The sequence below is a fragment of the Chryseobacterium caseinilyticum genome, from assembly GCF_014837145.1.
Classification (GTDB): Bacteria; Bacteroidota; Bacteroidia; order Flavobacteriales; family Weeksellaceae; genus Chryseobacterium; species Chryseobacterium caseinilyticum.
Map to the genome: position 1 here is coordinate 173,015 of NZ_JACYFS010000004.1, position 57,671 is coordinate 230,685.

General features: G+C 35.8%; 52 protein-coding genes (2 of these 52 running past the window's edge). 16 read left to right on the plus strand and 36 right to left on the minus strand.

The features are described from left to right. The 9 genes from IC610_RS13675 to IC610_RS13715 form a co-directional block, all read right to left on the minus strand. Positions 1 to 165: the 5' end (the start) of an OsmC family protein gene (locus IC610_RS13675; RefSeq protein WP_191737371.1), read on the minus strand. Its footprint begins 261 nt before the window's first position; only the first 165 of its 426 coding nucleotides appear in the window; the start codon lies at positions 163 to 165; its stop codon lies beyond the left edge, outside the window. A gap of 96 nt (positions 166 to 261) precedes the next feature. Then, positions 262 to 828, minus strand: a complete 567-nt coding sequence (locus IC610_RS13680) for a YdcF family protein (protein WP_191737372.1) — start codon at positions 826 to 828, stop codon at positions 262 to 264. 27 nt (positions 829 to 855) lie between these two features. Further along, positions 856 to 1,356 (minus strand): YegJ family protein, encoded by a 501-nt coding sequence (locus IC610_RS13685; RefSeq protein ID WP_191737373.1) that lies wholly within the window; start codon positions 1,354 to 1,356, stop codon positions 856 to 858. A gap of 11 nt (positions 1,357 to 1,367) precedes the next feature. Beyond that, positions 1,368 to 2,690 (minus strand): DUF58 domain-containing protein, encoded by a 1,323-nt coding sequence (locus IC610_RS13690; protein WP_191737374.1) that lies wholly within the window; start codon positions 2,688 to 2,690, stop codon positions 1,368 to 1,370. 6 nt (positions 2,691 to 2,696) lie between these two features. Then, positions 2,697 to 3,725 (minus strand): AAA family ATPase, encoded by a 1,029-nt coding sequence (locus tag IC610_RS13695; protein ID WP_191737375.1) that lies wholly within the window; start codon positions 3,723 to 3,725, stop codon positions 2,697 to 2,699. A 69-nt stretch (positions 3,726 to 3,794) separates the two neighbouring features. After that, the gene (locus IC610_RS13700) at positions 3,795 to 4,952 is read right to left on the minus strand and encodes a hypothetical protein (protein WP_191737376.1); all 1,158 of its coding nucleotides are present in this window, start codon (positions 4,950 to 4,952) and stop codon (positions 3,795 to 3,797) included. Positions 4,953 to 4,967: 15 nt separating this feature from the next. Then, positions 4,968 to 5,762, minus strand: coding sequence for a DUF4129 domain-containing protein (locus IC610_RS13705; RefSeq protein WP_191737377.1), 795 nt, complete (start codon positions 5,760 to 5,762; stop codon positions 4,968 to 4,970). After that, entirely contained in the window at positions 5,755 to 6,717 is a 963-nt protein-coding gene (locus tag IC610_RS13710; RefSeq protein ID WP_191737378.1) for a DUF4013 domain-containing protein, read from the minus strand. The genes IC610_RS13705 and IC610_RS13710 overlap by 8 nt, the downstream gene beginning before the upstream one ends. Beyond that, positions 6,701 to 7,684, minus strand: coding sequence for a stage II sporulation protein M (locus IC610_RS13715; RefSeq protein WP_056076112.1), 984 nt, complete (start codon positions 7,682 to 7,684; stop codon positions 6,701 to 6,703). The genes IC610_RS13710 and IC610_RS13715 overlap by 17 nt, the downstream gene beginning before the upstream one ends. A gap of 27 nt (positions 7,685 to 7,711) precedes the next feature. Between IC610_RS13715 and IC610_RS13720 the strand changes: the two genes are divergently transcribed. Next, positions 7,712 to 8,461 (plus strand): RDD family protein, encoded by a 750-nt coding sequence (locus IC610_RS13720; RefSeq protein WP_191737379.1) that lies wholly within the window; start codon positions 7,712 to 7,714, stop codon positions 8,459 to 8,461. A gap of 111 nt (positions 8,462 to 8,572) precedes the next feature. Further along, positions 8,573 to 8,863 (plus strand): GNAT family N-acetyltransferase, encoded by a 291-nt coding sequence (locus IC610_RS13725; RefSeq protein ID WP_056076106.1) that lies wholly within the window; start codon positions 8,573 to 8,575, stop codon positions 8,861 to 8,863. Here IC610_RS13725 and IC610_RS13730 read toward each other — a convergent pair. From IC610_RS13730 to smpB, 5 genes are all read right to left on the minus strand, one after another. Continuing rightward, positions 8,849 to 9,823: a glycosyltransferase family protein gene (locus tag IC610_RS13730; RefSeq protein ID WP_191737380.1), complete on the minus strand. Its 975-nt coding sequence runs from the start codon at positions 9,821 to 9,823 to the stop codon at positions 8,849 to 8,851. The genes IC610_RS13725 and IC610_RS13730 overlap by 15 nt on opposite strands. 91 nt (positions 9,824 to 9,914) lie before the next feature. Then, positions 9,915 to 10,739, minus strand: a complete 825-nt coding sequence (locus IC610_RS13735) for a UDP-2,3-diacylglucosamine diphosphatase (RefSeq protein WP_191737381.1) — start codon at positions 10,737 to 10,739, stop codon at positions 9,915 to 9,917. A gap of 281 nt (positions 10,740 to 11,020) precedes the next feature. Next, positions 11,021 to 11,761, minus strand: coding sequence for a YebC/PmpR family DNA-binding transcriptional regulator (locus tag IC610_RS13740; protein ID WP_056076096.1), 741 nt, complete (start codon positions 11,759 to 11,761; stop codon positions 11,021 to 11,023). Between the two features lie 93 nt (positions 11,762 to 11,854). Beyond that, on the minus strand, positions 11,855 to 13,333 hold the full coding sequence (locus IC610_RS13745) for an OmpA family protein (RefSeq protein ID WP_191737382.1): 1,479 nt from the start codon (positions 13,331 to 13,333) through the stop codon (positions 11,855 to 11,857). Positions 13,334 to 13,410: 77 nt separating this feature from the next. Beyond that, the gene (smpB, locus tag IC610_RS13750) at positions 13,411 to 13,869 is read right to left on the minus strand and encodes an SsrA-binding protein SmpB (protein ID WP_191737383.1); all 459 of its coding nucleotides are present in this window, start codon (positions 13,867 to 13,869) and stop codon (positions 13,411 to 13,413) included. Between the two features lie 117 nt (positions 13,870 to 13,986). Here smpB and IC610_RS13755 point away from each other — a divergent pair, with 117 nt between their 5' ends. Continuing rightward, complete coding sequence (locus IC610_RS13755; protein ID WP_056076086.1) at positions 13,987 to 15,609, plus strand: ABC-F family ATP-binding cassette domain-containing protein; 1,623 nt, start codon at positions 13,987 to 13,989, stop codon at positions 15,607 to 15,609. Positions 15,610 to 15,698: 89 nt separating this feature from the next. Beyond that, positions 15,699 to 17,072, plus strand: coding sequence for an alpha-amylase family glycosyl hydrolase (locus IC610_RS13760; protein WP_191737384.1), 1,374 nt, complete (start codon positions 15,699 to 15,701; stop codon positions 17,070 to 17,072). Between the two features lie 31 nt (positions 17,073 to 17,103). Here the strand turns inward: IC610_RS13760 and IC610_RS13765 are convergent, their stop codons facing one another. Then, positions 17,104 to 17,919: a M48 family metalloprotease gene (locus IC610_RS13765; RefSeq protein WP_191737385.1), complete on the minus strand. Its 816-nt coding sequence runs from the start codon at positions 17,917 to 17,919 to the stop codon at positions 17,104 to 17,106. Between the two features lie 101 nt (positions 17,920 to 18,020). Between IC610_RS13765 and recJ the strand changes: the two genes are divergently transcribed. The 8 genes from recJ to IC610_RS13805 all read left to right on the plus strand — a co-directional run bounded on the left by recJ (position 18,021) and on the right by IC610_RS13805 (position 27,325). Further along, on the plus strand, positions 18,021 to 19,736 hold the full coding sequence (recJ, locus tag IC610_RS13770; RefSeq protein WP_191737386.1) for a single-stranded-DNA-specific exonuclease RecJ: 1,716 nt from the start codon (positions 18,021 to 18,023) through the stop codon (positions 19,734 to 19,736). A 74-nt stretch (positions 19,737 to 19,810) separates the two neighbouring features. Then, positions 19,811 to 20,176 carry a four helix bundle protein gene (locus IC610_RS13775; protein ID WP_191737387.1) on the plus strand — a complete coding sequence of 122 codons (366 nt, stop codon included), beginning with the start codon at positions 19,811 to 19,813 and terminating at the stop codon, positions 20,174 to 20,176. A gap of 26 nt (positions 20,177 to 20,202) precedes the next feature. After that, complete coding sequence (gene nadD / locus IC610_RS13780) at positions 20,203 to 20,787, plus strand: nicotinate (nicotinamide) nucleotide adenylyltransferase (RefSeq protein WP_191737388.1); 585 nt, start codon at positions 20,203 to 20,205, stop codon at positions 20,785 to 20,787. 51 nt (positions 20,788 to 20,838) lie between these two features. Beyond that, a complete protein-coding gene (locus IC610_RS13785; RefSeq protein WP_191737389.1) occupies positions 20,839 to 21,450 on the plus strand; it encodes an XAC2610-related protein in 612 nt (203 codons plus the stop codon). Beyond that, entirely contained in the window at positions 21,447 to 21,785 is a 339-nt protein-coding gene (locus IC610_RS13790) for a DUF3817 domain-containing protein (RefSeq protein WP_191737390.1), read from the plus strand. Before IC610_RS13785 ends, IC610_RS13790 begins: the two co-directional genes overlap by 4 nt. A 226-nt stretch (positions 21,786 to 22,011) precedes the next feature. Continuing rightward, the gene (locus IC610_RS13795; RefSeq protein ID WP_191737391.1) at positions 22,012 to 24,258 is read left to right on the plus strand and encodes a TonB-dependent receptor domain-containing protein; all 2,247 of its coding nucleotides are present in this window, start codon (positions 22,012 to 22,014) and stop codon (positions 24,256 to 24,258) included. Between the two features lie 182 nt (positions 24,259 to 24,440). Further along, on the plus strand, positions 24,441 to 25,280 hold the full coding sequence (locus IC610_RS13800) for an alpha/beta hydrolase (protein ID WP_191737392.1): 840 nt from the start codon (positions 24,441 to 24,443) through the stop codon (positions 25,278 to 25,280). 374 nt (positions 25,281 to 25,654) lie between these two features. Next, a complete protein-coding gene (locus IC610_RS13805; protein ID WP_191737393.1) occupies positions 25,655 to 27,325 on the plus strand; it encodes a S8 family peptidase in 1,671 nt (556 codons plus the stop codon). A 290-nt stretch (positions 27,326 to 27,615) separates the two neighbouring features. Here IC610_RS13805 and IC610_RS13810 read toward each other — a convergent pair whose 3' ends face one another. The 14 genes from IC610_RS13810 to IC610_RS13875 all read right to left on the minus strand — a co-directional run bounded on the left by IC610_RS13810 (position 27,616) and on the right by IC610_RS13875 (position 43,930). Beyond that, on the minus strand, positions 27,616 to 29,370 hold the full coding sequence (locus IC610_RS13810) for a discoidin domain-containing protein (protein WP_191737394.1): 1,755 nt from the start codon (positions 29,368 to 29,370) through the stop codon (positions 27,616 to 27,618). Positions 29,371 to 29,650: 280 nt separating this feature from the next. Further along, positions 29,651 to 30,250 carry a hypothetical protein gene (locus IC610_RS13815; RefSeq protein WP_191737395.1) on the minus strand — a complete coding sequence of 200 codons (600 nt, stop codon included), beginning with the start codon at positions 30,248 to 30,250 and terminating at the stop codon, positions 29,651 to 29,653. 6 nt (positions 30,251 to 30,256) lie between these two features. Continuing rightward, positions 30,257 to 32,584, minus strand: coding sequence for an N-6 DNA methylase (locus IC610_RS13820; RefSeq protein ID WP_191737396.1), 2,328 nt, complete (start codon positions 32,582 to 32,584; stop codon positions 30,257 to 30,259). 502 nt (positions 32,585 to 33,086) lie between these two features. Continuing rightward, positions 33,087 to 34,112 (minus strand): hypothetical protein, encoded by a 1,026-nt coding sequence (locus tag IC610_RS13825; protein WP_191737397.1) that lies wholly within the window; start codon positions 34,110 to 34,112, stop codon positions 33,087 to 33,089. A 48-nt stretch (positions 34,113 to 34,160) separates the two neighbouring features. Next, entirely contained in the window at positions 34,161 to 35,753 is a 1,593-nt protein-coding gene (locus IC610_RS13830; protein WP_191737537.1) for an NAD(P)-binding protein, read from the minus strand. Beyond that, positions 35,728 to 37,242 carry a polyamine aminopropyltransferase gene (locus tag IC610_RS13835; protein WP_191737398.1) on the minus strand — a complete coding sequence of 505 codons (1,515 nt, stop codon included), beginning with the start codon at positions 37,240 to 37,242 and terminating at the stop codon, positions 35,728 to 35,730. Before IC610_RS13835 ends, IC610_RS13830 begins: the two co-directional genes overlap by 26 nt. Next, positions 37,235 to 37,450, minus strand: a complete 216-nt coding sequence (locus tag IC610_RS13840; RefSeq protein WP_056076051.1) for a DUF350 domain-containing protein — start codon at positions 37,448 to 37,450, stop codon at positions 37,235 to 37,237. Before IC610_RS13840 ends, IC610_RS13835 begins: the two co-directional genes overlap by 8 nt. A 13-nt stretch (positions 37,451 to 37,463) precedes the next feature. Continuing rightward, entirely contained in the window at positions 37,464 to 37,664 is a 201-nt protein-coding gene (locus IC610_RS13845) for a hypothetical protein (RefSeq protein WP_194698927.1), read from the minus strand. A 3-nt stretch (positions 37,665 to 37,667) separates the two neighbouring features. Further along, on the minus strand, positions 37,668 to 39,128 hold the full coding sequence (locus IC610_RS13850; protein ID WP_191737399.1) for a DUF4178 domain-containing protein: 1,461 nt from the start codon (positions 39,126 to 39,128) through the stop codon (positions 37,668 to 37,670). A gap of 4 nt (positions 39,129 to 39,132) precedes the next feature. Further along, a complete protein-coding gene (locus IC610_RS13855; protein ID WP_191737400.1) occupies positions 39,133 to 39,492 on the minus strand; it encodes an S-adenosylmethionine decarboxylase family protein in 360 nt (119 codons plus the stop codon). 23 nt (positions 39,493 to 39,515) lie between these two features. After that, entirely contained in the window at positions 39,516 to 40,439 is a 924-nt protein-coding gene (gene ctlX, locus IC610_RS13860) for a citrulline utilization hydrolase CtlX (RefSeq protein WP_191737401.1), read from the minus strand. A gap of 2 nt (positions 40,440 to 40,441) precedes the next feature. After that, on the minus strand, positions 40,442 to 41,689 hold the full coding sequence (locus IC610_RS13865) for a hypothetical protein (protein ID WP_191737402.1): 1,248 nt from the start codon (positions 41,687 to 41,689) through the stop codon (positions 40,442 to 40,444). A 94-nt stretch (positions 41,690 to 41,783) separates the two neighbouring features. After that, a complete protein-coding gene (locus IC610_RS13870) occupies positions 41,784 to 42,698 on the minus strand; it encodes a dimethylarginine dimethylaminohydrolase family protein (protein ID WP_191737403.1) in 915 nt (304 codons plus the stop codon). A gap of 245 nt (positions 42,699 to 42,943) precedes the next feature. Next, a complete protein-coding gene (locus IC610_RS13875) occupies positions 42,944 to 43,930 on the minus strand; it encodes a helix-turn-helix domain-containing protein (protein ID WP_191737404.1) in 987 nt (328 codons plus the stop codon). A 372-nt stretch (positions 43,931 to 44,302) separates the two neighbouring features. Here IC610_RS13875 and IC610_RS13880 point away from each other — a divergent pair, with 372 nt between their 5' ends. From IC610_RS13880 to IC610_RS13890, 3 genes are all read left to right on the plus strand, one after another. After that, positions 44,303 to 44,905: a hypothetical protein gene (locus IC610_RS13880; protein ID WP_191737405.1), complete on the plus strand. Its 603-nt coding sequence runs from the start codon at positions 44,303 to 44,305 to the stop codon at positions 44,903 to 44,905. A gap of 140 nt (positions 44,906 to 45,045) precedes the next feature. After that, positions 45,046 to 48,924: a discoidin domain-containing protein gene (locus IC610_RS13885; RefSeq protein WP_191737406.1), complete on the plus strand. Its 3,879-nt coding sequence runs from the start codon at positions 45,046 to 45,048 to the stop codon at positions 48,922 to 48,924. 68 nt (positions 48,925 to 48,992) lie between these two features. After that, positions 48,993 to 49,526, plus strand: coding sequence for a hypothetical protein (locus IC610_RS13890; RefSeq protein ID WP_191737407.1), 534 nt, complete (start codon positions 48,993 to 48,995; stop codon positions 49,524 to 49,526). A gap of 627 nt (positions 49,527 to 50,153) precedes the next feature. On the opposite strand, the gene IC610_RS13895 is transcribed toward IC610_RS13890, so the two are convergent. The 6 genes from IC610_RS13895 to IC610_RS13920 form a co-directional block, all read right to left on the minus strand. Beyond that, positions 50,154 to 51,440, minus strand: coding sequence for a citrate synthase (locus tag IC610_RS13895; RefSeq protein ID WP_191737408.1), 1,287 nt, complete (start codon positions 51,438 to 51,440; stop codon positions 50,154 to 50,156). 85 nt (positions 51,441 to 51,525) lie between these two features. After that, a complete protein-coding gene (gene eno, locus IC610_RS13900; RefSeq protein WP_191737409.1) occupies positions 51,526 to 52,818 on the minus strand; it encodes a phosphopyruvate hydratase in 1,293 nt (430 codons plus the stop codon). 190 nt (positions 52,819 to 53,008) lie between these two features. After that, complete coding sequence (locus IC610_RS13905; RefSeq protein ID WP_191737410.1) at positions 53,009 to 53,746, minus strand: hypothetical protein; 738 nt, start codon at positions 53,744 to 53,746, stop codon at positions 53,009 to 53,011. Between the two features lie 178 nt (positions 53,747 to 53,924). Next, positions 53,925 to 54,719: a sensor histidine kinase gene (locus IC610_RS13910; RefSeq protein WP_228462931.1), complete on the minus strand. Its 795-nt coding sequence runs from the start codon at positions 54,717 to 54,719 to the stop codon at positions 53,925 to 53,927. A gap of 616 nt (positions 54,720 to 55,335) precedes the next feature. After that, positions 55,336 to 56,031, minus strand: coding sequence for a hypothetical protein (locus IC610_RS13915; RefSeq protein ID WP_191737411.1), 696 nt, complete (start codon positions 56,029 to 56,031; stop codon positions 55,336 to 55,338). 4 nt (positions 56,032 to 56,035) lie between these two features. Beyond that, positions 56,036 to 56,668, minus strand: a complete 633-nt coding sequence (locus IC610_RS13920; RefSeq protein ID WP_191737412.1) for a response regulator — start codon at positions 56,666 to 56,668, stop codon at positions 56,036 to 56,038. A 177-nt stretch (positions 56,669 to 56,845) separates the two neighbouring features. Between IC610_RS13920 and IC610_RS13925 the strand changes: the two genes are divergently transcribed. Then, positions 56,846 to 57,262 carry a hypothetical protein gene (locus tag IC610_RS13925; RefSeq protein ID WP_191737413.1) on the plus strand — a complete coding sequence of 139 codons (417 nt, stop codon included), beginning with the start codon at positions 56,846 to 56,848 and terminating at the stop codon, positions 57,260 to 57,262. 55 nt (positions 57,263 to 57,317) lie between these two features. Here IC610_RS13925 and rplQ read toward each other — a convergent pair whose 3' ends face one another. After that, a protein-coding gene (gene rplQ / locus IC610_RS13930) for a 50S ribosomal protein L17 (protein WP_056076000.1) crosses the window boundary here: on the minus strand, positions 57,318 to 57,671 show its 3' portion. It continues 165 nt past the right edge of the window; the window shows 354 of its 519 coding nt (coding positions 166-519); its start codon lies beyond the right edge, outside the window; its stop codon occupies positions 57,318 to 57,320.

Sequence of the window (57,671 nt, forward strand, 5' to 3'; positions counted from 1 at the left end):
TACATCAATTCCGCTGCATCCTGCAACTGCCATCATCACGCTTTCCATGGGAGAAACTCCTTTGGCTCCGGGCTGTGAAGTATTATCTAAAAGAATTGAATTTCCCTGACTGTTGGTACATTCAAATAAAAAATCGTTGTTGATTCGGTTGAGAGTTATTTTCATGAGTAATGAGTAATGAGTAATGAGTAATGAGTAATGAGTAATGAGTAATGAGTAATGAGTGTAAAATTACAAAATCAATTTTGAAATTTTCATTTATTAAAGCAATTCTGCGTAAAAACCGAAAAACTCTCTGATAACAGAATAGAAATCCCGAAGTTCGAAATAATTCGGGCTTGAACTTTCAATATTTTTAAAATGATGTTTTCTAAACAATTGCTTTGTTCTGGTTTGATGAAAATACTGCGAAACAGAAATCGCACTTTTCATATTTAGACTGTCCATGATTCTAATAGAATTTTCGACCGTTTTCTCTGTATCATTTCCATAATTATCAACAATTATTTTATCTGAAGGAATATTTTTAGATTCTAAATATTCTTTCATTTTATCTCCTTCCCAGAAACCTTCCTTTCCAAATCCGCCGCTTACTATAATTTTATCGATACGCTTTGCACTGTACAACTCAACGCTTTTATTGAGTCTGGCTTTCAGCCTTTTGGAAACAGTTCCATCGGTATTTATTTTATTTCCAAGGACAATGGCTACATCAGCATTTTGATTTTTATCTCTCAAACCATCGTAAATAATCAACACAGAATGAATAAGAAACCACAAAATGAGAACGCCAATAATTCTTTTAAACAGTTTGCAAGCCTTTTTCATTATTAATAGTAATCAATGAATATGAAATTATTCGTAAATCAAACCGCCAACATCCATCTGTTTTTTCTCTTCATGGGTTAACGATTTTCGTAAAACTTTAACGGTGTAACCTCCTTTTACAATATTTTTATTGTGATACATCCAATCCGACAGATTATAGATATCTACATCAACAGTATCACCCAGCTTAACACCAATTTGTTCGTAAGGTTCATTTTGAATCACACCTTTATATTTACCATTTTTAAACGTAATATCGCCAATCCAAATGTGTTCACCGTTATTATCCGGCAAATCAAATCTTTGTTTGATTGTAAAATTTGAATAATTTGGATTTTTGCTTAAAAGGGCTGTGTGAAATTCTTTTTCAAACGTCTTTTTAGCATTTTCAATAGCAGAATTCATCTCGTCATCTTCAGATTTCACGAGAACTACAGGCGGTTCGCCTTCTCTTTCAATTCGCTCTTTCTTCTCCTGACAACCCACTGTAATAAAAGCAATTACGGCAATAATATATATGTTTTTCATATGATTTAATTTTATAAAATTCCTCTCGCTTTAATCTCAAGATACTTATTAATCACCTCAATATTTAGATTTTCGGGAAGGGTATAGACAGAGAAAATTCCGTATTTTCTGAGTTCCTGAATGATGAGTTTCTTTTCAAATTCAAATTTTTCGGCGATAATCTGGTCGTAGACTTCCTGAGTGTTTTCAGGCTTTTTGTCGATCAGCTGATGAAGTTCAGAATTTTTAAAGAAAACAACCACGAGAAGATGGTTTTTTGCAATTCCGCGTAGGTATTTCATCTGGCGGTTGAGGCCGTCCAAAGTTTCAAAATTGGTAAAAAGCAAAACAAGACTTCTCTGATTTAATGAAAATTTCACATCCCGATACAGCCTGTTGAAATCACTTTCAAAAAAATCGGTTTTCACATTGTACAAAGCTTCGGAAATCTTTCTGAGCTGACCCGATTTGTTATCTGCAGCAACTTTGTTTTCTGCTTTTTTAGAGAAAGTCATCATTCCCGCACGGTCACTTTTCTTTAAAATAATATGAGACAACGCCATTGATGCATTGATGGAATAATCGAGCAAACTCAAACCTTTGAAAGGCATTTTCATCGTCCTTCCTTTGTCAATGATCATGAAAATGCGCTGCGATTTTTCATCCTGAAACTGATTTACCATCAGCCGGTTGGTTTTGGAAGTCGCTTTCCAGTTTACGGTACGGATGTCATCGCCAGGAACGTATTCTTTGATCTGCTCAAATTCCATCGTGTGACCCAGCTTTCTGATTTTTTTGATTCCACCCAAAAGGACTTCATTCTGTAAAGCCATCAGCTCATATTTTCTCAGATGAATAAACGAAGGGTACGCCGCAAGCATCGCATCTTTCTGAAATCTGAATCTCCTGGCCACAAATCCCAAAGGTGAAGATGCATAGACGTTGAGTGCTCCAAAACTGTACTCACCTCTTTCCTTTGGCTCCAAAATATATTGAAAATAAGCATTTTTACCGCTTTCAATCTGTTTTTTAATTAAAAAGTCCCGCTTCTGAAACTGAAATGGTATTTCATCGATAACGTTGACATTAACTTTAAAAATGTAATTATTTCTAAGGTCGATCTTCACGGGATTTTCATCGCCGTTGGAAAGTTTTTCAGGTAAAATTCTCTGTGCCGAAATATTTTCTTTTCTGCTGAATAGAAAAAGGTATTCTACCATAGCCGCAAGAAAAACGAGCAGCAGTAAAACATGCGCCACCATCATCATCCACGGAAAGAAGAATGCAAAAATATACACAATGCCTACCACAATGAGTGCAAGAAAAAAACGCGTATGGATGTAGAGATTTTTCATTAAAACTTATCTCGGAATTTCAATTCCTTCCAATATCTGTCTGATAATTTCGTCCGCAGTAAGGCCTTCCATTTCCCTTTCCGGAGAAACTATGACACGGTGTCTTAAAACAGCAAAACTCGCTTCTTTGATGTCTTCCGGAGTAACAAAATCTCTTCCACGCAAAGCTGCAAATGCCTTTGAAGCCGTAAGCAGTGCCAGACTCGCTCTCGGGGACGCTCCGAGATACAGAAACTGATTTTCTCTGGTATTTGAAATAATTTTAGCAATGTATTCTATCAGCTGAGATTCTACAACAATCTGTTTTACCAGATTCTGATAAGTTTTCAGCTGACTTGCTGTAAGAACTTTATCAATTCCTTCGGTTTTGTCTTCAACACGGCTTTCGTGCTGGTTTTTGATGATGGTAATTTCCTGCTCAAGATTGGGATAACCTACATTGATTTTAAACAGAAAACGGTCCAGCTGAGCTTCCGGCAGACGGTAAGTTCCTTCATGCTCAATCGGATTTTGGGTGGCGATGACGATGAAAGGTTCATCCATTTGATAACGGGTTCCGTCCATTGTGATCTGTCTTTCCTCCATTACCTCAAACAATGCAGACTGCGTTTTTGCGGGCGATCTGTTGATTTCATCAATCAAAACAAAACTTGAAAAAATGGGTCCTTTTTTAAATTCAAACTCAGTATTTTTAACGTTGAAAACTGATGTTCCTAAAATATCCGAAGGCATCAGATCTGGTGTGAACTGAATTCTGCTGAAATCTACATCAATGGTTTTTGCCAGTAATTTTGCCGTTATGGTTTTTGCCACTCCCGGAACACCTTCAATCAGGACATGACCGTTGGAGAGCAGTGCTGCAAGCAAATGTTCGATCATATCTTCCTGACCCACAATTACTTTCCCAATTTCAGATTTTACTTTTTGCAGGCTGTTTTTAAGATCGATCATATCGATTCTCAATTCAAAGTTGCTGTCTTCTTTCTGCAGGTTGATGCCTGTGTTTTCTGTATTTTGATTTTCAATGTTTTCCATTGTTTGTTTTTTTTTATTGTTTTAAATCAGATCAAAGGATTTTAAAACCTGTGATTTAATTTTTTATAATTATTTTAATATCTCATCCAGCAATTCATTCATTCTCAACAGATCTTCTTTCATTACCGATGCGTACGGATCCTGAGCTTTCCTGATTAAAATGATTGCTTCATTTATCTTATCTTCACTTCTTCCAGTTTTCAGCTGAAGTTTTTTTGCAAATTCATCATCCAGATTCTGTGTATCTATCAAAAGATCGATCCGCACTTTATGAAGAAAATACTGCGCTTTTTTGGCCATCATCTCATGGAAATCCCCTTCCTGCATGTAGAGATTCCCGATGCTTTTCACAAAATCTACAGAAGAATTTTTTAACGGATCAATTACAGGAACGATTCTCTGTTTTCTTTTAGCATTAAAGAAAATGAATAAAAGCATTCCTCCAAGCAAAAGCCACCAAGCATATTTCAGAGCCGGATTGCTGAAAATAAACCTCATAAAAAACTGCGACTTTTCACTTTTTTTATCTGAAAACCAGAGCGTTTCTCTGTCCGGAAGATAAGAAAATACATCCTGTGCGTAATGTACATTTTCTCTTTTCATGAGATAATAATTGGTGAGAAAAAGCGGTTCTGAATGTACATAAAAATGACCTTTGCCGAATTTAGCTTTGATAAAACCAGCCTGATCTTCTGATCCTTCAGATATAATTTTACCTAAAATTTCTATTTCAGGTTTAATAAATGTAAAACCACGGCCTCCCGGAAATTTGTCTATTTTAACAAAACTGTTTGAGAATTTTTTGTCTGTGAGTTTCAATACATTGCTTTCGGAATAAGAAAAATTTGAAGTATAAAAACCAATGCTGTCTGAAATATCCTTTGGAATGTGCTGATTGATAATCATAGCATCAGAACCCTTAGTTACTTCGTCCATGATTTTCGTCCATGATTCATAATCAAGTTCAGACTCTAAAACGAAAATGTTATGAGGCTTTTCGTCTGAATTTTCATAATAATCATAAGGATTTTCTGAAATTTTCCTGAGTTTATCTTTAAATAAAAATTTCGCCTCATGATCAAAAATATAAAGACCAAAGGGTGATTTTCTGGAGGTTTCAAAATTTTTGCGCCAGTCTGTAACTTCCTTTTTATTGATTTCAAGCAACGCTATGACCGCCAGAATGATGGCGAAAATTACAGCATATATTTTGAATGTCTTGTTCATCTTTTAAATTCTGATTTACGGTTTGAATGACTGAAACTGCTCTTTAAATTTAAGGTAAGAATTGTGATCTACACCAAACTCGCCGTACCAGATGTAATCGAAAATCAAAGCCAGATCAGAGAATCGGTTCTTCAGATTTTCATCTTTTATTTCGTAACTGTAATCTTTATTTGTTTTCTCGGGATTCCACGAAATTATTTTTTTATCACTGAGTTTTTTCAGAATTAAAAGGAAATGATACCGCACCGCCAGACGGTATTCTGCAGAATTTTCAAACTTTGCGATGGTATCTGCAAAATTAATTTCATGAATATTTTCGTGCAGATCTTCCTCTTTAATGTCGACAGCTGAATTTTTCTTTCCAAAAAAGCCTATGTTTTTACCAATCAGAAATCTGATTAAAAAATAGATGATAAATCCTGCTAAAATAATAGCGAATATCCTGAGAAGAATTTTACCAAAACTGAAAGATGAATTCAGATTACTGCCGAAAATACCGTTAAAGAAACGGTCAACCTTCCGCATCAGTCTGTCCCAGAAAGATTCTTGGGGTTTTACAGTTTCGTAATTGAAGTCTTCATCTGTGTATCTTGACGGAATATTTTCTTTAAATTTTCTGCTGTAAACAGTATTTTCGGTTTGTGGTCTTTCTTTAAGCAAAGAGTCTGAAGCCAGCATTCCGTCAAACGGACTTTCATCATCAATCATTTGCTCTACAGAATCAGTTTCCATGTAGACAGAATCGTAATCCTGCGCTTCTGCAAGATTTATAAGAATAAAAACGCTTAAAAATGTGACGAGCTTATGCATTCAGACCAATGGTATCAATTTCTTCCATTTCCAGTTTCTGGTGCAGATCTCTCCGGCTGTCGAAGTACAGCAAACCTGAATTTATGTAGAGAACATTCATTAATAAAGAAGACAAAACGATTGAAATCCCATAAATAACCATGATGACCGCACCAAAGCCTCCTGCAAAAGGATTCTGTTCAAAATTATTATCAGAAGTTGAAACAGCAAGTCTCATCATCAGAATAACCATCGGAATTGCTGTGAAAATTGTTGTAATTACATAATACAAAACAAAAAGGATGATGGCAGATCCCCAGTATTTCCAGTACGGTGTTTTTTCTCTTCCGTTTGAATACGAAAACTGAGATCTGATGGCATAACTTAAACTTTCAAAGAAACCACGGTCGGTATAAATGAAATCGTAAACTAAAAAAGTGATGGCGTTGAAAAGTGTGGGAACCACAAAAATCAATACAGGAATTCCAATAAAAACTAAAACCATGGCATACGAAAGAGCAATAAGCACGAATGCCGCTGGAATGACAAGAAGTATCAAGCCAAAATATAATTGAATAAGCTTTTTTGAATGTGTTTTCAGATCAGAAATGATATCTTCTACACTCACCTCTTTCTGCCCGCCGGCGATGCGTTTTACATAAAATACTGGATAGAGAAGATTCAGCATCATCAGAAAAGAATAGATGATCATGATAACAATTCCGGTAATGATCACCAACCCAAGATTATCTTCGAAATATCTTTCAAAATAATAACTCTGACCCGAGAGATTTCCGTTGAAAAACTGTCCTAAAAATTCCTTAAAACCGAAATACATCACAAGTACCAAAAGAATGAGCATCATTCCGTTGATGAGAATAAAATTTTTAAAATAATTCTTCCCGTTTGATTTGAAGAATGCAAAACTGTCGGTGATAAAAGTTCCGAAGTCGCGTTTTTTATAGAATGTGATCATTCGCTAAGAGGTTTTGCTGTTTTGCAACATAGTTGGGATAAATAAGATAGTAGCCACCAATCAAAATAAGTGAACCTACAATGATAAGAAGATTTAAGGCCAAAGGCATATTCAAAGCGTGTCTGGTTACATAACCTTCGATAATTCCGGCACAGATGGTGAACGGCACCGTACTCAAAAATATTTTAAATGAATCTTTGAAACCTTTTTTAAGCGAGTTAAACCTCGAAAGTGTTTTGGGAAAAAGGATGGATGCTCCTAAAATCAATCCGCACATCGCCTCAATAATCATGGAGAAAATCTCAAAAGTACCATGAAGCCAGATTCCTTTTGCGCTGTCTGCCAAGGCTCCGTAATCATAGAAAAAATACTGAAAAGAGCCCAGCATTACGCAGTTGGAAAGATAAACAAACAGAGTTCCTACACCTGCAAAAAGACCAAAAAGATAAAGTTTTGCACCCACCTGAATATTATTAAACACAATTCCTATGGTGCTTCCCCAGGTTGAGCCGCTCTGGTAAACGCCCACTGCATTTTTGTTCTTAATATTTTCAACAGTCATATTTACATAATCTTCACCCAGAATTACATTGACAAATTCTTTATCATAAACCGCGGAAATCAGTCCAATACAGGTAAATAGGAGAAAAAAAGCAAAGGCATAACCAAGATATCTTCGGTACTGGTGCACAAGCAGAGGAACTTCAGTAGAAAAAAAGTAGAAAAGTCTGTTCTGCTCTACCCTTTTGGTCTTGTAAATCTTTTGATAGATCTGCGAAGAAAGGTGATTGAGATAAACCACCGTATTGCTTTTAGGGTAATAAGTCTGGGCAAAAGACAGGTCGTTGATGAGATTGATGTACAGAGATGAGAGCTCATCAGGATTTTTTTTCAATTTACCCTGAATAACCTCCTCTATTCCCAACCATTTTTCTTTATTTTGTTTGATGAAATAAACTTCTCTCATAATTGTAAAGCTAAAATAATAAAAAATATGTCTCAAATTGCGATAAATACATCACAAAATGTTAATATTAATTTTAACATATCCAATATTGGTGAAAGATTTCTGGCATTTCTTATCGATGGCGCAATCCGGTTAGCATATCTTTTTCTGATATACTACTTTTTGTTTGATTTTTTTAACCTCAGCAGATACCTGATGGGGCTTGATTCATGGTCTCAGAGAGCGATTCAGCTTGTTGTAGCGTTTCCGGCATCTGTTTATCCTGTGGTGATGGAAAGTCTGATGGAAGGGCAAACTCCCGGAAAACGGGTGATGAAAATCAGAGTCGTGAAAATCGACGGTTACCAGGCAAGCTTCGGAGATTACCTTATCCGTTGGGTATTTAGAATTATCGATGTTACCTTTTTGGGAATTGTAGGTCTCATTTCTGCTATTGCAACCAAAAACAACCAACGTTTGGGTGATATCGCAGCCGGCACTGCTGTGATTTCCTTAAAAAATAACATTAATATTTCCCACACCATTCTCGAGAAGCTTCAGGATGACTATATTCCGACATTCCCACAGGTGATTGCTTTAAGTGATAACGATATGAGAATTATTAAAGACAATTTCCTTAAAGCTTTAAAAATTGATGACAGACAGGTGATCACCAAACTTTCAGACAAAATAAAAAGCATTCTGAAACTCGAAATCGATCCTCAGCAAATGACGGAAAGACAGTTTATTGGTGTGGTGATCAAGGATTATAATTTTTACACCGGAAGAGAGAGTTAGTCAGTTTTGTGTCTTGAATTAAATCTATAATCAATTTTAAGTCAATCACAATTGATTTTCTCAGAACTTTCTCGGTTCAGTTTTTGTTGGTTCTCAGTTAAATTTAAAAGTATGACATTCACAAATAACAAAAGCGAAAACGGCGGCGTCATTACCTTAAACAATGAGATCAGCGAGGTGGGAAGACTCACTTACACCATTTTTCCTGAAGATAAAAAGCTGATTATTTCATTTGTTTTGGTTCACAGTCAGTTTGAAGGTCGCGGAATGGGGAAATTCCTGGTAGAAGAAGCTGTAAAATTTGCGAGGGAAAACAACTGGAGAGTTTATCCTCACTGTTCCTATGCGAGAGCGGTGATGAGAAGAATGAATGATGTGGAAGATATTTTACTTGAACGTTAAAACTTCGTTCACCAGAATATCTTCAATATTATCCGGGTAATTTACGTTTAAATGCTGCATTGAATTGACCCAGTTTTCAATTTCATCTTTCTTTAGATTTTTAGAATTGGGAATTCCGAACAAATCTAAAGCGGCTGCATTGCATTCCTGTTCGTATTGATTATGGATAGGAATTACGAAAAGTTTTTTATCTAAAAATAAAGCTTCTGCAGGAGTTTCAAAACCGGCGTTGCATAAGATACCTTCGCAATTTTCGAATGCTTTTAAGTATTCCGTTTGGTCGATTGGGAAAACCTCAACATTTTTTTCTTTAAAATAAAGTTTGGAATATTTTGAAAATACTTTCCATTTTACCGGAATCTGACTTAGAATTTTAATAATATTTTCATCTGAAAAACTTGGTAGATAAACCAGGAAGAATCCTTTCTTTGAAGCATCAAGTTCACGGATTTTTTTTCTGATCACCGGAGTCTTGATTTGATTATGATAAGATTCAAAATGAAAACCAATCCGGTGTTCACTGGGAACGTAATATTTCAGAATCTGTTCGCCAAAAAAATCTTTTCTCGTTGGTTTAGGAGTTTCACTAAAACTCATTGAAGCCTGATGACTCAGTTCCAGAAAACGGATTCCCTTTGTTTTGCAGGCCCATCCGGTCAAAGGCTCGTAATCATTAATGACCAGATCATACTTAGAAAGATCAAGGGATTTGATGGTATTAAAAGCCTTGAGATAATTATTTTCAAACAGAATTTTTGAGTAAGAAATTCCACCGGATTTATTGTATAAAAGTGAAATACCTTTATGCTGAAAATCAAGCTGAAAATCTGCTTTAAGTTGCGACTGGTGCCCGCTCATCAGCGTTTCCACATGACCATATTTTTTAAGCAGTGGAACAATTTCCTGTGCTCTTGCCATGTGCCCGTTTCCCGTTCCCTGAAAAGCATATAATATTTTCATATGTCGATTTTTACTGTCATTTAATGGTCATATGCTATCGCCACATCTTCTTTTATCATTGTTTACAAATTATATTAATGGCGATTTCATATTATGTAAATTGAGTTACAATCTGCATCAGCTGATCACTGTTCAATTCCTGAATTTCGTCTGTTTCGTCGTCTTTCAGATTATGTTTATGATCGTCATAATTAAATATGGACCATTTTCCTTCATTGTACTCCAGTGCTGAAAGATTTTCAATCCAGTCTCCGGAATTCAGGTAAAGACACGTGCCTTTCTTGTTCTGCACTTCCCGCATCTGAGGCTGATGAATGTGACCGCAAAGAACGTAGTCATAACCATTGTCGATAGCCAATTCCGAAGCAGTCAATTCAAAATCACCAATGTATTTCACGGCTTTTTTTACGTTGTTCTTTATTTTTTTTGAAAATGAATATTTCTCACGACCCATTTTCTCCAGAAACCAATTCACCATATTATTGATGACAATCAGCAGATCATAACCTTTGCCACCAAGCTTGGCAATCCATTTTGAATGCTGTACGGAAGCGTCAAAAACGTCGCCGTGAAAGATCCATGTTTTTTTTCCGTCAAGATTTAAATGAAGTTTATTGCAAACTTTCAATTTTCCGAGTTCGAAATCTGTAAATTTCCGAAACATCTCGTCGTGATTTCCGGTGATGTAGAATACATCGGTATTTTTTGTGGCCAAAGAAAGAAATTTCTTGATGACCTTTAGGTGTGGCTTGGGAAAATAAGACTTTTTAAACTGCCATATATCAATGATATCACCGTTTAAAACTAATGTTTTAGGTTGAACAGAATTCAGATATCTGAGCAGCTCTTTGGCTTTACATCCATAAGTTCCCAAATGCACATCTGAAATGACAACCAGTTCAACGTTTCTTTTCATGAGCAGAGATTTTTTATCTCAGATCAAATGTGATCGCCATAACCGTAAGTATTTTGATTAACCACTGATGGCGATGTCACGTTTGATTCTTCTGCAAAGAAACCAATTGAAAATGAACTGTATATGAATGTAATATTATTTTTCCTGCTAACTAAAATTTAAGACATAAAATAGCCACGAATTCACGATTCAAATAATTTAACTTTCTTAAAAAAAGATGTTGAAAAATTTAATTCGTGAATTCGTGGCAAAATATTTTAGCCGTTGAAAAACTGTTTGACTTATAAAGACTCCAACAATTCGTCGGTAATTTCCATGTTGTGATAAACGTTTTGCACGTCATCATCTTCTTCAAAACGGTCAAGCATTTTCATATTTGCCTTAAACTGTTCCGCGGTTACTTCTTTTATATTGTTTGGGATTCTCTGAAGTTCAGCACTTTTAGCCTCGATTTTCAGTTCGTCAAGTTTATGAGATAAAGAACCAAAATCTTCGAAAGCAGTTGTAATCATCACTTCTTCATCGTCTTTTTCTACATCCTCAGCACCGCCGTCAATCATTTCCATTTCAAAGTCATCCCAATCCATTTTGATTTGATCTAAATTTATGGTGAAAATCCCTTTTCTGTCGAAAATAAATGCCAATTCTCCGTTCTTGCCAAGGTTTCCGTCAAACTTATTAAAGACTGCTCTTACATTGGCAACAGTTCTGGTCGTATTATTCGTTGTACATTCCACGAAAAATGCAACACCACCCTGCCCGTAACCTTCGTAATTGATTTCTTCATAGTTTTCGGCATCTGCACCACTGGCTTTTTTGATGGCTCTCTCCACATTATCCTTCGGCATGTTGGCACCTTTGGCATTCTGAATGCATCTTCTCAGCGCCGGATTGGCTTCAGGGTCGCTGCCTCCTGCTTTTACTGCTAAGGCAATGTCTTTACCAATTTTAGAAAAAGTTTTGGCCATTTTATCCCAACGGGCCATTTTTGAGGCTTTTCTATATTCAAATGCTCTTCCCATTTTATGTATTATATTTCGACAAAAATAATTAAAATCAACCATAAAAAAAATACCCCCAGAAGTCTGGAGGTATTTTTTATTTAGAAAAATTAATTATTTTTTCTTTTTAGCCGGAGCTTTTTTCTTAGCTGGAGCTTTTTTAGCAGGAGCAACTACGTCTTCGTAATCTCTCTTCTTAATTGCATTCCACTCAGCAGCATCTTCGATAGCTTTCACTTTCACGATTCTGTCTTTCTGTCTTTCAGCATCAGTAGCTTTTTCAGAAACAGTCGCTTTAGCTTCACCAACACCGATAGATTTAAGAGCATCTGCATCTACACCTCTTGCATCTAAAGCAGCAACTACAGAAGCAGCTCTTTCTCTAGATAGTTTCAAGTTGTAAGCTTCAGATCCTTTAGCGTCAGTTCTCCCTTCTAATAAGAAGTGAGCACCAGTTGCACTTTTAATTTTCTCAGCAGCCTGATCCAATGCTGGAGCAGATTCAGCTTTAATTGTAGCTTTGTTGAAGTCGAAATAAACGTTGTTGAAGATTAATTCTACTTCTTCAGCAACTTTCACTACTGGCTTAGGACATCCGTTGTATTCTGGAAGACCTGGAACAGTAGGACAAGCATCATCTTTATCTAAGATACCGTCACCGTCAGTATCTGGCCAAGGACAACCGTTGTTTTCTGCAGGACCTGCAACTGAAGGACAAGCATCATCTTTGTCGATTACACCGTCACCATCAGTATCTGGCCAAGGACAACCTCCGTTTTCAACTGGACCAGGAACATCTGGACACTGGTCGTCTTTATCTGGAACACCGTCACCGTCAGTATCAGGACATCCCTGGAATTCTGGTAAACCTGGTGTATCTGGACATAAATCGTCTTTGTCTAAGATACCATCCTTATCTCTGTCTCTGTTTCCGAATCTGAATAATAGGGAAGCAGAAGCCTGCCAGAAGTTGGCATAATCAGGCTTATCGATTGGAGTACCTACGTAATCTCCCTGAACACCAATACCGAAGTTTTTAGTTACCCAGAAGTTAGCACCTGCACCAGCAGATACTGTAAAGAAGTTAGCTTTACCGTTAAGATCACCGTCATTGTCATGAGTGTAACCTAGTAAATCTGTTCTTGGGAATGTAAGACCTGTATAGTCTTGTCTCAAATAGTTAGCACCTACTCTCAAGTAAGGATCAAACCAAGACTCTTCGTCCCAAAGAAGACCAGCTGCTTTAGCCTGTAAACCAAGACCAGTCATCAACATGAACTCTTTCCCTGTGTTGAATCTTTGATTTTCTACATTACCTACAGTTGTAGACCAATCGATAACGAAACCTTTGGTGATGTTTCTTGCTACCATAAGTTTAGAAAGCGGTGGCGTGATCGAAAAGTTGTTCATATTGAACATAGTTTTCGTCAAGTTTCTAGCCGAAAAAGTTTGGCTGAACTCTCCACGTACTGCTTTATGATTTTCACCATGAGCACCAACTCCGATTAACCACGGATTGTTGGTAGTCTGAGCGAAAACAGTAGAAGCAACTGTAAGTGCCAATACTGAAATTCCTAATTTTAGATTTTTCATAGAATTAAATGATTAAATAATTGATATTGCAAAATAAATATAATTTTTCTTTATAAACAAAGTTTTACGTATGATTTTTAACTTTTCTTTAATATTCTGTCGAGGTTCCTTTTGTTTTCTCTATCCTTAATAGACTCTCTTTTATCGAAGAGTTTTTTACCTCTTGCCAAAGCAATCTTTACTTTAGCTCTGCCTCTATCATTGATATACAACCTTAAAGGCACTATCGTATTCCCTGCATCTTTAAGTTTTTTCTCCAGCTTTGCCAATTCTTTTTTGTGCAACAGCAATTTCCGTTCCCTTTTTGTTTTGTGGTTATAAAATGTTCCCAACTTATACTCATCAATCATCATATTGATAATATATAATTCACCATCGATAAACTGACAGAATGCCTCTGCGATTGACGCTTTTGATGAACGAAGAGACTTTATCTCAGTTCCTGTCAGCACCATTCCAGCCTCCAGCTCATCCAGAATTTCATATTCGAATCTTGCCTTTCTGTTTAATATATTGACTGTCTTTTCAATTTTCATTCTTCAAATTTTTCAGTTGACTATACAAATTTGATGCACATGCCCAACTTGTATACTATTATATAAGAAAATACCGAAATTCTTTTTGTATTTTTGTGCCCAAATTTACAAACTTATATGTTAACAGTATCTAACTTATCTTTACAATTCGGAAAGAGAGTACTTTTCGACGAAGTGAACATCATGTTTACGAAAGGTAACTGCTACGGAATCATTGGAGCAAATGGCGCAGGAAAATCTACATTTCTAAAAATATTAACCGGAAAACAGGATCCTACTACAGGACATGTATCACTGGAGCCAGGCAAAAGGATGTCTGTTCTTGAGCAGGATCACTTTGCTTACGATCAATATAACGTTCTTGAGGCAGTTTTAAGAGGAAACAAAAAATTATTCGAGATAAAAGAAGAGATGGACGCCCTTTATGCAAAGGAAGACTTCTCAGACGAAGACGGAATCAAAGCTGGAGAACTCGGTGTTGTTTACGACGAAATGGGCGGTTGGAACTCAGAATCTGATGCACAGACCATGCTCTCAAACGTTGGCATCAAAGATGACATGCACTGGCAGATGATGAGTGAGCTTGAGAACAAAGACAAAGTAAAAGTTCTGTTGGCTCAGGCCCTTTTCGGAAATCCTGACGTATTGATTCTTGATGAACCTACCAATGACCTTGATATCGACACGATTGCCTGGTTAGAAGATTTCCTTGCAGATTATGAAAACACAGTAATTGTAGTTTCTCACGACCGTCACTTCCTCGACACAGTCTGTACACACATTGGCGATTTGGATTATGCTAAATTAAATCTTTACACAGGTAACTACTCTTTCTGGTATCAGGCTTCTCAGTTAGCTACAAGACAGAGAGCTCAGGCTAACAAAAAAGCGGAAGAAAAAAAGAAAGAACTTCAGGATTTCATCGCAAGATTCAGCTCAAACGTTGCGAAAGCTAAACAGGCTACAGCAAGAAAGAAAATGATCGATAAATTAAACATCGACGACATCAAACCTTCTTCAAGAAGATATCCTGCCATCATTTTCGAAATGGAAAGAGAGGTCGGAGATCAGATTTTAGATATCAAAGGTTTAGAAAAAACAAAAGACGGCGAATTACTATTTTCCAATATCGACCTAAACCTTAAAAAGGGAGATAAAGTAGCTGTGATTTCTAAAAACTCTTTGGCTATCACAGAATTTTTTGAAATATTAGCAGGAAATAATCAGCCTGACAAAGGAACTGTTGCCTGGGGAGTTACTACAAACCAATCTCACATGCCTTTAGATAATACAGATTTCTTCCAGGAAGACATTAACCTGGTTGACTGGTTGAGACAGTTCACTAAAAATGATGAGGAGCGTCACGAAGAATTCATGAGAGGATTCTTAGGAAGAATGCTTTTCTCAGGTGATGAAGCTTTGAAATCCTGTAAAGTACTTTCAGGAGGAGAAAAAATGAGATGTATGTTCAGCAGAATGATGCTTCAGAAGGCGAATGTTTTGCTTCTTGATGAACCTACAAACCACTTGGATCTTGAAAGTATTACAACATTAAACAACTCTTTATCTAATTTTAAAGGTAATCTGTTGCTTTCATCTCATGACCACGAAATGCTTCAGACAGTCTGTAACAGAATCATCGAACTGACTCCAAAAGGAATCATCGACAGAGAAACAACTTACGACGAATATCTTGCTGATAAAAAGATTAAAGAATTAAGAGAAAAAATGTATTCTTAATCTGAGAATCGTATTCAATACAGAAAAGTCTTTAAATTCAGTTTTGAAGGCTTTTTTTATTTAACTTAGATTTCCAAAATAATCCAGAAATGACACAAAAATGTTTTTCTTTACTTCTGCTGATGCTTTTTATCAGTGTATTTTCTCAGAAACAGGATTTGAGATATGCTTCGAAACCTTATGTGGAACTTCAACATCCTGAATGGTCGAAAAACGCAACCATTTACGAAGTCAATATCAGACAGTATTCCAAAGAAGGAACCTTTAAAGCCTTTGAAAAAGATCTGCCGAGAATAAAAAAACTGGGAATTGATATCATCTGGCTCATGCCGATTCATCCGATAGGCGTAGAAAAAAGAAAAGGCAGTTTGGGAAGTTATTATTCTGTGAAAGATTTCCGAGGAATAAATCCTGAATTTGGAAATATGCAGGATTTTAAAAGACTGGTTGATAAAATTCACTCGATGGGAATGTACATCATCATCGACTGGGTCGGAAACCATTCTGCATGGGACAATCCTTTATCAAAAGAGCATCCCGACTGGTATACGAAAACCAGAGAAGGAAATTTTCAGCCCACACCATGGTATGACTGGGATGATGTAATTGATTTTGATTATGAGAATCCTAAACTTCGGGAATACATGACGGAATCTCTGAAATTCTGGGTAAAGGAAGCCAATATTGACGGTTACCGGGCAGATACTGCAGGATTTATTCCTGTAGATTTCTGGGATGAGGCAAGAAAACAGCTGGATGCTATAAAACCTGTTTTTATGCTGGGCGAATGGGAATCGCGGGATTTATTAAAAAATGCGTTTGATATAGAATATTCCTGGAGTCTCTTTGAGAAAATGAAAGACGCAACGACAAGAAATAAAGGAATTGGAAATCTTGTGGAATATCTGGCGCACGACGTCAATACTTTCCCAAGAGATGCTTACAGAATGACTTTTGTAGAAAATCACGATATGAATTCCTGGAACGGAACGCCACAGAAAAACTTTGGGGCAGGTCTGGAAACTTCAATGGTTTTCGCAGCCGTGATCAATGGAATGCCGCTAGTTTACAACGGACAGGAAGCCGGCTTAGACCGGAGTTTAAACTTTTTTGAAAAAGATCCTATCGTCTGGAAGGAAAGTCCATATTTTGGAATGTATCAGAAATTATTTAAATTAAAACATGAAAATCGTGCACTGTGGAATGGTAAATTGGGTGGCGAAATGATTCGTGTAGTAAATAATAAGCAGGATAAAATCATTTCATTCTACCGCGAAAGTTCCGGCGATGCTGTTTTGCCCATTTTCAACTTTTCAGGAGAGGATGTTCCTGTAAATCTCGACACGAAATATTATAAAGGAAAATATGTAGAACTGTTTTCCGGAAAAGCGTATAATTTAAACGGTCAGACTCCGCTTAAAATGAAGCCATGGGAATATCTGGTTCTTGTGAAATCCAAATAAAAAACCGGTCTGCTTGCAGACCGGTTTTCGTTTATTTTGTAAGTTTTGTTGTCGGAATAGAAACTGTTCCTGGATCTTTCCATAAACCGTCTTTCTCTGCTTTTTTCTTTATAGCTTCAGCTCTTTTATTGCTGTCGGGATGCGAATTAAACATTTTCTGAAATTTAGACTGCGCCGTTCCGCCTTCAGAAAGCAAAGCCAGTTTTTTGAATGCCGTATAAGCTCCTACAACATTGTATTTATTAGATTTCATGAAATCGTAAGAGTAATCATCAGCCTGATTTTCCTGTTTTTTACTGTGTGAAGCATCAAGAAATGCATTGGCCATTTTCCCAACCTGACTTTCACTCAATGTCGCAACTGCATTGGAAGCAGAAGAGGCAGCATCCATTGCAGCAGCTTTCAGATAAGCTGATTTCATTGCATCTTTGGTATCTTCATTTTTAACATGACCAATTTCGTGACCGATTACAGCCAATAATTCATCATCCGTCATAATATCCATTAGCGACGAAAAAACACGTACGCTTCCGTCTGCGCAGGCAAAGGCGTTGATATCAGCGACTTTATAAACCTTGTAATTCAGGTTTAAGCCATCCTGGGATTTGTGTTTTGCGAAGAGCTTGTTTAATCTCACTGTGTAAGGATCTTTTGGGCCTGCAACCGGATTGTTTTTATCCATGTAGTCAACCGATTCTTTGGATAATCTGATGGCATCGGCGTTGGAAAAAGTCAGTGCCTGAGCTCCTTTAGAGACAACTCCAGCCGCTTTTCCTAAATTGATTTTCTGTGCATTGACTGATGCTACTGCTGCCAGAATGGCCAGCGATAAAGTAATTTTTTTCATTTTAATGTTAATTTTTCTACAGCCAAGATAAGCATTTCAAAAAACCTGAACAATATTTCTTTTCATTTTTGAAAGCTAATAATTTTCCCTATTTTTGTGAAATGAGTCATAAATGGATTTTTAAACCCGAACCCGATGAAGAAGTTGTAGACGGATTGAGCTCGTCGCTTGGTTTCGGAACTTTTGAATCTAAAATCCTCGTTATGAGAGGAATTGACAACTACCAGAAGGCGAGAGAGTTTTTTAAGCCTAACCTCAACGACATTCATAATCCTTTTCTGATGGCAGATATGCAGAAAGCTGTTGAGCGAATTGCCACTGCAATAGAAAACGGAGAAAAAATAATGGTCTATGGCGATTATGATGTCGACGGAACTACAGCCGTTGCGCTGATGTACCTTTATCTCAGAAAAATTGTTCACAAAAGCTATCTCGATTACTATATTCCCGACAGAAATTCTGAAGGCTACGGCATTTCAACCGAGGGAATTGATTTTGCAAAAGAAAACGGTTTCTCACTGATTATCGCACTCGACTGCGGAATTAAGGCGATAGATATGATTGATTATGCCTCCGCAAAAAATATCGATTTTATCATCTGTGACCACCACCTGCCGGGCGACGAAATTCCCAGTGCTGTTGCTGTATTAGACCCTAAAAGAACCGACTGCCGTTATCCTTACAAAGAACTTTCAGGATGTGGTGTTGGGTTTAAACTTTGTCAGGGGTTAAATACAATCTATAAAATTCCGGAAGCGGAACTGTTTGAACTTACAGATCTTCTCGCCATTTCTATTGCCGCAGATATTGTTGCAATGAACGGTGAAAACAGAGTTCTGGCAAAACAAGGTTTAAAAGTTCTGCGAAAAACCCGAAATATGGGTTTAAGACTTTTAATTCCCGAAGAAAAATTATCACATTTTGAAATTTCGAATATTGTATTTGAAATTGCTCCGAAAATAAACGCTGCAGGAAGGATTTCTCAGGGAAAAGCTGCTGTAGAGCTTATGGTTTCAGATAACCTTAAACACGCCCATCAAATCGTTTCAGACATTATGAATCTGAATGATGAGAGACGTGAACTCGATATGCATTCCACTGAATCTGCTTTGAAACAGATCATTGAATCCCAGCAGGAAACAAAATACACAACCATCGTTTACCATCCGGAATGGAACAAAGGCGTGATCGGAATTGTAGCTTCAAGACTTATTGAAACCTATTACAAACCAACTTTGGTTTTCACAGACGGAAATAATGGCGAAATGGTCGCTTCCGCAAGATCTGTTTCTGATTTTGACGTTCACGAAGCGCTGGACATCTGCTCTGAATATTTCCTGAAATTTGGAGGACACCACGCTGCTGCAGGGCTTTCTATGGAAAAAGACAGGTTTGAAGAATTTAAAATTAAATTTGAACAGACGGTCGCAGAAAAAATACAGGAACATCAGAAAGAGCCTTCTATCACGATAGATTCTGTAATGGAAATTGACGAGATCAACCGTGAATTTATCAACTTCCACAGAAAGCTGGCTCCATTTGGCCCACACAATATGAAGCCCAATCTGGTTTTAAAAAATCAGAAAATCGCCGGCTACGTCAAAACAATGGGAAAAGACAACAGCCACCTGAAATTTTACATCAGACAGGAATCTACAGGCAGAAATATAGAATGTGTAGGCTTTAAACTTGGTCAGCATGCAGATGATTTCAGAACTAAAAATTTCGATATAGCTTTTACGCTGGAAGAAAATCACTGGAAAGGAAATGTAACGCATTATTTGAATATCAGGGATGTGAAGTTTCATGAAGATTGAGGTTAAGGTTGAGGCTTAGGTTGAGGTGAGTTGTGGAAAATTGTAGATTTTAGAAAAACTTAAAAAATATACAAATGATTAACGATTTTACTGAAATGCCGGTTTGGCAGAAAGCGATGGACATTGCTGAAGAATGCTTTAATCTAACTGAAAATCTACCCCGAAAAGAAGATTATGCTTTAACTTCACAGTTAAGAAGATCTGCAGAAAGTATCTCAGCAAATATTGCTGAAGGATTTGGAAGGAGAACCAGCAAAGATAAAGGCCGATTTTATGATATTTCCCGAGGTTCTGCATTTGAGACTAAAAGTCATTTAATTTATGGCGTACGAGTAAAATATTTTCAGGAATCCGAATATCTGAAAATCAAAAAATTAATTGAAGAAGTGATTCACGAACTGAATAAAATAACCAATTTCATAAATAAAACGCAACCTTAACCTTAACCTTAACCTTAACCTCAGCCTTGAAAAAAATCGGTCTCTTTTTCGGTTCCTTTAATCCCATTCACATTGGGCATTTGATTCTGGCAAATTACATTCTGGAAAATTCGGATATGGATGAGCTTTGGTTTGTGGTGAGTCCGCAGAATCCTTTCAAAGAAAAAAAATCCCTTCTGAAAGATCATAACCGTCTTGATATGGTAGAAATGGCAATAAAAAATTACCCGAAAATGCGTGCCTCGAATGTCGAATTTTCTCTGCCAACCCCCAGTTATACGATTGATACATTAACTTATCTTAAAGAAAAGCATCCTGATTATTCTTTCAGTTTAATTATGGGCGAAGACAACCTCAACGGACTTCATAAGTGGAAAAATTCTGATGTTTTAATTAAAAATCATCACATCATCGTTTATCCAAGAGTATTTGAAGGTGAGAAAGAAGATTCAGAATACCTTCAGCACGAAAACATTTCGATGATTGAAGCACCAGTGATTGAACTTTCAGCAACCGAAATCAGAAATATGATCAAAGCTGGGAAAAATGTGAGACCGATGCTTCCGCCAGAGGTTTTTGACTATCTGGATGGAAGTAGTTTTTACAGGTGATGGATGATGGATGATGGATGATGGATACGCAAAATTAAATCTTTTTCAGGTATGAAATTTTCACTGCTTTTATTTCTCTTATTTTTCAGTGACGCTTTTTTTGGTCAGACAAAAATATTGACTGTAAAATGCGATTCGGTTTATGATAAAAAAGGATATTCAGTTTCTCTGGAATTTGATCCAAAGCAGACCGATACAGATGATGACAAAACAAATGCTTTTTTTTCATTTTCGAAATTGAACAATGGCAAAAAAACAGTTATTCATCAGGAAAAGCTATTCAGTAAAAATAAAAACATTGAATTTATAGACTTCAATGGTGACGGAATTAAAGATATTTTAGTTGAAAACACTTCAGATGCCCGAAGTAATTTAACGTATCATCTCTTTATTTTTGATATTAAAAATCAGAAACTTCAGAAGATTAAAGGTTTCAATCAAATTAAAAATCCAAATTACATTAAGAAATATAACCTCATCGATTGCTATGTTCTGTCTGGAAGAAACTGGACAAAATTTTATAAAATCAAAGGCAGTTCCATTTATGATTTTGGATATATTCTACAGGATGGTGAAGATGAAGAAGGAAAAGACCTTAACTATGATAAAAATTATCAGCAGACACTGACAAAAATCTTACAATCAGAAAACAATAAAAAATGAATTTTCTCGAAAATCTATTTTCAAAATATCCCAAGGAAAATGTAATCAAATGGTTTAAACAAATCTGTCTGTCAGAAGCCATTTCATGGTTTTTCCTCTTTTCAGCAATGATCTGGATCCGTACCGAACCGGAAAATATTCTGGCGATTATCTACATCAGCACCATTGGAAGTATTCATGGTTTATTTTTTACTTTATACCTTGTATTTCTACCATCTATCCGGAAAATATTCGACTGGGACGATGAAGACAGTGTTTTTGCACTGATCTCAGCATTTTTTCCTTTTGCCACCATCTGGATTGACAAGAAGCTGGCAAGATTCGACAGGGAATAATTACATTTTTTTAAATATTTTCGGTCCAATTGTAACAAAATTGATGTTGCGGTTGTCTAATCTTTATATAGATAGATCACCGCAATATTTTTTTTTGCACTGACTGTCAATTGTTTAAATCTTTAAAAAATTTTAATTAACTACTTTGTATTGCATAATACTAAATTTATTATATATCTTTGCAATGTAAAATAATAACCAATACCTATAACCTAACCTACCCATTATGAAAACCTCACTATTAATCGCCGCCATCTTTTTTTCAGGGCTCAGCATGGCTCAACAGAAAAAAACAGACTCAGCAAAAACAAAAGATATTGAAGCCGTTGTTATCACCAAACAGGTTTTCAAAAAACAGTCTGACCGTTTTGTGTACGACGTCGCCGCATCGCCGGTTGCCAAAGGAAATACTACCTTTGACCTTTTAAGACAGACTCCTCTCCTTTCCACGACTGATGATAAAACCCTTAAAATTGCCGGTAAAAACAACGCATTAATTTACATCAACGGCAGAAAATCGAATATGGATGCAGAGTCTCTGGCTCAGTTTCTTAAAAATACACCTGCTGAAAATATCCAAAAAATTGAAGTGATCACCATGCCGGGAAGTGAATTTCAGGTAGAATCTTCAGACGGAATCATCAACATTGTTCTGAAAAAGAAAATGAGCGACGGCCTCAACGGAAACATGAGAATGTCTAACTCTCAGAACAAATACAATGCAAGCTCGGCAAGTTTTTCTGCAAATTACAGAAAAGATAAATTGGGAATCAGCGCCAATCTGTATGGAGGCGACAATATTCAGGCGCAGGAATATGTTTTGAAAAACGGAACATCACTCCTCAAAAATGAATCAGTGGGATTAGTAGACGATCCCAATCAATACATCGGTGGATATCTCAATTTCGACTATCAGCTTAATGAGAAAAGCAACCTCGCACTGTCCTGGAATACAAATGCCACCAAAAGCTATGGTTCTTCTGTAAATCTTCTCAACACCCTGAGAACATTTGATAATAACGGAACGCTTCTCGAAACCAAGTTTAATAAATCTGATAATCTTGAAAATGCCAGAAACTACAATAATTCTGTGAACCTGAATTATGAACTTAAAACGGATTCACTGGGAAGCAAACTTAATCTTAATGCAGCCTACCTCAATTTCAGAAGATTCCAGAATTCGGATAACCGAACGCTTGTTCCGGCTGTAGACGGAAATTTTTCTCAGCTCAGACAACAGGTTTTGCAGGATATTCCGCAGGTTATCAATAATTTTTCAGCGATGGCCGATTATATTCAGAAGTTTAAAAAAGATCTCACTATTTCCGTCGGCGGTAATTTTAACAGGACAAAGACTGATAATGACACCAAGAACTTCTTCTATTTTTATGATACAGCGGGAAATTTCGACAATCTGAGACCCGACCTGAACCACTTTATTTATGATGAAAACATCTATGGGTTCTATCTTACTGCCGAGAAAAAGTTTTCAGATAAATTTTCAGGAAAAATCGGTGCGAGATATGAAATTACCAAAAGTATGGGAACATCTGAAATTCCCGAAAAGCCGATGCAGGTTTTTGAAAGAGATTACAATAATCTGCTTCCCTACCTGAGTTTTAACTACGCCATTAATGACAAAAATAACATTTCCTACTCGTTTTCGAGCCGAATGAGAAGACCGAGTTTCTGGGAGCTGAATCCTGTGAAAAACATTCTTACCGAAGACAACTACACACAAAACAATCCTTTTGTGAAAGCCTCAACGACGTATAATCAGGAGCTGACGTACATGTTCAAAAATTCCTATTTTTTGATTTTAAATCACTCACTTTTCAAAGATGTGATCACTCAGGTTCCTTTGCAGAGAAATATTGAAAGGGACGGGAAAACCTACCGTCAGCTGGCGTACATCAGAACCAACTTCGGCGACAAACAGGAAATGTCTGCAATGATCGGAATGCAGAAAACATTTTTCAAAAAAGCCCTGACAACCAATTTCAATATCGGAATACAGCATAACATCAACGACGGAATGTTAAGTACAGATCCTACCACAGGAATTGTTTTTGACACCTACATCAATAAAAACAAATCTTCAAGCCTTATCATCCAGACCAACAATACTCTGGCTTTAGACAAAAAGAAAACTTGGTTTCTCGGCGTAAATTATTTCTACGTAGACAAACAGCAGATCGAGCTGGGAATGCTGAAAGATCTGATGAGTTTAGATCTGAGCCTCAAGAAAAACTGGAACGACTGGACTTTTGCTTTAAATGTAACCGATGTTCTCAGAACCAATATTGTTGAGATTGAAGATTTTCAGGATAACGGAAATTACAATTATGTAAAAAACGACCAGTTCAGAAGAGGCGGAACTCTCAGCATCACTTACAACTTTGGAAACCAGAAAGTGAAAAAAGTGAGAGATATCGAAGGTGCCTCAGATGCCATAAAGAGCAGAACGAGATAAAATTTCATTACTTCATATTTCAATTATTATTGTTATAAGCTTGCCGGAAATGGCGGGCTTTTTTGCTGTCCGAAATAAATGTGAATCATTAATTTTAATTTTAATAAAGTTAAACCATAAAATCCATCAATAATTTTAGAATTATACCCTTCAATAGCTCATCGTTTTTTTAATTTAGAGGAATGAATAAATTTGCTGTACTTCTACTACTTACCATCACTCTTTTCTCATGTACTGAAAAAATAATTAAGTTTGAAAAAGGCATTTCATTTGAGCAACAGATCAACATTTCCTATGGTGACGATGCTGAACAGAAAATGGATCTGTACATTCCTGAAAAACGGGATTCAGTAAAAACGGTGTTTATTATAATTCATGGTGGCGGATGGAAAGCGGGAAAGAAATCTGATCTTACCTATTTCACAACACAGCTGATGAAAAAATTTCCACAGTCTGCTTTCGCAAATATGAACTACCGGCTTGCTGACAAAACACAGTATGGACTTCCCAATCAGACCGAAGACATCAGAAAGGTGATTGATTATCTGGTTGGAATCGTTCCGGTAAAAACTAAATTTATTCTTCTCGGAAACAGTGCAGGCGGACATTTGTCTATGCTTTATTCTTACCGTTTTGACAAAGCAGAAAGGATAGAAGCTGTAGTAAATATTGTGGGACCTTCAGATTTATCTGATCCCAATTTTAAAAATTATTCCGATTATTCATTCGTTGAAAGCAGACTCGTGAATCCTTCATTTGTAACAAATGATCTCAACAAAGAGAAATTTGCCAGCCCCGTTGAATGGATTACCGAAAAATCTCCACCCACTATTTCTTTCTATGGAAATAATGATCTGGTGATTCCACTTTCGCAGAAAAAAATTTTAGATTCAGCTTTAAATAAAAATAAAATTTTAAATGAATCTTACGAATTTCCTGGTGGACATCTGGACTGGGAAAAAGATAAAAACTCAACGTTTTTAATCGATAAAATTGATGCGTTTTTAAAGTCAATTAAATAAAAAACGCTTTGCAAAATTTTAAAGCGCTCCTATAAAGTATTCCGCAGGAATCTCAGCAATTTTAAGATTCTCTATTTAGATTCCCACGGATGACAAACTTGCCTTTGACAGTTTATTAACATCATTCAGATTTCACAATCTCTGCTATAATGCTTCTCCCCGGAACTACAGTTTTAAACTATACCAACGTAAAAGTCTCAAGAATCTATTATGCATTTTTCTATGACACAGTAAATCTATGTTACAATACGAATAACTCTGCGATACCGAGAGAAACTCCCCTGCAGTTTCGAAGGAACAAGTTGAATTACCGGAAGTAAAAAAGTTCTATAAATAGTGAATATATTTAAAATTTTATATATTTTTAAAAAATTATGAAAAAGCACATCTTTACAATATTTTCTACATTGCTTCTGTCTTTGTGTAATGCACAGGATTTTGAAAAAAATCAATTGATCATAAAAGTTAAAAACGAGTCTTTCAATAAAGGAAAGCATGATTTAGCAAAAAATATCATTGGCGTACAAAGCGTAGACCGGTTAAATAATGAGCATTTAGTGAACAAAATCACGCCTATTGGAGACGTAGATTTCACCACCTCATTTTTACTTGAATTTAAAAATGACATAGATGTTGCTTCGATTGCAAAAATTTATGGCGAAGACTCTAAAATAGCATTTGCAGAACCCAACTATATCGCTCATGGAGCAGGAGTACAGGGAAACGCCAGCCTTTCTACCTTTCCGACTGACACTTTTTTTTCTTCGAGACAATGGAGTTTGTATAATACAGGAACTTTTGTGGTTTCGGGGATGACCACCACACCGGATGCTGATGTAGACATGGAACTGGCCTGGGATATAGAAACGGGAGATCCAAATATGATTATTGCCGTTGCAGATTCGGGTATTAATTTTTCTCATGAAGATTTTGCTGGCAGAATCTGGAATAAACCGACAGAAATAATAGGCGACGGAATAGACAATGACGGAAACGGACTTATTGACGATTACCGCGGTTGGGATTGGGTAAATAATGATAATAACCCCACTGACGACCATGGGCATGGTACCAATTGTACAGGCATTATCGGAAGCGCAGCCAACAATGCAAAAGGATACGCCGGTGTTAACTGGAACAGCAAAATGATGCCATTGAAAGTGCTGGATAGTGGTAATAACGGTACTTATGCAAATATGGCAAACAGTCTCTATTATGCTGCGAACAATGGCGCCAAAATAGTATCAATGTCTATTGGCGGTACTGCACCGTCTGCAGCATTAGCCAGTGCAATCAATTATCTGAGAACAAACAATGTATTGTTGGTAGCCTGTATGATGAATAATAATAATCAGGTTTCAAATTATCCCGCAGCATATTCTACTGCCTACGATAACGTAATTGCAGTAGGCTCTACCGATGCTAATGACAAAAGAACACAACCGTTTTTCTGGAGTACAACGTCGGGAAGCTGCTACGGAACCCACATCAATGTAGTGGCACCAGGAAATTTTATTTATGGACTTGGTATAGACTCTAATACTTCGTATGGCAGCTATTGGGGAGGTACATCTCAAGCTACCCCTTTGGTGGCGGGAGTTGCTTCTTTAATTTTTGCAAAAAACCCAACACTCACACCTGCTCAGGTACGAAATATTCTTCAAACCACAGCCGAAGATATGAAAGGAATTCCTTCAGAAGACACCCCAGGTTTTGACAAATATCACGGTTGGGGCAGAATTAATGCTTACACTGCGCTTCAAAGCACTGTTCTTAGTTCTCATGAAGTTGTGAATGATCATTTTGCCATTAGGATAATCAATCCGGTATCAAATGGAAATCTGGAAATTTATAATAACAGAAAAATTAAAGGAACTACACGTATTACCGTATCAAGTTTTGAAGGAAAACAAATTTTTAATCAAACTTTAGATTTAAAAGAGGGTAAAAACAGTGTTCAGATGAAAGGTATTATTACAGGAAGCTATATCCTTAATTTTGAAAATAAGGAGTACCAAAAAATATTCAAAATCATTGTGAAGTAATATTGCGAAATATAATTTAGAATTTAACTTAAATAATTTTCTACGCATAAAAGAGAAACGTGTTTTCGCGAAAATGTTAATACTAAAGATATTGCAGAACAACATTAAAGCTGAAAAAACAGTTCGTAACAACAAATATAATGTGATGAAAAGGCTGGACGTTCCTACAAATTCCGGCTTTACAATCTGGCTCCGAAATCAAATTGAAGCGTAAAACAGATCCGAAAATAAAACATTAAAAAAAACGCTTTGATGGAACAATCAAAGCGTTTTTTTACAAAATATTCAAATCATTCAGACTTCACCACTTCTGTTCTTTCAGAAATTCCGTTTGCATTGAACGCTTCGATCTGGAAATAATAAGAATCAACTCTGTCGGCGCCGGTAAAGAAATATTCATTTTTTCCATAAACCATTATGCTTCCGTACAGTTTATCCGGAGATTTCCCCCAGTAAATAACATAACCGTCAGCTTCTGAATTCTGTTGCCACTTCATCCAAATGCTTCTTCTTTCTCCATATTTTTTCGGATCAGCTCTTAACGGAACGAAGTTCTGAACCTTTGCAGGCTTGGCTCCCGCACCTTTTCCGAATACTCTGAAACCGCTTAACGCAAACTTTCCTGTCGGCATTTTCAGGTTTTCCATTTTTAAATATCTTGCTGAAGCAGGTTTTTCAAGTTCGATATAATCGTGAGGAACGTCTTTGGTATTTTTGCTTTTATCCACAATTACTTTCCATTTTTTCCCGTCGTTGGAACCATAGATTTTATACTGATGCATCTTGCCTTCGGTTTTTCCCATAAACTCAACATCCTGATCGGCATAATTGACCTGAATGGCATTGATGGTAGAAACTTCTCCTAAATCCGTCTGAAACCATTCACCCGAATTTCCTGTTTTTGCACTCCAGTACGTTTTAATATCTTCATCCACCGCATTATTCGAATGATAACCACCTAAAGTTGAAGAAACCTGAACGGGTTTATTGTAATTCAGCAACATCCAATTGGTGAAAAGTCCTTTTGAGAAATCTTTTCCCTGAGCAAACTGAGGAAGTAAAGTCGGGTAATCGCCATAAGCGGTATTCGTGTACATCACATCATCCTTATCAAAACCTGCAGGCCAGATTCCCAGACGTCTTTCAAAATTATTTTTTGTGGAAATAAAAATCGTTGAAATGTGCCACCAGTTTTTAAAATTATCTTCAAATGTAGCTCCATGTCCCGCGCCTCTTGCAAAACCACCAGGCTTGTAGGAAAACGGATTGTGCTGTTGGTATTCATATCCTTCCAAAGGATTTTTTGAAACATAGACACCGTCAGAATATCCGCTGAACTCCGTTGCCGGCGCGCCGTACTGCATATAATATTTGTCTTTATACTTCGTCACCCAAGCTCCTTCCACAAAAGGCTGCAGGAAAACATTGTCATTGTATTCCCCAAATCTTTCCCAGCCGTGATCTTCAGGTTTGAGTCTTAAAATCGGTTTTACAAAACCTTCGGACTGTAAATTTTTAACCTTCACCTCAGTTCCTAAGAGCGGCCATTCGTTGCTTGAGCCCCAGTAGAGATAGAGTTTGTTTTTATCTTCGTCATAATGAAAAGCAGGATCCCATGCGCCAACTTTCAGCGTATCCACCGCAATTTTCCAGTCGTCTACTGTAGGATTGGTAGATTTCCAGATTGGGAAATCAGATTCCCAGGTTGAGCCGTAAACGTATAAAGTATCTTTCATCGCCCAGACTGCGGGAGCGTTCAGATCATGGGTGTATTTGTTGTCTCTTAGGAATTTTCTTTTGACGAATTTCCAGTCGAGCATATTGTCGCTGTGCCAGTAGCCTTCCTGATTGGTTGAAAAAAGAAACAGTTTTTTCTGAAAATTAACGATCACCGGATCGGCTGTTGCGCGGTGTTTCCCCTGTTTTGAAAAAACTTCAAAAGGTGTATAACCATAATCGATGTTGATGGGATTACAAAAGGTTTTCTGCTGGGCCTGAATGTAAAAGCCTAACAGAACCGCTAATAAAAAAATGTGTTTTTGCATTGGAATAATTTCTTGAAGACAAATTTAATTAAAGTTTTTTGGGTGGGTCTCATTTTGAGAAATTAATGCTTTAAAGAAAAACAAGATGAAGGTATTTGTGAGGCAACTGAGGATTTGAATTTAAACTTTAGTTAAAGACCATTCTAAATTTATTTTATGTTTCTGCTAAAAAGATTCATTTTTATATAGAAATTTTAATACTATAATTTCCCCATTCTTTTAAAGTGTAAAAACAATCTTGGTTATTATTGTTTTTGAGTTAGATAGACTATTAGTTTACTCACACATCTAATTCTACTCTAATATGTTTAAGAACTCCTAATAACCACTTTGACACTTTTGCAGGCTCAGATATTTTGTGAATATGGGTTTCATCTTGTTGCCAGTTACCTAACATAGCAAAATGAAAATTTTTAATATCAAAAACCTCAGCTTTTGATAATTCAAAAACATCAAATGTAACTTGCTCCTTTTCTCCTAGGAAGTTATTAAAGTTATCTGAAATAGCAACATCAGTAGTAATATGCCAATGAGGTTGTGCATGAATTTCATCATCTCTATCATAATCATCCCATTCTGCTCTAAATAACTGATGCTTATTTAGCTGATTATCTGCTCCTTTAAAAACAGAGAGGGAAATAAAAGTATGATTTGAAACAAATTTAACCTCAACATATAAATAAAAATCCTCAAACCAATTTAATACAGAAACTTCAAAAATGTCATTTTTTTTTCTATTTAAAGCTTTTGAGTTTCCTTGTATTCTATATGTTTTAGCACTGTTTGATAAAACATTTTCTTCAAGCTTGAAAATCTGACTAGTGAAAAGATATTTACAACTATCATTTATATTATTAATTAATTCCTCATGATTAATCATAATCGCTTAAAATTTAGGATAGAAATAAGTTGTCAAAATCTCATCAATTGAATATTTAGCTAGCGAATTTCCTTTAGATAACTCTTTACCTAGTTCAACTAGTTTTACATACTCTTCTGATTTTTTATCAAGAGTGTAAATGTTTGGGATAGGTATATCTTTAGTGTATGTTTGCCCTAGGTAATAACCAGACATTATAGGTTTAGAGAAGATTGAAAGAAAATTATCAAATATCCCGCTTGAAAATACAGATAAATAAAAGAAAAAATCATCATCGCTCATTGCTCTTTTGGAGCTCCATGCATTCCCCCGTTCAACTACAAAGTCACCAACATTATCAAAACCAAAAGAATCTGATTTGCCAAATTCTGTTGAGAACAATCTTTTTTCTTTTTTTCTTAACCATGCTCTATGCTCACTTAGTAACCACCAATTAACTTCAGAATTTCTAGGTCTATTTGTTAATACGTTTTTGTACTCAAGTAATCTGAAATAAGAGTATGGTGCAAAATCTAATAATTCTCCTTCACTTTGAAATAGAGATTTTTCTTCGTCATAAGGATACCAGATATAATTTTTTAAAGTGATTACACCATTTTTAATTGAGTCATTTCCTATTACTTTTCTGTATAAATGTTTCTCTGCTTCAGGAATGGAATCAAAAACTTCTTTTGATATGATAAATGCATTGTTATTACCACTTCTTATTCCCTGTTTAACTGTAAATATTTTTGAAATATGAACCAGCTTGTTATCTAAAATAAACCTTTCAGTATTCTTTATGAAATTATTCTCCTTAAGAGAGATAATATTCCATGAATCTTTAACAAATGGAAATGATGTTGGGGTATATATGCTATACTTTTTTTCGTCAATTGATAATTCATTGTTTTCTGTTGACTTTCTCAACTCTCTAAGTGCCTCCTGTACAGCTCCTTTTTCATTTTTTGCCCAAATTACTTTCGGTGTTAATGCTGACTTAGGTTTTTTTCCTATAAATAAGCTAACATCTGTTAAGGCATCTTCAAAGACAAAATTTCCTAATTTCGCAATTAGTTTAATTGTTAATTCTTCCTGAAATTCATTTCTTAACGAACTATATGATTCTCTTTGTAAAATTGATGATGGGAGGACACATCCTAAAATTCCAGAACCAGCTAGCGCTCCTTTTGCCTTATAAAAAAAAGCACTTGCTTGATTTGGCTTTCCTTTTTTAAAAGATTCTGATAAAGTATCTAATATAATAGTTCTACTTTCCTTGTTCTTAATAAGTTCCCATGAGACAAAAGGAGGGTTCATTAGTACTATATCATTATTTTGACCCCAATTTTCTGATAAAGAATCTTCAACTAACTTTAAGTCAATGCTTAAGTTATTTTGCCATTGTGTTCTATTTTCATACTCTAAAAGAAACCTAGAGGTATTGATAGCACTTTCTGATATATCAAAGCCCTTTATAGATACTCTTCCCTTGTAATCTAATTCCCGTAATTGTTTAAGTACTTCAATTAAAAATTCTGAAGACCCACAAGCTGGGTCAAGAATGATTAATTCATTCTTTTCAATATCAATTTCTTTCAAACAATTTTCTACTATACTTCTTGCAATGTATTGTGGAGTATAATGTATACTTGAGTAAGAGTCTGTTTTTGTTATTAGTTTACTAGATACTCCTCCAAATAAATCTCTCTGAGGGCTAAAATAAATCACTTCTCTATGAGCCTCCTGAAACAAGGCTCCTGAAGTATGCCTCAAAATCAAATCAAGATTAGGCTTTATGGACTTTATCCCAGATCTTATTGTTTCAACAAAATATTCAAACCTATCAGGAATATTTTCTACATTAAATCCCCAATCCTCAAATTTAATAGTTGAAAAATCTTCTTCAATACTTACTAGCAACAGATATAATAGATTTAAAGCTTCTTTAGCATTTTCTTTTTCAAGGGTAAGATTACGTAATTGTCTAAAAATGTCTATTATAAAAGGGACAACATCATTTTGAGTTTTAAATGATTTTAATAATAGATATTCATAAAACTTTTCAGAATTAGATAACACTTGTGTTTTAGAAACTTCTTCAACAGAGTTATTGTACCAATTGAAGATTTTTAATTTATCTTCTCCTAATATTAAATAATTTTTGGTATTTGTAGACCAAGAAGACTGAAAATATGTTTCAAAACTATCATCACTCTCAAAAGATTGAAAACAAAAATCTGAAGTTCCTCCATTAAGCATAAGGAACCTTTCCTCTCCATTTTGTGGTACAAGATGCATAGGTAAAAGTCCATAGTTCTTTTTCCAAAAATTTTTATCTCCAAGATTTCCCATACTGCAAAAATATACAACTTTTATCTTTATGGTTATTTTTTTTAAAAAAATTATATTAACATTTAACACAATCTTATCCAATATAAAAAAATCACAATAAGACCGCTAACCAATTCTAGACGGTCTTTACCCCTTTCAGCAACACCCTGCAGCCACTTTCCAACGGTATTCACCCCCTTGATGAACATCCTTACCCCCCCTTCCGAAGGGGGTCCCCTCCTTGCCAACCTCCTACAGCCCCTTATGAAACCGTCCTGACCCAGTTCTACAAGAGGGTCGGGATGGTTATGGAAGGCCTGCAGGTATCTGGAAGGGCATTTTTAAATTTTTACCTGAGATTTAAAATTTGAAATCCTTCCGATCATTAAATAAGAGCAGATCGGGAACTCCGCGATGAAGAGGTGAAGACTCTGCGTATGAGATCAAAGTCGGGAGATTTTGCGCAGCGAGGCAGCGGGGTGAAAAATGTGTTTTGCACTGAAATAATTTCCTTGAGATAAATTTATTTACCTTTTTCTGGCCTGCGCCAAATAAAACCATCCAACAGATAATGGGTAAGCTGGGGAATGACCAACAGAGGAATAAGGAACTGAAACCAAAATTCGGAAAGCTTAAAATCCCAGGACAAATGTTCACGCCAAACTAAAATCTCCCAAAGGAACTCTTCGAAAAAGGCGAATGTAAAAATGACAGCGATAAAAAGTAAAACACCCAAAGTAGATTTAAAAACCGATAAATGATTTAACTGAGTCGGTTCCTTCTGCTTAATTTCTCTGATGTAGACTAATGCAACATAAGGAATTCCGTGCGAAATAACATTCAGAAGGGTAAAAACCACATCATTATTAAAGTAAACAATTCCAAAGTACCAGGACAGATAAGTCCCAATAATCAAAGCATTTTTAGGGAGACTAATTTCTTTGGTTTCACTGATTTCAATAACAGTTTTAAATATCCATACTGAAAGGATAATGAAATATAAAATTCTGAGGAAAGGAACATAATCGGGTATATTCTCAAACCACTGAAATTCATTTTTAACAAACCAATTGAACGCTCTTTCTGTTTTAAACCAGTACAGCATCGGGAAAATTGTCGCTGAATAGATAGCAACCTCATCTATTTTTTTGCTCCAGTTATTTTTTTCAGATCGGGCATAAATTCTCATGAAACCATACTGCTGTCTGATGAAATGAAAAACAGCAATCAACGCCAGAACCGACCAGAAAGTAAGACTTCCCAACTGATATAATATTAATCCTAAAATCCAGCTCAGCAGAGGAATACCGTAGTATAAAAGTTTTCTTTTTTGAATTTCTGCTTTTACGAAATACGTTTTAAACAATGTTGAATAGACGTGCGCAACATCCACAAAAACAATCAGAAAAAGCCATGTGTAAAATGAATAATGATTTTCCAGTCCCTGAATCTGTTTCTGAAAAAGAAAAATGATCAGTAAAATAATAAATGGTGGTGACAGAATGAACCAACCGTCTGTTTTCGCATTATGTATCCAAGGCTGTTTCATTGTATGATTTTTATTATCAAGGTTATACAAAGTTTTTTACTGATCGGATCACAACATTTCCTTTGCAGTTCTGATTCCCTGATAAAAGGCTTCCTCAAAAATTGAAATTCCGGATAAATCTGAATGCGCAAAGAAAATCCTGTTGTCAATAGACATTTTTGCTTTTTCGGTTTCTCTACCAAAAATCTGATTCGGAACCGGAGCAATCATCGCATGACCGATTTTGTGAAACTGTATTTCTACAATATATTCTTCAATTAAAGGATGTGCTTTTTTTAAATCTTCCAAAACCATATTCCGAAGCTGTTCTTCTTTCATAGAATACAGTTTCTTCCGTGCTTTTCTGCAATCGTCCGAAGAAAAACTTTTATAGTAGGTGATGACTTTTTCGCCCGTAATCTGACCAATATTCTGATGCTGATCGTAAATGTATCCTAACCCTTCAGAACCGTAAATCACATTATCCCACGCTAATTCTTCATCTCCGCCAAAATCATTTTTCAGCGTGATGGTGGTTAAAAGCCATGGAACATAACTGAAAGATTCTGTATTTCTATTTTTAAAAATTCTGCCGTTGACGAACTGAGGTGTTGCAAAAAGAACTTTTTCGGCAATAATCTTTTTTGTTTTATTCTGAACAATATCGAAACTTAGAACCTCAACGTGATTTTCTCTCAAATGAACATCAAAAACTAAATTCTGAGTCATTTTTTTGCCTTCAACGTGTTTTGAAAAATGGGTAACCAATCTTGCATTTCCTTCAGGCCAGGTAAAAATCTGATCTTTATATTTTTTGCTCCAGTTATTTTTTCTTCCGGCGAAATAGTGAATTCCGGACCATGCCGAAACGTATTCAATACCTAATCCGTAATCATCTCTGCAGGAATAATCCAGAACCCAAAGCAGTTCTTCAGATTTAAAATCATTTTGACTCAGCCAATCCTTAAAAACGATTTTTTCAAGTTTTAAAACCTCCTCTTCCCTACCCGAATCCTCAACAGGAATAGCAAACCAATATTTATTCTGATGATCTTTTTTCAAACGAAATTCATTCATCAATGCAAAAAACCGCTTCAGTTCATCCTGAACATCAGTGGAGATTCCTTTTTGAGGAACGAGATCATTTTGCCACGAATTTTTATAAAACAACCTTTCCTGCTGCGGAAAAGTCATTTGATATTCGTCTAAAATCGGCTCGCCTGTTTCATCTTCTCCCAAACATATTTTACATTCTTTCAGGAAGTCGATAATTTCTGTATTTTCTTTATTGGGTAAAGGTAGATAATGCGCTCCCAAAGGAAATTTTGAAAACTTATTCTGTCCGCCGGAAGAATTTCCGCCAAGATGATTTTCCATTTCCAAAAGAAGATAGTTGCTCTCTTTATTCTGGTTTAAAAACCGACAGGCCGAAAGACCGGAAATTCCGCCACCAACAATCAGATATTTAGTATGAATTTCTTCCGAAAATTCAGGAAAATCTTTAGCCCAGAGCCGGTGACCGAGAACATGATTGGTTCCTGTAATTTTAAGCAAAAAAGATTTGCCCTTCTTATCGCAATATTGCAGAAAAGGAAGAAAAAGGCTGCCTAAAACGATGGTTCTGAGGAAATCTTTTCTACTGTATTTTGCCCCACTCTTCATCAAAATAGCGTACTAAAATTTGATTATCCAAACGGTTGACTTCCACAGAATCTGCTTTCATATCTTTTGTGAAATACGACATCTGCGGAAAGTTGTAGTCATAAAATTTAAGATTCGGAATTCTTCTGTAAATTTTATTATTAATCGGTTCAAAAGACGCCATAGAAAATCCCCACTCTCCGAAAGACGGAACGTAAGTGTGATAAGCGTTTGTGAAAGGAAAAATCTGATTCACCGTTTTTTCTATGCACCAGAAAGATTTCGGTGCAAAGTAAGGTGAAGTGGTCTGAACCACAATTTTTGTATCCGCAGTTGCTGCTTGTTCAAGCTCATGATAAAACTGCAATGAATAAAGTTTCCCTAAACTGTAATTGGACGGATCGGGAAAATCGATAATAATGACATCAAATTTTGCCTTGTTTTCTTTAATCCAGATATACGCATCTTTATTGATAACTTTCACTTTTTTATCAGACAATGAGCTCTGATTGAGTTGGCGCATTGTTTCATTGGTTTTAAAGAAATCCGTCATTTCACCATCCAAATCAACGAGCGTGATATTTTTAACGTCCTTATATTTTAAAACTTCACGAACGGCAAAACCGTCACCTCCACCAAGAATTAAAACATGATCAACTTTCTTTGCCATAGACATTGCGGGATGAACCAAAGCTTCGTGATAACGGTATTCGTCGGTGGAAGAAAACTGAAGATTGTTGTTTAAATATAATCTGAACTCTTTATTATTTCTCGTTAAAACAATTCTCTGATAAGGCGAATTGTTGGTATAAACTACATTTTCACCATATAATTTCTCTTCAGAAAACGATAAAATTCTGTCTGAAAAAATGAATAATACCAAAAGCAAGAGGAAAGCTCCAATAGATTTTATTTTAAGGGAAAAAGGATTTTTTAAGTCTTTTTTCAAATAAAAACATAAAAATATAGCAATCGAAATATTAATTAACCCGAAGAAAAGAGGTGTTTTAATAATTCCAAGATTCGGAATTAAAATCAACGGAAATAAAATGGATGCCAATAAAGCTCCTACATAATCGAAGGCGAAAACGTTTGAAACTAAATCTTTAAACTGAACTTTATCTTTCAGAATGTTCATCAGTAAAGGGATTTCAAGGCCAACTAAACATCCCGTTATAAAAACAAAAGTATATAAGGCCCATTCAAAATTTCCAATTGTATTGAATAACAGAAACAGGACGACAGAGCTTATTCCACCTACAATTCCGACCAGAATTTCAATTTCGATGAATTTATCTATTAAACTTCCTTTGATGAATTTCGCCAGATAAGAACCCACTCCCATCGAAAAGAGATAGACGCCGATAATGAAAGAAAACTGCTTCACAGAATCTCCCAAAAGGTAACTCGCCAAAGCTCCTGCAACCAATTCGTAAATCAATCCGCAAGTTGCAATAACGAATACTGAAGACAGTAAAAGAAGTTCTAAAGACAGTCTTTTTTTATCCATGAACCGCCGAACCGATGATGATGGAAATCCCAATAATAAACGAACCAAAAATAATTGCCAACGCTACATTTTTGTTCTGTGCAATCTCATGCCATGTTTTTTCAGGAGTCAGTTTTTCGATGATGACGTAGCAAACTAACAGAATTGCAATTCCTAAAAATGAATAAATTACTGAATTGATTACCGGTAAAAAGTTTATGTTTTCCATAATGTTTTATTTTTTATTTGTGATAATATCTGTAAAATCCGTGTGCTCCGCCTGTTCTGTGAGTTCTTGTTGTTCCGTCCCGGTACTTTTCTGTTTTTTCGCAGTCGCAAAGTTGGTTTCCATCATACGTCAGGTAGGCGAATAGGCCCAGAAAAAAGCTCCCTAAAAGAAGAATCATAAAATGCTTTTTGATATAATTAATAATGTTTTCCATGATTTATGAACTTTGAGGATATGGTGAATTGGAACTGTTCTTCCATTTAGAAACATTGAAAAGATATCTTCCCCAGTAAATGATACTGAAAATGATGATCATCGTAATTAAAATGATGATAAAATTCCAAAATGAGACCGGGAGCCAGGTTGCTTTTACAGTAACTGAATTATTGATGGGAGTTGTAGATGAATTAACCGCCTCGGCATTAATTAAAGAATCCAGTTTCTGATGGCCGAAAGATTCCCTTGCCAATTTTGCAACAGCCGAAGTGTCTTTCTCTAAAGATTTTCCATCGCTGAAAGTTGTACTGTTTCCTAAAGCTGTTTCGGTAACAGTCACTAATCCCGTATTATCTCTGGATATTTCTACACGGGAATCCGGAGATCTTAAATGATCCAAAGGAGTGATTACGGAACCATCTTTTTCGGCAGAAACAGCAAAATGATATTTCCCGGATGTTACTCCACAAATATTAAAATCCGCAGACTTATTTCCTTCACTCCAGCTTTCTCCGTCTTCATAACCGTGATATTCTTCAATATCTTTTGAAGCATACGTGATCTCATTCGTCTGCTCATTGACAAGACTCAACTGAAAATTTGCCCATGAATTATCTACGTCCGAATGCGACTCAATCTTCAATGGAGCAGACCCGCCCGAAAGTGTAAAACTTTTGGAAATCATTTCCCTGCTTTTCACGTCTTCAAATTTAATAGCTTCCTCAAAAACAATATTATTGGTTCTGGAATATGATACATAGAGCTGCAAAAGACAAATTAGAAGCCCTGTAATACAGAAGACAGTTACCGTTTGTTTAATATCAAAATAATAAGGCTGAACAATCCCTATTCCCGAATAATTGGGCATTTGAGAAATTCCGAAAGATTTTTTAACGGTAAATTTAGAAATATGTTTTCCAAAAAAATAGTGGTTCGTATTTCCAGACTGTTCCTGAGAAATTATTTCGGTTCCGTTGACGTATTCTTTGTATTTTGCCAATTTAAAACTCAGTTTGTCTTCGAAAAAACCGGTTGCAGAATCTATTGAACACGGCGTAGTTTCGTACCAGCGGTAATTTTTTGTATTTAAAACAGCTATTCTGTCATTCTGTTCCTTTTTTACATCTTCAGAATGAACAGACTTCAAAAAAATCCAGTGACCATCACTTTCGCTGAGAAAAGCGTCGTTATTTTTGTAATCTTTGAGGAAATATTCTCTCCAGAAAATATCTGAACCGTATTTTCTGACGATAACTGCGATGACGGTATATTCAACATGTTCGATCACACCTTTCTGACCGACTTCCAAAACAACGTTTTCGGTTGGTTTTTTGACAGCTTTTTGAGATGAATTTCTGTTTACATCAATAAGTTTACTGCAGGACTTACAAATATATTCTGTGATATTGAAGGTAAGCTCTGATTTATTTTCTGTATTACAAGAGGGACAAATGTAATGCATCTTTTTATCTGTAAATCTTGTGTTCCTGTAAAATTTCAGCACCAAAATACCTGATGACGCCGTCAGCAATCTGCTCGACTTTTTCTGTATTGTCCTGTGTATAATTACAAAGAAAAACATCAAAAGTAAGCTGCTTAAATTCCGGCCAGGTATGAATGCAGAGGTGAGACTCTTTCAGACAGACTGCAGAGGTAAAGCTTTGGTTTTCAAAATCATGATTCGTGACACCCACAATTTCCACTTCTTTACTTTCTAAAATATTGGTTATATATTCCAGAAACTGCACACTGTCTAATAACAAATCTTCTAACTCTGTTTCCAAAGTTAGAAGAATGTGTAAACCTTTATTTGATAATGGCTTCAATTAAATAATTTTTGACAAATATATCATTTTTTCGGGAGAAAAACTTCAGCAAGCATACAACGTGCACTTCCTCCTCCATTCACTTCAATGGTATTCAAATCTGAATAGATAATTTCACAATATTTTTCAATATTTGAAACCTGAGTTTCATCTAAAGACCTGTAAGCCGTCTGGCTCATCACCAAAAACTTTTCGCCGTCTTTATTCTGTATCTGAAGCATATTTCCAGCGAACTGCTGCATCTGCGCTTCAGAGATTTCAATGATTTCCTTTCCTGAATTTTTAATGGTTTCAGCTACGTTATTTCTTTCCGCGTCATCATCGATACAGTCGACACAAATTACCACGAACTTATCTGCCACACACATCATCACGTTAGTATGGTAGATCGGAAGTCTCTCCTCTCCCACGGTTTGAAACGAATGGAAAACGACAGGCGTAAAATCATATTTTTCACAGAATTCTCTGAACAGATTTTCATCCAATCTTAAAGAAACCGAACCGTAAGCAATTTTGTTATCATGATCGAAAATCATGCTTCCCGTACCTTCCAGATAGTGACCGTGAATTTCTGATAATGACCAGTCGTCTGTTTCGGTTACTATAAATCCTTCATTTTTGATGCTTTCGATAATGTCTTCACGACGCTCCACTCTTCTGTTGGCAGCAAACATTGGGTACAAAACTACTTTTCCATCTTTATGAAAACTCACCCAGTTGTTGGGAAAAATAGAATCCGGCGTGTGCGGCTCAATGGTGTCTTTGATGGTAATGACATTAATACCTTTACTCTCCAGTTTTCCGACAAAATTTTTAAATTCTGCCAAAGCTTTAGACTGAATATCTGCATCTTTCTGCTCTACCTGAAAGTAGTTGTTCTCTGCCGTTTCTGCGTTGTAGCCGAATGCTACCGGCTCTATCATTAGTACTGTATCTGTTGTCTGCATTGTCATTGGTTTTCTGAGGTTGCAAAAATGTTTAAAATGATTGAAAAATCTTCCAGATTTTCTGTTAATTTTCGGGAGTAGGTTTTCCCATCTTTTGTTTTAAGTTCTATGATGTAATTTTCTCTGCCAATAAAATTTTTCAAATGTTTATCAGAATATTGAGGCAAGTCTGAATTTTCGCTAAAATAATCTTCTTTTTTCATCGCAACATCAGTATTTATTTTATTATAAATTATTTCTAATTCATTTGTTACAGTATCAAAATCCAAATTGTCTGAAATACGCTGGTTGACTCTTTTTGAAAATAAAATTGATGGAGAGTAAATATGATAAACCGGAAAGTAAAAATTTCGCCTTTTTTCAGAGATTGCGCCGCCACACACTCCCATAATCTGTTGTTCAACTCTAAATTTCTTCTTATTTCTAATCAATTTTTGATTTATTAGATCATAATATCTCTTTGAGGGAAATTCACTTTTTATTTTTCCGTTTGTGTAAGTCTTCCTGATTTCCCACAGCACAAAGGCATCATTATCAGCAAAGTAGTAAAAATATTTTTTCTTAATAATATCTTGAGAATTATAAAAATTCTCTTCATACATAGTTCCGCTGTGTTGAACCGTTTTGGTTTCAATCTTTCCGTGTAAATAGGTTTCGGTATAAATAGAATCTTCTTTTTTTATGATAAGATCTTTTTCGTTTTCCCTCGAAAAATAGTACCGAAACTCTTTATTATTTGACCGATACGTGGAATCTATTGTAAAACCATTTTCATGGATGCTTTTACTTGTTTCTGTACTGTTTGAATATTTTCTGACATATCCTTTTTCAAAAGAATCTTCATAAAAACTGAGTAAAGAATCTTTCTGATTAAACACATACCGCTTTTTCTTTTGACTACGATCTCCGGTCTTAGTGTTTGTAAGATAGCTATTATAATTAATGCTTTTCGGATTTTTTACATCAGGGCGAAAATTGGTTATAACAGAAATACCAGGTTCCATCTCATTTATTCGTTCTCTGTCTACAGATTTTATCATTCCATTTTCGAAATAGGAAATTCTGAAACAATCATCTTTGAATCTTACTTTTTTTAATCTGTTTTGTGAATCGTAACTGAAAAAAGAAACGCCGCTCTCATTAGAAACCACAATTTCTTTTTTATCCGCAAAAACTTCAACTCTATTAATGATGTTTCCATCTTTTAATAATAAAGCCGACATAATATTGTGTTGTTTGTAAGCTGACATATCGCCGGAAAAGATTTTTTTCCAATCAATGTTTTGAGCTTGACCATTCATACTCAAATACAGGAATGCAAATATGTAATATAGTTTTGTCAATTTATTCCCGTACCAAAGGCATTGTTGAGCATCTCAACAAACCTCCCATCTTCGAAATTTCTCTGTATGGAATTTCCTCAACAGTTATTCCCCACTCGTTTCTGAGGTGGTCATTCATTCTTGTAAATGCTTTGTCTGAAACCACAACTTCCGGAGAGATTGAAAAAACGTTAGGTACCATTTCAAACATTTCTTCGTCCGTAACATGGAAGCAGTTTTCTTCCCCGAAAATATCGATGATTAAATTGTAATCGCTTTCGTCTACAAAACCGTTTTTGTAAATAATGCATTTGTCTTTGCCAATCGGGTTAAAAGTGCAGTCCAAATGCAGAATTCCCTTGTAAGGCTCTCTGTCGTTTTTCTTCAGTTCAAGATCGATAATTCTCTTCTTTGGAAAGTACTCTTTCAGAATTTCGATAGCGTACTCATTGGTTCGGGCAGTTTTATAGCTTCTATAGTCTTCACTGAAACATGTTCCGATGAAAAGGAAATCGTTCCATACAATCACGTCGCCCCCTTCAATATGAGCAGTTTCCGGAAGGTTGATGATTTTTCTCCAGGCTACTTCTTCAAAAACTGTTTTGTAGGCCTCCTGCTCATCTGCTCTGTCGGCGATGACGTTGGAAATAATCATTTTATCATCAATCACAAAAGCTACATCTCTGGCAAAAACCTGGTTGTAATCGTCAATAATATCGGGACGGAACACCTGCACATCATATTTCTTGAGAACGGCTTCAAAAGCATTCATTTCTTTGATGATGTCTTCCTCAATTGGGTAAATGTTGAGCTCTATCGTGTGGTAAGATTTGGCATCGTAGCTTTCTTCCAAAGTTGGAACTCCGCCCATAGATTTGGGTTGTCCTAAAACCACGGACCTCAGCCTTCCGGTTTCGTTTTTAATATTTAATTCCATAAAAAGTACTTCTGATGTACATGCTTTAAACAAAGCATTTTTCACATAGCGTTTGCCACAAATATAAACAAACGGCTGTGATGTAGAAAGGTTTTTATTTCAGACACTTTACCGACTTTCTCAATAGTTTTGAGTATCTCATATTCTTCAATAAAAACATCTTGAAAATCAATATTTAGCAGATGAAAATTATGAAAAAGAGACCTTCTTTAAAGCACAATATCTCTGTTAAATTTTAAATCAGTTTACTTTTGACTGTTTCTAATGTATTCTGAAGGTGTGCTCCCAGTCTGTTCTTTAAAAATCCTGTTGAATGTAGATTGCTGAGAAAAACCCGCATTGGTGTAGATATGTTCTATGGTAAATTTTTGATGCGTATCATTTTTTAAATCTTCCAGAACCTGCCTGATGCGATATTCATTAACCAATTGATTAAATTTTTTGTCTCCAATCTGGTTGAGCGATCTTGAAACGTAAGTATTGTTGGAATCTACCAAATCTGCCAGTTTTCTGATATTAAATTCTGCATCCTGAAAAGGTTTATCTACTTCAAAGCAATTGATAATTCTGTCATACAGAATCTGATATTTATCTGAAGTAGTTTCATCTGCCTCTTCGGTATTCAATGATTTATCTTCTTCAATAGTATCTTCGATATCCTGGACTAACTCGCCTTTAAGAACAATTCTCAAAAATTCATTCTTATAATACAGTCCAAAAAACGAGAAGTAGATGGCAATAACAAGTGTAAGATATTCCTGGATTTTTAATATGAAGGGATTGTAATCATAGAAATCTTTTTTTAGTGCAAAATTGAAATGTGTAGCTATTTCTGTAATAAAAAACGACAGTACAAGTAGCACAACTGTAAATACAACCGATAGCCGCATTGAGAAAAGAATTTGTGTAATGATGATAATAGGAACGAAGAGGAAAAATATTGCTCTTGAAATATTAGAAAGCAATAAGCACATATATATAATGAATATCGCCAGGGCAAACACAATAATTCTAAAAATAATAAAAAAGTCAAATTTGGTTTTAGAGATTATAAAACCTGTATAGGTAGTTAGAAAAAAAGCAAATAATAAAGCGCCTTTCGCAACAATAACTACATCTGAAGTGAATAGACTTAAAAGTAAATAAAAAGCAAATACAGCCGCGACTGAATAAAAGAAAATTTTGCCGAATTCTTTTTTCTTAGAATCCAGTTCATCATTTGTGTTGAACATTTTTAGTGTGTTTTTTTGAGGGTGCAAAATAAATGATTTCTAGTTAGAAATCAAAAACTTGTGACTAAAAATATTATGATAAGTTCTGTAACAGTTGAAAATATTCAAGCCAAATCAAGTTTTTTCTTAAAATAAAACATTGAGAATAGATGTGTGATAAGTTATTTTAAATAAAAATAAGTTAATTCATAAAACAACAATCTGTAAAACACTGAAAATCAAAGTAAAAAATAATAATACTATGCAATTAACAGATTGACTAACAAGTCTGAAGAATTTTATCCTAAAAAACACAAGATTTGTAACCGAAAACACACAGCATAAATTTAAAAGCAATACTTAAACGAGCTAAGTATTTTGAAAAGATGTAAAATGATGATTACAATACAAAATCCAAAATTATTCGGAATATTATTTCGGGCAATGGGCAGAAAAAAAATCTGTCTGGTATTTTTGTTATGTCATATTTTCTGTATTGCATCCGCAAATTTTCCTGAATCTAAAACGATACCATCTGAGAACGATTCTTTATCTACTTCAATCCGATTTTCAGTAATTGGAGAAATAAAAGTACAGGGAGGTGCCACAATTGTGGGAATTGACAAATCCTCTGCATCAGATTCTCAAAAAAATACTCCAAAAAAGAAATTTGTTTTAAAGGGAAAAATAAAAGCTTTAAAATCTAAAACTCCCGTTAGAATTCAAATTGACATTGCAAAAAGCAGTAAGGTAAAATTAGTTCCTTCTACTACTTCGGGAGTTTCTTTCTCGAACAGCGCACAGAATAACCGCGCAATTGCACAGGTGGACTTTGGTAAATTATTTTTGCTAAAAACAGAAAAAGCCATTAGCAATTCACTTTTCAGTTTAGGAAGAGAATTGGAAACCGGAAGTTTTTCCGATCAAGTAAGACACAGTTCTTTCAGGCTCACTTTCTGTACCCGACCGCCACCTTTTCTATCCAATTCAATTTAAAATTACTTAAAGATAACTGTATTTCTATGATTTAAAAAATCAAGAATTAGATTATCACATTGCTCAAAATTTCAATAAGAATTCACATTATTTTTTTAAAAAAAATTTAATGATGAATTGACGAATACTTTTATATAAACATGATGAAAAAAAACAGCACAGTAAAAAATCTCGCAAAATGGTGCTTCTTTTTAGCTCTTTTTGTATTTGCTCATAACAAAAGTTATGCGCAATGTACAACGCCAGGCGTAAGACCTGATGATAATTTTCAGGTCGAAACCTGGAATCCGACCTGCAACGGTGGTTCAGACGGATACCTTAATATCACTAATATTAAAAGCAGTTCTGCATCGGCTCCCAATGCAAACAGACCGTATTCAATAAGAATTTTAACGGGTGTTGGTGGAGGCATTCATCCCAGTTATCCTACTCCATATCCTATTGGGAACAATACTTCTTTTGTAGTTCCCAATTTATCAGCGGGTACATTTGCAGTAGATATAATTGATGCATGTGGGAACACCAGTGCGGATAAGGCAATTAATATGGGACAGCCAACAAACCCTGAATTTTATATTGATTACACAACGGCCATCAGAAGAACAACCTCTTCCGGTGGAACTTGCGGAGATACATTTGTAATTAAAACTCAATTCTGGAGATTTGAGACAGGGCAAACGCTCAGCGTGACATTTAAAAATAGTGCTAACCAAATTTATACACCAGCCAATAATACGCTCACAATACCGAGAGCCGCAGCAAACCCTATGTACATCGGAAATATTATTTCGGAAGTGCCGGTAGCTTTCTTCTTAGGTGGTTCGATTACGGCTCAGTTAAACAGTAACCAGTGTAACAGACCTGCAAGTACTAAAACGTTAGCACTTCCGCCTAACTTTCAAGTGCCTACTAATAATAATTTTGCAAACGTACAATCTACAGTCAATACCTGTTTGAGTGGCTACAGTTTTATTCGAACATTAAACTATGGTACTGCGCCTATAACGATTACAGCGACCGAAGTGAATAATCCTTCAGCAACGGCTTTAGATATCGATGGAAATCCTTTGACCTTTACCTATCCGCCAAATTATGTTTGGCAGGAATCCATTCAGATTTTCTCCGGAATGAAATATGATGTACAGTATAAAATTACCTATACTGATGCCTGCGGACAGGTAATAACAGAAAATATGATGCACTCTGCACCTGCCAATTCCACTGCAAGTCATACTACCTGTGCCGGACCGACCTCATATTCACCATTTGTAGATGATGCAGGACAGTTAAATGTTTCATTACAGAGTAATCTTGCCAGATCTTTCCCCATAAAATTTACAATTACTGCGGGACCTGCAAGCTGGACGTCTACTTTGGGAGATACTACAGTTACGGCTCCACTTACATACCCTCAGGTTTATACATATAACTCCACGTCCTCTTCAAACATTTTCCAATTGGGAACCAATATTATTGTCGGAAGTCCCGCGAGTGATGATAATGTAACAAGACCAAAACAATTCGCACCGGGAACTTACACGATTAAGTATGAAGACGCCTGCGGAAGAACCAATACTTTTACTGCAACAATTAATTCTACAACATCTTGTATCAGAAACAGTACAACAAGCCACACCATCAGCTATTGTGCTTACACCAACGGAAATGTAGATCTGACTCACAAAATATCTCCTGAGGACAGAGACACAAGGTCATTGTATAGAATAAACGCGAATGGTACAGAAACCTTGGTTCAAACCTTAAATCACTCTGGTTCTATTAAATTTACGAATGTTCCTCCGGGAACATACAAAGTACGTTTTGGAGGCGTGAACGGTGCTAAAGTAAATTATCCGGGTATCGGCGGCATCAATGGAATCCCGAGAATTGCGGGTACAGACTACATTTATGAAGAAACGATTGTCGTAGCACCCTTATCAGCGCTTACTTTTGGAAGTCTGATATCTTGTAATGGAAATATCACTGGAGTTGCCGCAGGTGGTCAGGCACCATACACTTACACTTTATATGATTCATCTTTATCAACAATTGTAAGACCTGCCCAGGCGACTGGTATCTTTAATGGCCTACCCGTGGGAACTACCTACCAGGTACAGGTTACTGATGCATGTGGAAGAACTTTCAACCAATCAATCGTAGTTGTGAATACTTTAGCTACACCTCAAATTGGAACTGTTACACAAGCGAACTGTAGTACATCAAACAGTGTTCAAATCACAAATCTACCAAATGGAAACTGGACTTTGGTCGACAATTTTGACAATTCTGAAACCAATGGTATGACTTCAAATGTTGTCTTAACCAACCTTCCAACAGGAACTCATAGTTTTTTTGTAAAAAATACTGCTGGATGTTCATCTTCATCTTCAACATCTGTAACATTAAATCCACCTACAACAGTCGCAAATTTGGTTATTACCAATCCATCGGCTGTATGTAATCCCGCTACGGTTGATCTCACAGCGTCTACAATTACAGCAGGAAGTGATGCAGGTCTTACGTACACTTACTTCACAGATCCTGCAGCGACAAATTCACTATCCAATCCAAATGCTGTTGCTACCTCCGGAACTTATTATATTAAAGGACAAAGCGGAGCTTGTAGTGCTATAAAACCAGTTGTGGTAACAGTAAACTCTTGTACTCCTCTAATATGTACATCCGAATCTTCAATGCTTAATTCAGCTTCTGTAACTGCAACTGCCAGCTCAGGAACAGGTGCTCAACATGTGATCGATAATGATTTGACAGCTGCAAACTACTGGCAAACGAGTGGTGCTGATAATCACATTACTATTGACTACGGTCAAAATTATGTATTAAACGGATTTACCTACTACCCTACAACGAATGGAAATACAGTTTTAGACTATATTATACAGACAAGTACGGATAATGTAACTTTCACCACTGTTAATTCCGGCGTTTTTCCAAACTATAATACTACAACGCACAGACAGGACAAAGGAACTCCGACAACTGTGAGGTTTACAAATCCTGTAAATGCACGTTATTTCAGAATGATTGTGGCAGGAAACGGAAAAAGAGTTGCAGAGATCACCCCTATTGTTTGTGGCACCACTCCGCTAAATATGACTTGCGCAGACGTTAACAAGGTGAGCAGTGGTACAGATGCAGCTGGTTCTGGAAAAAAGCTGGTAAGAAATCTGGATAATAATTGGACGGTCACGCACTTTGCAGGCGGTACAGGATCACCATCTACAAGTACCTACAACTATAACAGCATCACCAATGCATTATTTTATCCAGCGATTGTTGTTGGTAAAGCAATCAATACACCTCCGTTTGTATGGGCAACAAGTCCTTTCGGGAATTCTGAATGGATTTCGGCTACACAAAACGGCCAAGACATCAACAGTCAGGGGCTAATTACAGGTGCAGACAACACGCTTCCAAATACTTACTTTTTTAAGTACAAATTTAACATCTCCGACCCACTTCTTGCAGCTTCATTAAAGTTAAGACTTGATTATTATGTAGATAACCAGATTGTAAGAGTATATGTGAATGGCGTAAATCAAAACATCAACTCTACAGATGTTCAGGGACATGCTGATGGTCACCAGAAGTCAACCTTACTGGACAGTGATTTCCACGTGGGAACAAATGAACTGATTGTGCAAATCTTCTCAACTCCAGGCTTTGCAGGCTTGCTTGTACAGGGAATTCCTTCATGCTATTGCCTGAAAGACCCAACGACAACTGGTACAGGCACCGATACAAAACATGGAATTACCCTTTTAAAAAGAGCCGGAGCAAACGATACAGACAACTGGCCGATGGTTAGAAAATCTGCTCATACAGTTTTAGAATCGAACACAAAAGGATTTGTGCCAACGAGAATAACGACAGCAAATCTATCCAACATTACAACTCCTGTGGAGGGTATGATGGTTTTTGACACAACGGCAAAATGTCTGAAAATCTATGATGGAACTTCGTGGAAATGCTTTACAACACCTACATGTCCACAATAAAATTTAAAAAACTTGCGGTCACGGAGACCTTTCAGGTTGATAAAGTTTAATTACAATTGAAATTTAAAATGAAAAAAATATTTTTAACAATACTGATGATCTCAGCCTCTGCATTGAGTGCTCAGGTGATTATAGGTGATGCAGTCGGAACGGCACCTGCCAACAAAAAGCAGTCTGTTTTACTGGAATTTGCAAACAGTAATGATAAGGGAATAATTCTGCCTTATGTAAGAAAACTCCCTTTAAATCCTACTCCAGGAACTTTGGTACTGGACAGCACCGTACCCACAGCAGCGAAGGTAAAGTTATATGACGGCAACGATTGGCGTGTGCTCAGCGGAGAAAGTGATATGACTTTATCACTCATTAATCAGCCTTTAACTGCTACTGAAGGAGATGCTAAAGCGATTATAGGAAGCGATACAAGCTCTGCCGACGGGGTTTTAGTTTTAGAATCAGATACCAAGGCAATGATCCTTCCAACCGTAACCGATATCACAAATATTGTAAAACCAAGCCCCGGAATGATGGTTTACGTAAAGGGTTCCAAAAAATATTTGGCCATATTTGATGGTAACAAATGGGCATTTTGGATTCCATAAATAAACTAATGATTTCTTAACACAACCTTCGGCGTATTCGCTTTTCGGCGTGCTACAAAATTCAACGCCGGAGGTTTTTTACAGAATGAAATGTTTTCAAAATATTTAATTTCTAATAATGTTAAGTTATAGTCCAACTTTCGAAATCAGATGCTATCTTATCTTAAGATTATTCAATGATTTTAATTGTGTTTTTAGTAAATTCGACAGAAAAGAACAGCGCTCATACCCATCATAAGACTATAACGAATTATTAATATCTGTCGGATTTTTCATCTTAGGTGTCTTCGGCCGGTACAGCTGGCCGAAGTTTTTTAGAAAATTTTAATCTCAGCATTCAAAAAAATAAGCTCTGACAGCACCAGAATTATCCTTATTATACCAAACACAATTGTAATAATAGCCAATTGGCAAGCTTTAAAATTCCGGTGAATCAGTAATTCAGACTTATATAATAATCTATGAATGTCTGGTTATGGGAGATCTGAAAAGGTCTCCTTTTTTATGTTTAAATTTCAACTGAAAACTATTATTACAATGAAATCTAAGACTGTATTTTTATAGATTAAAGAAAAAAAATCCCAAAGTTTTTGCTTTGGGATTTTAAATTTATATGATAAACCAGTATTATCTGTTTGTAATATCGATATAATCTCTTTTTTGAGCGCCTTGGTAAACCTGTCTTGGTCTTCCGATTGGGTCACCTTTTAATCTCATTTCTTTCCACTGAGCGATCCATCCCGGAAGTCTTCCCAATGCGAACATTACGGTAAACATTTCTGTAGGAACTCCTAATGCTCTGTAGATGATTCCTGAATAGAAATCTACGTTTGGATATAATTTTCTTTCGATGAAATAGTCGTCTTCAAGAGCTACTTTTTCCAGTTGCATTGCAATATCAAGTGCTTTATCTTCAATTCCTAAAGCAGCTAATAAGTCATCTGCAGCTTTTTTGATGATTTTTGCTCTTGGATCGAAGTTTTTGTAAACTCTGTGACCAAAGCCCATCAAACGGAAGCTGTCGTTTTTATCTTTTGCTTTAGCAACCCATTTGTTTACATCACCTCCATCTTTTTCAATCAATTCAAGCATTTCGATAACCGCCTGGTTTGCTCCACCGTGAAGTGGACCCCAAAGAGCAGAAATACCGGCAGAGACTGATGCGAAAAGACCTGTGTGAGCAGAACCTACCATTCTTACAGTAGATGTAGAACAGTTTTGCTCGTGGTCAGCGTGAAGGATTAATAATTTATCTAAAGCCTCAGTTACCACAGGATTGATTTCAAACTCTTCATTTGGTAATCTGAATGCCATTTTGTAGAAGTTTTCTACATAATTTAAGCTATTATCTCCGTGGTTTAATGGTAAACCTAAAGTTTTTCTGTATGTCCACGCACAAAGGTGAGCGAATTTAGCAATAAGAAGTTCTGCAGCCAGATCCATTTCTTCTTTAGACTGTACATTCACCGCTTTAGGGTTAAATGCCGTTAAAGCAGATGTAAGTGTAGACAGAACGCCCATTGGGTGCGCAGAACGAGGGAAAGCATCGATGATCTTTTTCATCTCCTCTGCTACGAAGTTATATTTTTTGATATTACCGTTGAAGGTATTAAACTGCTCTTCAGTCGGTAACTCACCGTGTAACAAAAGGTACATTACTTCTGTAAAGTTTGACTTTTCAGCGATTTGCTCAATAGGATAACCTCTGTAGAACAATTCTCCCTGATCACCGTCAAGATACGTGATGTCGCTAAGGGTAGCACCCGTATTTTTGTATCCTAAATCTAAGGTAATAAGACCTGTCTGGTCTCTTAATTTTGAAATATCTATTCCTCTGTCTCCGATTGTACTATCTACGATAGGATATTCATACGAATTACCGTCGTAATTCAATATAACTTTGTTGTCTGACATTATTATAATATTTTATTTTAAATTTCTTAAAAATACACAAAAAAACAGCAACCAAAAAATAGTATGCTGTTTTTTTTAGATTTTATTATCTGTTAATTTTAAATGCGTCTAATCCAGGGAAATAAGCTGTATCGCCCAAAGCTTCCTCAATTCTTAAAAGCTGGTTGTATTTTGCCATTCTGTCTGATCTTGAAGCAGAACCGGTTTTGATCTGACCACAATTCATAGCAACCGCCAAATCAGCAATTGTAGAATCTTCAGTTTCACCGGATCTGTGAGACATCACTGATGTAAACTTGTTATGCTGAGCCATTTGTACAGCTGCCATCGTTTCAGAAAGAGAACCAATCTGGTTTACTTTTACCAAAATTGAATTTGCAATTCCTTCTTTTACACCTCTTGCCAGTCTTTCAACATTCGTAACGAACAAATCATCACCAACCAACTGTACTCTGTCACCGATTTTATCAGTTAACATTTTCCAGCCTTCCCAGTCATTTTCCTGCATACCGTCTTCGATAGAGATGATTGGATATTTGTTTGCCAGTTCAGCTAAGTAAGAAACCTGCTCGCTGCTTGAGAACTGAGCTGCATCCGGAGTCTGGAATTTTCTGTAATCGTAAACTCCGTCTTTATAAAATTCTGAAGCGGCACAATCCAACGCGATCATTACATCGTCACCAGGCTTGTAACCTGCTTTTTCAATTGCCTGAAGCAAAGTATCCAAAGCATCTTCAGTTCCAGCAAAAGTTGGTGCAAAACCACCTTCGTCACCTACCGCAGTAGAAAGACCTCTTGAATGAAGAATAGCTTTCAGGTTGTGGAAAATTTCAGTTCCTTTTCTCAACGCATGAGAGAATGAATCTGCTTTTACCGGCATTACCATAAATTCCTGGAAAGCAATCGGGGCATCTGAGTGAGAACCACCATTAATTACATTCATCATCGGAACAGGAAGTGTGTTTGCGTTAACACCACCTACGTATTTGTACAACGGCATTTTCAGTTCAGCAGCAGCAGCTTTTGCAGCAGCCAATGAAACACCAAGAATAGCATTTGCTCCTAAGCTTCCTTTATTGCTTGTACCGTCTAATTCAATCATAATCTGATCAATCAAATTCTGATCAAAAACCGGAAGACCCACCAACTCTGGAGAAATCACTTCTCTTACATTTTCTACAGCTTTTGAAACACCTTTCCCCATCCATTCAGAACAGCCGTCACGCAATTCCACTGCTTCATGCTCACCAGTAGATGCTCCGGAAGGAACAGCAGCACGACCCATCGCCCCACTTTCTGTAAATACATCAACTTCAACTGTAGGATTCCCTCTGGAATCTAAAATCTGTCTCGCTTCTATGTAAGAAATGTAACTCATTTTATTTATTTTTTATAGTTTCAGACAAATTTACTCAAATTTTAAATCTTTGAGTTACGGGAGTGTTATTTTATGGAGGTTTTTTGAGTTAAATTTTAGTTAATGTTAAAGATTGGAAATGAAGATTGATAGTTTGCATTCATATATTCTCATAATATATTAACTGCAAGCATCTAAAACCGATTATTTCTCAAAGGTCTTGCAATTCCTTTTGTTGTCTATTCAAAATTTCATTTTGATTTTCCAATATTTCATTTAATTGCTGAATTTGAGAAGGAACTTTTTGAATGTCATATTGCAACTCATCTGATCTCAAGACTTCCGCATTCTTTTTCACAGCTTCCGCATTAGTTTTGATAGCATCAGCAGTTTTACCGAGTGCTTTTGCCTTTTGATTTTTGGCAGCTTGTATTTCTAAATCTACTATTGATTTTACTACAAGTTCAAAGCGAGCGAAGTATTGCTGTCCTTTGCAGTCATTTTCAAAATTAATGCAATGTTCTTCAAGTCTGTATAGTGCATCTCTCAACATATTTACACCAGCCGTTCTCTGTCCTAGTTCCGATAATGCTTCAGTAATTTTTGTTGCATTTTCCACATCTATTTTAGCTCCATTTTGCAAACCTAAACCCAATTTACTAGTTACATCTGTTGTTGTCGCAATGGCTGCATCGGGTTGTACTTCACCGAGCAATTTATTAATTTTCCCATTCGAATCTATACCTAAAATAACTCCACGCCTCATTGCATCGTATGAAAAGTGATAGTTTGCTTGTTGTGGCTTTAATTCTGTAACTATACTTTTATGCGTATTGCAAGATGACAGTGCGATAAAACTACAAAATAGAATAAATACTTTAATCGTATATTTTAAACTACATTTAAAAGAACTTATCATTCTCTTATTACATTTACTGATTTTTTTCATGTTTAAATTTTAATGGTTAATGTTTTTTACGAATAAAAATAACTACGTGACGAAACAGTCTTTTGCTTAGACAGTTTTTCGTGGAATTAATTGAAATTTTCATTGTATCAGTTTTTAAAGTTTCACATACAAGTATTACTAATGTAACCTTTAGAATAGAATCAACAAAAATGGAATCTTAAAGTACTATACTAAAAAACAAATGCGTTCCATTCTCGGTAGTCACTTCGCAATGCCCATTTTGTTCCTGCATCCTGCGTTTCATATTTCGAAGACCATTGCCTTCAGAATTTGTTTCATTCAGTCCGATGCCGTTGTCGGAAATTTTCATCATAAATTCGTTGTTTTTTTGGATAAACGATAATTTTAGTTCATTGGACTGACTGTGCTTGTAAGCATTGTTCAGAGATTCTTTCAGGCAGAGAAATAAATTTCTTCTTTGCTCTGTCGTAATTATAGTTTCAGAAACGATACCTTCAACTTCTATAATGAGTTCGATATTTGTTTTTTTAAGAAAATTAAATGCATACATCTTTGCATAGTCTACAAAACTGCCAAGTGTGTCATTTCCGGAGTTCAGACTCCAAAGCATTTCCCGCATGGAGAGATTCATTTCCTCAGATGTTTTTAAAAGCTCATTGATATCGCTGATTAAATCACCGTCATCTGCTTTTTGTTTCAAAAATTCTGCCTGAAGTTTTAAGGCTGAAATTCCTGCTCCGAGGTCGTCGTGCATATCGTGGGAAATACGTTCACGTTCCCGTTCTATGAGCTTTTGTTTTTCTAATTCTTTTTGGAGAAGCTGGTTTTGGTGTTCGGATTCTTTGAGTTGGTTTTCTTTCAATGATATTAGTTGTTTCCTTTTGTAGTTTACTACAGTAAACAGCACGAATAAAAGTAATAACATTACAAGCATCACAGCTGAAATGTACAAGGTCATTACTGATTTATCGAGATATAGTATTGCAATCATTTCTTTTTGTAGAGAAGTAATAGTTTAAAAAAAATCGCATAAGTCACAATATTAACACTTGCAAAAAAAATTCGGAGACTCTGCATAAAATCTTTATCCTGATACTGAAAGTAAAAGCGTGGTATTGTTCTAAAGAGGTACATCAAACTCCACAGCAACATCCCGACACCGAACCAGAAATAAGGTATATCCCATATTTTCTTTTTAGAGTACGCCGCATTTTGTACTATTAAATAAAAACCAAATAAACAGACTATGATAACATAAAAACAACTGACAATACCACAAAAATCACTATATTGAGACAAACTGTAGTTGTTAAATATTAGAATCAGAACAATGGAAGTTATACCATAAAATAAAAGCAACTTATTTTTCTTGAAGTGAGATTGAAAAAAGTAGTAAATATAAATCACATTAAGCAAATCTAACAAGAAATAAAGACCTGTGAGATTATCTTCATTAATAATATCAGATAAATACACAATGCACTCAATCCCAAAAATAATCACAAAGTTTAAATATAAATAATTGTTTTTTACACCAAGACCTTTTTTAGCCAATGAAATGATGACTAATGAAAACAGAATTGCATAATACAAATGATTCAGTAAATCTAAGGCCATTGTTTTCCACGGTTAAAAGGCTCTATTTTACCTGAGATCACTGCGTGAGTTGCAGTGCTAAGTTTACCATTGGATAATATAAAAAACATCATAATATTATTGGGATTTTTTTTAATTATATTAACTGCATCAGAAATTATATCCTTACTATGCCATGTGGCAGATATTTTTTGATCATTTATAAATTTATGATAATCAGTATGAAATTGAGTAACATTAGATATAAATTGGTCTGCTCCACGATTCTGTAAAATTGAGTTTTCTACCATGTAAAAAATATCGTTAGTGTTTCGATCTAATTCATCCGTTAAATTATCTTGATTAGTAAATCTAAATCCTAAACTTACAGACGTATTATTTAGTAAAAGAAAATAAGTATATACAAACTTTAGATTTGTTGCTTTTTTAAAAGCATCTATAAAACTTTTAACATTTATATCAATTTCACCATCAAGATTTGATCCTCGAAATTTCTTTAAAAATTCTTCCCTACCATCTTCAATTTCTTTTGGAGGTGCAGGTTCAAAGCTTGGATCATAAAGTAGTTCCACGTAATCTTCAAAATCAGTCTTTATCATACTCAATGAAAGATTGTCTCTATTTTGGATATATACTTCTCTCAGCTTTGAAATTTCATCCAGCATTAGATGACTGAACTCCTCTTGTGAGTAAACTTTTTTTCCCATAATCTTAGTTTTTAAAATAGTTAAATTTATTAATTGCCTCCACTTTGTTGTTTACATGGAGTTTTCTGTAAATATTTCCGACGTGCTTTTTCACCGTGTCGATGCTGATGAAAATCTTGTCGGCTATCTCTTTGTATAAAAGGCCAGCTGAAAGCAGTTCGACAATTTCAGTTTCGCGTTTTGTGAGTTCTTCGCAATCGTTTTGATCAGTGTTTTTTCTTTCAAAATGACTCAGGACTTTTCGGGCAATTGAAAAACTCATTGGTGCGCCGCCACTGTAGACATCGCGAATGGAGGAAAGTATTTTATCCATGCTTTCGCCTTTTACGAGATAGCCTGTAGCTCCCGCTTTCAGAGAATTGAAGACTTTATCATCGTCTTCAAAGCTGGTACACATTATGAACTGTGTTTTGGGAAGGTCTTTTTTAATTTTTGAGATGACGTCGATGCCGAGCATGTCCTGAAGCTGAATGTCCATCATCACTACGTCTGGACTGTATGATGAGAGATCATCCAAAGCGTTTTTACCATTGAAAAACTGGGCAACCACTTTCATGTCATCCTGATAATCGATTACCTTCTTCAACGCATTGTTGTAGTTTTTCTCGTCTTCTACTATGGCTATGGAAATACTCATGCTGCTAATATTTAAAGACAAATTTCGACAGAATCCGAAACAGGGGCAATTACACTTTCGGGTAATTTTAAAGTTTTGAGTTTCCGTGGAATGGTTTAGTTTTTGTTTCTTAAATTTAGTTAAAATTTAAACACAAAAAAGAGAATTAACAGAAATTTTTTAATTAAATAATATACTATGAAAAATATAGCTTTCGCAATCATTATTTTCTCAGCATTATTAGGCAGTTGCGGTAAAGAAGGAAATAAAAATGTTTTAAAAACTGACGGCGACGGAACTGTTCTGGCTGATAACGGAAAAGTAGATGAAAATGTTTCATACAATACCGATGTAAACGGTAAAAAGATGATCAGAACCAATTATCTGTATAAAGCAACCGACGGCTCTCAGGTAATAGTTACTTTTGATTATGACCCGGGAACAAGTGATGTGGAAATAAGCAGCAACGGCAAGACTTTCAAACTTGACAAAATACAATCAGACGGAAAGGTTACCACTTATGAAAAGGGCGATATGAAAGCCACTGTAAAAGGAGACAGTCTGATTCTGCATCAGGGAAGCAATGTTATTGAACTTGTGAAAGGTAAAATATAAAGCATAAAAAAACCGCTCAGAAATCTGAACGGTTTTTTTTATATCTGTAAGAATATTATTCTCCAGCTTTCTCTTCAGTAGAATCTGTTGATTCAGCCTTTGGCTCTTCAACTTTTTCTTCTGCTACAGGAGCAGCCTCAACAGCTACCTTTGCAGTAGTAGATCTTCTACTTCTTCTTGTCGTCTTTTTCTCCTCAGCATTAGGATTGTAAAGTTCGTTGAAATCAACAAGCTCGATAAGAGCCATGTCAGCAGCATCACCTTTTCTGAAACCAGTTTTGATGATTCTTGTGTAACCTCCGTTTCTTTCTGCGATTTTAGGAGCTACTGATCTGAAAAGTTCAGTAACAGCCTCTTTACTTTGAAGATATGAAAAAACAATTCTTCTATTGTGTGTAGTATCTTCTTT

Excerpts from the sequence above, each read along its gene's own strand:
- IC610_RS13680 (WP_191737372.1), bottom strand. The coding sequence starts at position 828 with ATGAAAAAGGCTTGCAAACTGTTTAAAAGAATTATTGGCGTTCTCATT.
- IC610_RS13685 (WP_191737373.1), bottom strand. The coding sequence starts at position 1,356 with ATGAAAAACATATATATTATTGCCGTAATTGCTTTTATTACAGTGGGT.
- IC610_RS13690 (WP_191737374.1), bottom strand. The coding sequence starts at position 2,690 with ATGAAAAATCTCTACATCCATACGCGTTTTTTTCTTGCACTCATTGTG.
- IC610_RS13695 (WP_191737375.1), bottom strand. The coding sequence starts at position 3,725 with ATGGAAAACATTGAAAATCAAAATACAGAAAACACAGGCATCAACCTG.
- IC610_RS13700 (WP_191737376.1), bottom strand. The coding sequence starts at position 4,952 with ATGAACAAGACATTCAAAATATATGCTGTAATTTTCGCCATCATTCTG.
- IC610_RS13705 (WP_191737377.1), bottom strand. The coding sequence starts at position 5,762 with ATGCATAAGCTCGTCACATTTTTAAGCGTTTTTATTCTTATAAATCTT.
- IC610_RS13710 (WP_191737378.1), bottom strand. The coding sequence starts at position 6,717 with ATGATCACATTCTATAAAAAACGCGACTTCGGAACTTTTATCACCGAC.
- IC610_RS13715 (WP_056076112.1), bottom strand. The coding sequence starts at position 7,684 with ATGAGAGAAGTTTATTTCATCAAACAAAATAAAGAAAAATGGTTGGGA.
- IC610_RS13720 (WP_191737379.1), top strand. The coding sequence starts at position 7,712 with ATGTCTCAAATTGCGATAAATACATCACAAAATGTTAATATTAATTTT.
- IC610_RS13725 (WP_056076106.1), top strand. The coding sequence starts at position 8,573 with ATGACATTCACAAATAACAAAAGCGAAAACGGCGGCGTCATTACCTTA.
- IC610_RS13730 (WP_191737380.1), bottom strand. The coding sequence starts at position 9,823 with ATGAAAATATTATATGCTTTTCAGGGAACGGGAAACGGGCACATGGCA.
- IC610_RS13735 (WP_191737381.1), bottom strand. The coding sequence starts at position 10,739 with ATGAAAAGAAACGTTGAACTGGTTGTCATTTCAGATGTGCATTTGGGA.
- IC610_RS13740 (WP_056076096.1), bottom strand. The coding sequence starts at position 11,761 with ATGGGAAGAGCATTTGAATATAGAAAAGCCTCAAAAATGGCCCGTTGG.
- IC610_RS13745 (WP_191737382.1), bottom strand. The coding sequence starts at position 13,333 with ATGAAAAATCTAAAATTAGGAATTTCAGTATTGGCACTTACAGTTGCT.
- smpB (WP_191737383.1), bottom strand. The coding sequence starts at position 13,869 with ATGAAAATTGAAAAGACAGTCAATATATTAAACAGAAAGGCAAGATTC.
- IC610_RS13755 (WP_056076086.1), top strand. The coding sequence starts at position 13,987 with ATGTTAACAGTATCTAACTTATCTTTACAATTCGGAAAGAGAGTACTT.
- IC610_RS13760 (WP_191737384.1), top strand. The coding sequence starts at position 15,699 with ATGACACAAAAATGTTTTTCTTTACTTCTGCTGATGCTTTTTATCAGT.
- IC610_RS13765 (WP_191737385.1), bottom strand. The coding sequence starts at position 17,919 with ATGAAAAAAATTACTTTATCGCTGGCCATTCTGGCAGCAGTAGCATCA.
- recJ (WP_191737386.1), top strand. The coding sequence starts at position 18,021 with ATGAGTCATAAATGGATTTTTAAACCCGAACCCGATGAAGAAGTTGTA.
- IC610_RS13775 (WP_191737387.1), top strand. The coding sequence starts at position 19,811 with ATGATTAACGATTTTACTGAAATGCCGGTTTGGCAGAAAGCGATGGAC.
- IC610_RS13785 (WP_191737389.1), top strand. The coding sequence starts at position 20,839 with ATGAAATTTTCACTGCTTTTATTTCTCTTATTTTTCAGTGACGCTTTT.
- IC610_RS13790 (WP_191737390.1), top strand. The coding sequence starts at position 21,447 with ATGAATTTTCTCGAAAATCTATTTTCAAAATATCCCAAGGAAAATGTA.
- IC610_RS13795 (WP_191737391.1), top strand. The coding sequence starts at position 22,012 with ATGAAAACCTCACTATTAATCGCCGCCATCTTTTTTTCAGGGCTCAGC.
- IC610_RS13800 (WP_191737392.1), top strand. The coding sequence starts at position 24,441 with ATGAATAAATTTGCTGTACTTCTACTACTTACCATCACTCTTTTCTCA.
- IC610_RS13805 (WP_191737393.1), top strand. The coding sequence starts at position 25,655 with ATGAAAAAGCACATCTTTACAATATTTTCTACATTGCTTCTGTCTTTG.
- IC610_RS13810 (WP_191737394.1), bottom strand. The coding sequence starts at position 29,370 with ATGCAAAAACACATTTTTTTATTAGCGGTTCTGTTAGGCTTTTACATT.
- IC610_RS13815 (WP_191737395.1), bottom strand. The coding sequence starts at position 30,250 with ATGATTAATCATGAGGAATTAATTAATAATATAAATGATAGTTGTAAA.
- IC610_RS13820 (WP_191737396.1), bottom strand. The coding sequence starts at position 32,584 with ATGGGAAATCTTGGAGATAAAAATTTTTGGAAAAAGAACTATGGACTT.
- IC610_RS13825 (WP_191737397.1), bottom strand. The coding sequence starts at position 34,112 with ATGAAACAGCCTTGGATACATAATGCGAAAACAGACGGTTGGTTCATT.
- IC610_RS13830 (WP_191737537.1), bottom strand. The coding sequence starts at position 35,753 with ATGAAGAGTGGGGCAAAATACAGTAGAAAAGATTTCCTCAGAACCATC.
- IC610_RS13835 (WP_191737398.1), bottom strand. The coding sequence starts at position 37,242 with ATGGATAAAAAAAGACTGTCTTTAGAACTTCTTTTACTGTCTTCAGTA.
- IC610_RS13840 (WP_056076051.1), bottom strand. The coding sequence starts at position 37,450 with ATGGAAAACATAAACTTTTTACCGGTAATCAATTCAGTAATTTATTCA.
- IC610_RS13845 (WP_194698927.1), bottom strand. The coding sequence starts at position 37,664 with ATGGAAAACATTATTAATTATATCAAAAAGCATTTTATGATTCTTCTT.
- IC610_RS13850 (WP_191737399.1), bottom strand. The coding sequence starts at position 39,128 with ATGCATTACATTTGTCCCTCTTGTAATACAGAAAATAAATCAGAGCTT.
- ctlX (WP_191737401.1), bottom strand. The coding sequence starts at position 40,439 with ATGCAGACAACAGATACAGTACTAATGATAGAGCCGGTAGCATTCGGC.
- IC610_RS13865 (WP_191737402.1), bottom strand. The coding sequence starts at position 41,689 with ATGTCAGCTTACAAACAACACAATATTATGTCGGCTTTATTATTAAAA.
- IC610_RS13870 (WP_191737403.1), bottom strand. The coding sequence starts at position 42,698 with ATGGAATTAAATATTAAAAACGAAACCGGAAGGCTGAGGTCCGTGGTT.
- IC610_RS13875 (WP_191737404.1), bottom strand. The coding sequence starts at position 43,930 with ATGTTCAACACAAATGATGAACTGGATTCTAAGAAAAAAGAATTCGGC.
- IC610_RS13880 (WP_191737405.1), top strand. The coding sequence starts at position 44,303 with ATGATGATTACAATACAAAATCCAAAATTATTCGGAATATTATTTCGG.
- IC610_RS13885 (WP_191737406.1), top strand. The coding sequence starts at position 45,046 with ATGATGAAAAAAAACAGCACAGTAAAAAATCTCGCAAAATGGTGCTTC.
- IC610_RS13890 (WP_191737407.1), top strand. The coding sequence starts at position 48,993 with ATGAAAAAAATATTTTTAACAATACTGATGATCTCAGCCTCTGCATTG.
- IC610_RS13895 (WP_191737408.1), bottom strand. The coding sequence starts at position 51,440 with ATGTCAGACAACAAAGTTATATTGAATTACGACGGTAATTCGTATGAA.
- eno (WP_191737409.1), bottom strand. The coding sequence starts at position 52,818 with ATGAGTTACATTTCTTACATAGAAGCGAGACAGATTTTAGATTCCAGA.
- IC610_RS13905 (WP_191737410.1), bottom strand. The coding sequence starts at position 53,746 with ATGAAAAAAATCAGTAAATGTAATAAGAGAATGATAAGTTCTTTTAAA.
- IC610_RS13910 (WP_228462931.1), bottom strand. The coding sequence starts at position 54,719 with ATGATTGCAATACTATATCTCGATAAATCAGTAATGACCTTGTACATT.
- IC610_RS13915 (WP_191737411.1), bottom strand. The coding sequence starts at position 56,031 with ATGGGAAAAAAAGTTTACTCACAAGAGGAGTTCAGTCATCTAATGCTG.
- IC610_RS13920 (WP_191737412.1), bottom strand. The coding sequence starts at position 56,668 with ATGAGTATTTCCATAGCCATAGTAGAAGACGAGAAAAACTACAACAAT.
- IC610_RS13925 (WP_191737413.1), top strand. The coding sequence starts at position 56,846 with ATGAAAAATATAGCTTTCGCAATCATTATTTTCTCAGCATTATTAGGC.